General features: G+C 70.1%; 52 protein-coding genes (1 of these 52 only partly in view). 29 read left to right on the top strand and 23 right to left on the bottom strand.

All coding sequences use genetic code 11. The features are described from left to right. A protein-coding gene (locus tag AB0N89_RS26495) for a BTAD domain-containing putative transcriptional regulator (protein ID WP_364209257.1) crosses the window boundary here: on the top strand, positions 1–267 show its 3' end. 2,631 nt of this gene lie to the left of the window's left edge; 267 of the gene's 2,898 nt are visible here — the last part of the coding sequence; its start codon lies off the left edge, out of view; the stop codon is at positions 265–267. On the opposite strand, the gene fahA is transcribed toward AB0N89_RS26495, so the two are convergent. The 3 genes from fahA to AB0N89_RS26480 all read right to left on the bottom strand — a co-directional run bounded on the left by fahA (position 264) and on the right by AB0N89_RS26480 (position 2,889). Continuing rightward, on the bottom strand, positions 264–1,436 hold the full coding sequence (gene fahA, locus AB0N89_RS26490; RefSeq protein ID WP_364209254.1) for a fumarylacetoacetase: 1,173 nt from the start codon (positions 1,434–1,436) through the stop codon (positions 264–266). The two genes, AB0N89_RS26495 and fahA, sit on opposite strands and share 4 nt — an antisense overlap. Continuing rightward, a complete protein-coding gene (locus AB0N89_RS26485; RefSeq protein WP_364209251.1) occupies positions 1,433–2,275 on the bottom strand; it encodes a hypothetical protein in 843 nt (280 codons plus the stop codon). The genes fahA and AB0N89_RS26485 overlap by 4 nt, the downstream gene beginning before the upstream one ends. 80 nt (positions 2,276–2,355) lie before the next feature. Next, entirely contained in the window at positions 2,356–2,889 is a 534-nt protein-coding gene (locus AB0N89_RS26480; RefSeq protein ID WP_364209248.1) for a MarR family transcriptional regulator, read from the bottom strand. Positions 2,890–3,307: 418 nt separating this feature from the next. Here AB0N89_RS26480 and AB0N89_RS26475 point away from each other — a divergent pair, with 418 nt between their 5' ends. From AB0N89_RS26475 to AB0N89_RS26465, 3 genes are read left to right on the top strand one after another with little or no spacing between them, the layout of a single operon-like run. Further along, complete coding sequence (locus tag AB0N89_RS26475) at positions 3,308–3,922, top strand: urea carboxylase-associated family protein (RefSeq protein ID WP_364209245.1); 615 nt, start codon at positions 3,308–3,310, stop codon at positions 3,920–3,922. Beyond that, positions 3,919–5,046, top strand: coding sequence for an NADH:flavin oxidoreductase (locus AB0N89_RS26470; protein ID WP_364209242.1), 1,128 nt, complete (start codon positions 3,919–3,921; stop codon positions 5,044–5,046). The genes AB0N89_RS26475 and AB0N89_RS26470 overlap by 4 nt, the downstream gene beginning before the upstream one ends. Then, positions 5,043–5,912 (top strand): polysaccharide deacetylase, encoded by an 870-nt coding sequence (locus AB0N89_RS26465; RefSeq protein ID WP_364209239.1) that lies wholly within the window; start codon positions 5,043–5,045, stop codon positions 5,910–5,912. Before AB0N89_RS26470 ends, AB0N89_RS26465 begins: the two co-directional genes overlap by 4 nt. Here the strand turns inward: AB0N89_RS26465 and AB0N89_RS26460 are convergent. Continuing rightward, positions 5,900–7,462 carry a helix-turn-helix domain-containing protein gene (locus AB0N89_RS26460; protein WP_364209236.1) on the bottom strand — a complete coding sequence of 521 codons (1,563 nt, stop codon included), beginning with the start codon at positions 7,460–7,462 and terminating at the stop codon, positions 5,900–5,902. The genes AB0N89_RS26465 and AB0N89_RS26460 overlap by 13 nt on opposite strands. Positions 7,463–7,580: 118 nt before the next feature. Here AB0N89_RS26460 and AB0N89_RS26455 point away from each other — a divergent pair, with 118 nt between their 5' ends. The 3 genes from AB0N89_RS26455 to AB0N89_RS26445 are packed head-to-tail and all read left to right on the top strand — an operon-like array spanning position 7,581 to position 10,080. Then, positions 7,581–8,810: a serine/threonine-protein kinase gene (locus AB0N89_RS26455; protein WP_364209233.1), complete on the top strand. Its 1,230-nt coding sequence runs from the start codon at positions 7,581–7,583 to the stop codon at positions 8,808–8,810. Positions 8,811–8,866: 56 nt separating this feature from the next. Beyond that, positions 8,867–9,493 carry an ATP-dependent Clp protease proteolytic subunit gene (locus AB0N89_RS26450; RefSeq protein ID WP_364209230.1) on the top strand — a complete coding sequence of 209 codons (627 nt, stop codon included), beginning with the start codon at positions 8,867–8,869 and terminating at the stop codon, positions 9,491–9,493. Next, positions 9,490–10,080, top strand: a complete 591-nt coding sequence (locus tag AB0N89_RS26445) for an ATP-dependent Clp protease proteolytic subunit (protein WP_364209227.1) — start codon at positions 9,490–9,492, stop codon at positions 10,078–10,080. The genes AB0N89_RS26450 and AB0N89_RS26445 overlap by 4 nt, the downstream gene beginning before the upstream one ends. On the opposite strand, the gene AB0N89_RS26440 is transcribed toward AB0N89_RS26445, so the two are convergent. Beyond that, positions 10,077–10,424 (bottom strand): helix-turn-helix transcriptional regulator, encoded by a 348-nt coding sequence (locus AB0N89_RS26440; protein ID WP_364209224.1) that lies wholly within the window; start codon positions 10,422–10,424, stop codon positions 10,077–10,079. The genes AB0N89_RS26445 and AB0N89_RS26440 overlap by 4 nt on opposite strands. A gap of 45 nt (positions 10,425–10,469) precedes the next feature. Further along, positions 10,470–11,414 (bottom strand): helix-turn-helix domain-containing protein, encoded by a 945-nt coding sequence (locus AB0N89_RS26435; protein WP_364209221.1) that lies wholly within the window; start codon positions 11,412–11,414, stop codon positions 10,470–10,472. A gap of 71 nt (positions 11,415–11,485) precedes the next feature. Between AB0N89_RS26435 and AB0N89_RS26430 the strand changes: the two genes are divergently transcribed. Then, positions 11,486–11,821: a cupin domain-containing protein gene (locus AB0N89_RS26430; RefSeq protein WP_364209218.1), complete on the top strand. Its 336-nt coding sequence runs from the start codon at positions 11,486–11,488 to the stop codon at positions 11,819–11,821. Here AB0N89_RS26430 and AB0N89_RS26425 read toward each other — a convergent pair. Continuing rightward, positions 11,806–12,381 carry a dienelactone hydrolase family protein gene (locus tag AB0N89_RS26425; protein WP_364209215.1) on the bottom strand — a complete coding sequence of 192 codons (576 nt, stop codon included), beginning with the start codon at positions 12,379–12,381 and terminating at the stop codon, positions 11,806–11,808. The genes AB0N89_RS26430 and AB0N89_RS26425 overlap by 16 nt on opposite strands. Further along, positions 12,378–13,037 (bottom strand): pentapeptide repeat-containing protein, encoded by a 660-nt coding sequence (locus AB0N89_RS26420; RefSeq protein WP_364209212.1) that lies wholly within the window; start codon positions 13,035–13,037, stop codon positions 12,378–12,380. Before AB0N89_RS26420 ends, AB0N89_RS26425 begins: the two co-directional genes overlap by 4 nt. 146 nt (positions 13,038–13,183) lie before the next feature. On the opposite strand from AB0N89_RS26420, the gene AB0N89_RS26415 reads away from it, so the two are divergent. Genes AB0N89_RS26415 through AB0N89_RS26400 form a run of 4 tightly spaced genes read left to right on the top strand, consistent with a single transcriptional unit; the run spans position 13,184 to position 16,584 of the window. Beyond that, the gene (locus AB0N89_RS26415) at positions 13,184–13,573 is read left to right on the top strand and encodes an STAS domain-containing protein (protein WP_364209209.1); all 390 of its coding nucleotides are present in this window, start codon (positions 13,184–13,186) and stop codon (positions 13,571–13,573) included. Beyond that, the gene (locus AB0N89_RS26410; protein ID WP_364209206.1) at positions 13,570–13,980 is read left to right on the top strand and encodes an ATP-binding protein; all 411 of its coding nucleotides are present in this window, start codon (positions 13,570–13,572) and stop codon (positions 13,978–13,980) included. The genes AB0N89_RS26415 and AB0N89_RS26410 overlap by 4 nt, the downstream gene beginning before the upstream one ends. Then, positions 13,973–15,556, top strand: a complete 1,584-nt coding sequence (locus tag AB0N89_RS26405; RefSeq protein ID WP_364209203.1) for a PP2C family protein-serine/threonine phosphatase — start codon at positions 13,973–13,975, stop codon at positions 15,554–15,556. Before AB0N89_RS26410 ends, AB0N89_RS26405 begins: the two co-directional genes overlap by 8 nt. Then, positions 15,553–16,584 (top strand): cobalamin B12-binding domain-containing protein, encoded by a 1,032-nt coding sequence (locus AB0N89_RS26400; protein WP_364209200.1) that lies wholly within the window; start codon positions 15,553–15,555, stop codon positions 16,582–16,584. Before AB0N89_RS26405 ends, AB0N89_RS26400 begins: the two co-directional genes overlap by 4 nt. 45 nt (positions 16,585–16,629) lie before the next feature. Here AB0N89_RS26400 and AB0N89_RS26395 read toward each other — a convergent pair whose 3' ends face one another. The 3 genes from AB0N89_RS26395 to AB0N89_RS26385 form a co-directional block, all read right to left on the bottom strand. After that, positions 16,630–16,806, bottom strand: a complete 177-nt coding sequence (locus AB0N89_RS26395) for a CsbD family protein (RefSeq protein ID WP_093938376.1) — start codon at positions 16,804–16,806, stop codon at positions 16,630–16,632. A 33-nt stretch (positions 16,807–16,839) separates the two neighbouring features. Next, the gene (locus tag AB0N89_RS26390; protein ID WP_364209197.1) at positions 16,840–17,295 is read right to left on the bottom strand and encodes an ATP-binding protein; all 456 of its coding nucleotides are present in this window, start codon (positions 17,293–17,295) and stop codon (positions 16,840–16,842) included. Positions 17,296–17,379: 84 nt separating this feature from the next. Continuing rightward, on the bottom strand, positions 17,380–17,586 hold the full coding sequence (locus AB0N89_RS26385; protein WP_364209194.1) for a hypothetical protein: 207 nt from the start codon (positions 17,584–17,586) through the stop codon (positions 17,380–17,382). A 374-nt stretch (positions 17,587–17,960) separates the two neighbouring features. Between AB0N89_RS26385 and AB0N89_RS26380 the strand changes: the two genes are divergently transcribed. From AB0N89_RS26380 to AB0N89_RS26355, 6 genes are read left to right on the top strand one after another with little or no spacing between them, the layout of a single operon-like run. Then, positions 17,961–21,650: a nitrate reductase subunit alpha gene (locus AB0N89_RS26380; protein ID WP_364209191.1), complete on the top strand. Its 3,690-nt coding sequence runs from the start codon at positions 17,961–17,963 to the stop codon at positions 21,648–21,650. Then, complete coding sequence (gene narH, locus AB0N89_RS26375) at positions 21,650–23,215, top strand: nitrate reductase subunit beta (RefSeq protein WP_364209188.1); 1,566 nt, start codon at positions 21,650–21,652, stop codon at positions 23,213–23,215. The genes AB0N89_RS26380 and narH overlap by 1 nt, the downstream gene beginning before the upstream one ends. After that, a complete protein-coding gene (gene narJ / locus AB0N89_RS26370; RefSeq protein WP_364209185.1) occupies positions 23,212–23,838 on the top strand; it encodes a nitrate reductase molybdenum cofactor assembly chaperone in 627 nt (208 codons plus the stop codon). The genes narH and narJ overlap by 4 nt, the downstream gene beginning before the upstream one ends. Further along, entirely contained in the window at positions 23,835–24,560 is a 726-nt protein-coding gene (gene narI / locus AB0N89_RS26365; protein WP_364209182.1) for a respiratory nitrate reductase subunit gamma, read from the top strand. Before narJ ends, narI begins: the two co-directional genes overlap by 4 nt. Beyond that, positions 24,557–25,111, top strand: coding sequence for an HPP family protein (locus tag AB0N89_RS26360; protein WP_364209179.1), 555 nt, complete (start codon positions 24,557–24,559; stop codon positions 25,109–25,111). Before narI ends, AB0N89_RS26360 begins: the two co-directional genes overlap by 4 nt. A 35-nt stretch (positions 25,112–25,146) precedes the next feature. Further along, positions 25,147–25,371, top strand: a complete 225-nt coding sequence (locus AB0N89_RS26355) for a hypothetical protein (protein WP_364209176.1) — start codon at positions 25,147–25,149, stop codon at positions 25,369–25,371. A gap of 77 nt (positions 25,372–25,448) precedes the next feature. Here AB0N89_RS26355 and AB0N89_RS26350 read toward each other — a convergent pair whose 3' ends face one another. Next, the gene (locus AB0N89_RS26350; RefSeq protein ID WP_364209173.1) at positions 25,449–25,931 is read right to left on the bottom strand and encodes a GNAT family N-acetyltransferase; all 483 of its coding nucleotides are present in this window, start codon (positions 25,929–25,931) and stop codon (positions 25,449–25,451) included. A 130-nt stretch (positions 25,932–26,061) separates the two neighbouring features. Between AB0N89_RS26350 and AB0N89_RS26345 the strand changes: the two genes are divergently transcribed. From AB0N89_RS26345 to AB0N89_RS26335, 3 genes are all read left to right on the top strand, one after another. Beyond that, positions 26,062–26,589: an EF-hand domain-containing protein gene (locus AB0N89_RS26345; protein WP_364209170.1), complete on the top strand. Its 528-nt coding sequence runs from the start codon at positions 26,062–26,064 to the stop codon at positions 26,587–26,589. A gap of 85 nt (positions 26,590–26,674) precedes the next feature. Beyond that, positions 26,675–29,203 carry a hypothetical protein gene (locus AB0N89_RS26340; protein ID WP_364209167.1) on the top strand — a complete coding sequence of 843 codons (2,529 nt, stop codon included), beginning with the start codon at positions 26,675–26,677 and terminating at the stop codon, positions 29,201–29,203. Beyond that, positions 29,200–29,799, top strand: coding sequence for a LuxR C-terminal-related transcriptional regulator (locus tag AB0N89_RS26335; protein WP_364209164.1), 600 nt, complete (start codon positions 29,200–29,202; stop codon positions 29,797–29,799). Before AB0N89_RS26340 ends, AB0N89_RS26335 begins: the two co-directional genes overlap by 4 nt. A 335-nt stretch (positions 29,800–30,134) precedes the next feature. Here the strand turns inward: AB0N89_RS26335 and AB0N89_RS26330 are convergent, their stop codons facing one another. Both AB0N89_RS26330 and AB0N89_RS26325 read right to left on the bottom strand, forming a co-directional pair. Continuing rightward, positions 30,135–30,770, bottom strand: coding sequence for a response regulator transcription factor (locus AB0N89_RS26330; RefSeq protein WP_364209161.1), 636 nt, complete (start codon positions 30,768–30,770; stop codon positions 30,135–30,137). A gap of 84 nt (positions 30,771–30,854) precedes the next feature. Continuing rightward, positions 30,855–31,106: a hypothetical protein gene (locus AB0N89_RS26325; RefSeq protein WP_364209158.1), complete on the bottom strand. Its 252-nt coding sequence runs from the start codon at positions 31,104–31,106 to the stop codon at positions 30,855–30,857. Between the two features lie 318 nt (positions 31,107–31,424). Between AB0N89_RS26325 and AB0N89_RS26320 the strand changes: the two genes are divergently transcribed. The 4 genes from AB0N89_RS26320 to AB0N89_RS26305 all read left to right on the top strand — a co-directional run bounded on the left by AB0N89_RS26320 (position 31,425) and on the right by AB0N89_RS26305 (position 39,930). Then, positions 31,425–33,509 (top strand): BTAD domain-containing putative transcriptional regulator, encoded by a 2,085-nt coding sequence (locus tag AB0N89_RS26320; RefSeq protein WP_364209155.1) that lies wholly within the window; start codon positions 31,425–31,427, stop codon positions 33,507–33,509. Positions 33,510–33,609: 100 nt separating this feature from the next. After that, entirely contained in the window at positions 33,610–37,263 is a 3,654-nt protein-coding gene (locus tag AB0N89_RS26315; protein ID WP_364209152.1) for a BTAD domain-containing putative transcriptional regulator, read from the top strand. 31 nt (positions 37,264–37,294) lie between these two features. Beyond that, on the top strand, positions 37,295–38,551 hold the full coding sequence (locus tag AB0N89_RS26310; protein ID WP_364209149.1) for an extracellular solute-binding protein: 1,257 nt from the start codon (positions 37,295–37,297) through the stop codon (positions 38,549–38,551). Between the two features lie 11 nt (positions 38,552–38,562). Then, positions 38,563–39,930: a GH1 family beta-glucosidase gene (locus AB0N89_RS26305; protein ID WP_364209146.1), complete on the top strand. Its 1,368-nt coding sequence runs from the start codon at positions 38,563–38,565 to the stop codon at positions 39,928–39,930. On the opposite strand, the gene AB0N89_RS26300 is transcribed toward AB0N89_RS26305, so the two are convergent. The 3 genes from AB0N89_RS26300 to AB0N89_RS26290 are packed head-to-tail and all read right to left on the bottom strand — an operon-like array spanning position 39,919 to position 42,401. Beyond that, positions 39,919–40,746, bottom strand: coding sequence for a carbohydrate ABC transporter permease (locus AB0N89_RS26300; protein WP_364209142.1), 828 nt, complete (start codon positions 40,744–40,746; stop codon positions 39,919–39,921). The genes AB0N89_RS26305 and AB0N89_RS26300 overlap by 12 nt on opposite strands. A gap of 3 nt (positions 40,747–40,749) precedes the next feature. Next, positions 40,750–41,643, bottom strand: coding sequence for a sugar ABC transporter permease (locus tag AB0N89_RS26295; protein WP_364209139.1), 894 nt, complete (start codon positions 41,641–41,643; stop codon positions 40,750–40,752). Further along, positions 41,640–42,401: a DeoR/GlpR family DNA-binding transcription regulator gene (locus AB0N89_RS26290; RefSeq protein WP_364209136.1), complete on the bottom strand. Its 762-nt coding sequence runs from the start codon at positions 42,399–42,401 to the stop codon at positions 41,640–41,642. Before AB0N89_RS26290 ends, AB0N89_RS26295 begins: the two co-directional genes overlap by 4 nt. 274 nt (positions 42,402–42,675) lie before the next feature. Between AB0N89_RS26290 and AB0N89_RS26285 the strand changes: the two genes are divergently transcribed. Continuing rightward, entirely contained in the window at positions 42,676–45,081 is a 2,406-nt protein-coding gene (locus tag AB0N89_RS26285; protein ID WP_364209133.1) for a beta-L-arabinofuranosidase domain-containing protein, read from the top strand. A 117-nt stretch (positions 45,082–45,198) separates the two neighbouring features. Here the strand turns inward: AB0N89_RS26285 and AB0N89_RS26280 are convergent, their stop codons facing one another. The 3 genes from AB0N89_RS26280 to AB0N89_RS26270 form a co-directional block, all read right to left on the bottom strand. Next, the gene (locus AB0N89_RS26280; RefSeq protein ID WP_364209130.1) at positions 45,199–46,332 is read right to left on the bottom strand and encodes a serine hydrolase domain-containing protein; all 1,134 of its coding nucleotides are present in this window, start codon (positions 46,330–46,332) and stop codon (positions 45,199–45,201) included. Between the two features lie 67 nt (positions 46,333–46,399). Continuing rightward, positions 46,400–48,220 (bottom strand): glutamine--fructose-6-phosphate transaminase (isomerizing), encoded by a 1,821-nt coding sequence (gene glmS, locus AB0N89_RS26275; protein WP_364209127.1) that lies wholly within the window; start codon positions 48,218–48,220, stop codon positions 46,400–46,402. A 55-nt stretch (positions 48,221–48,275) separates the two neighbouring features. After that, positions 48,276–48,554 carry a hypothetical protein gene (locus tag AB0N89_RS26270; protein WP_364209124.1) on the bottom strand — a complete coding sequence of 93 codons (279 nt, stop codon included), beginning with the start codon at positions 48,552–48,554 and terminating at the stop codon, positions 48,276–48,278. A gap of 193 nt (positions 48,555–48,747) precedes the next feature. On the opposite strand from AB0N89_RS26270, the gene AB0N89_RS26265 reads away from it, so the two are divergent. Then, a complete protein-coding gene (locus AB0N89_RS26265) occupies positions 48,748–50,826 on the top strand; it encodes a tetratricopeptide repeat protein (protein ID WP_364209121.1) in 2,079 nt (692 codons plus the stop codon). Between the two features lie 8 nt (positions 50,827–50,834). On the opposite strand, the gene AB0N89_RS26260 is transcribed toward AB0N89_RS26265, so the two are convergent. From AB0N89_RS26260 to AB0N89_RS26250, 3 genes are read right to left on the bottom strand one after another with little or no spacing between them, the layout of a single operon-like run. Next, positions 50,835–51,917: a M20 family metallopeptidase gene (locus tag AB0N89_RS26260; RefSeq protein ID WP_364209118.1), complete on the bottom strand. Its 1,083-nt coding sequence runs from the start codon at positions 51,915–51,917 to the stop codon at positions 50,835–50,837. Between the two features lie 12 nt (positions 51,918–51,929). After that, entirely contained in the window at positions 51,930–53,231 is a 1,302-nt protein-coding gene (locus tag AB0N89_RS26255) for a glycosyltransferase family 2 protein (protein ID WP_364209115.1), read from the bottom strand. Positions 53,232–53,242: 11 nt separating this feature from the next. Next, entirely contained in the window at positions 53,243–53,398 is a 156-nt protein-coding gene (locus AB0N89_RS26250) for a hypothetical protein (protein ID WP_005156722.1), read from the bottom strand. Positions 53,399–53,649: 251 nt separating this feature from the next. Here AB0N89_RS26250 and wecB point away from each other — a divergent pair, with 251 nt between their 5' ends. Further along, positions 53,650–54,864: a UDP-N-acetylglucosamine 2-epimerase (non-hydrolyzing) gene (gene wecB / locus AB0N89_RS26245; protein ID WP_364209112.1), complete on the top strand. Its 1,215-nt coding sequence runs from the start codon at positions 53,650–53,652 to the stop codon at positions 54,862–54,864. 4 nt (positions 54,865–54,868) lie between these two features. Next, positions 54,869–56,575: a DUF2334 domain-containing protein gene (locus AB0N89_RS26240; RefSeq protein ID WP_364209109.1), complete on the top strand. Its 1,707-nt coding sequence runs from the start codon at positions 54,869–54,871 to the stop codon at positions 56,573–56,575. Positions 56,576–56,688: the final 113 nt, after the last annotated feature.

The raw sequence follows: 56,688 nt of genomic DNA, 5'->3' as shown, positions 1-56,688 counted from the left end.
CTCAACAGGCTGGCCTCCGCGGCGTCCACTCCTCGACAAGGCCTCGAACAGTTCCAGCGGGCGCTGCTCCTCGCCCGTGGCATCGCCTACGCCCTCGAAGAGGCTCGGGCTCACCATGGCTTGGCGCGGCTGCACCACGCCCTCGGAGACCTCACCGCCGGCCGAGCCCACGCCACCGAGGCACTCCGTCTCTACACAGCGGTGAAAAGCCCCGATAAGGACGCCGTGGAGGAACTCCTGCGCGCGACCGGCGGAACCGACGGCTAGGCGGGCAGCACGCGGCCCCGCACTTCACCGAACCCGATCCGCGCGCCGTTCGCGCCGGGCGCGGTCCCGGTGATCGCGACCTCGTCGCCGTCCAGCAGGAAGGTGCGCTCCTCCCCCTTGACCGTGAGCGGTTCCCTTCCGCCCCAGGACAATTCGAGGAACGCGCCGCGCTGGTTCTTCTCCGGGCCGGAGATCGTGCCGGAGCCGTACAGGTCGCCGGTGCGCGAGGAGGCGCCGTTGACCGTCAGGTGCGCGAGCATCTGGGCGGGCGACCAGTACATCTCACGGAAAGGCGGGCGGCTGACCTCTTCGCCGTTCCATTCGATGACCAGATCGATGTCGAGACCCCACGGCGAGCTTTCGCGCAGGTACGGCAGCGGTTGAGGATCGATCTGACCCGGCAGCGGGATCCGCGCGGCCTCCAGCGCCAGGATCGGGACCACCCAAGGGGAGATCGAGGTCGCGAAGCTCTTGCCGAGGTGCGGGCCCAGCGGGACGTACTCCCACGCCTGGATGTCGCGGGCCGACCAGTCGTTGAGCAGGACCGCGCCGAAAACGTGACGAGGGAAGGCATCCGGGGTGATCGGGGTGTTCAGCGGGGTTCCGGCGCCGACGACGAAGCCCATCTCCGCTTCGATGTCCAGCCGCACACTCGGGCCGAACACCGGCGCCGCGCCTGTCGGGGCCTTGCGCTGCCCGCTCGGGCGCACGATGTCGGTCCCGGAGACCACGACCGTCCCGGACCGCCCGTGGTAGCCGACCGGGAGGTGCTTCCAGTTGGGCAGCAACGGTTCCGCGTCCGGCCGGAACAGCCTGCCGACGTTCGAGGCGTGATGCTCGGAAGCGTAGAAGTCGACGTAGTCCGCGACCTCGATCGGCAGGTGCAGAGTCACCCGTCCGACGGGGTGGACCGCGCCGTCGGGGACCTCGCCGGTGACCAGGTCGCGGATCCGCGCCCGGATCTCCACCCAGCGGTCGTATCCCTGCGCCATGAACGGGTTCAGCGACGGTGCGGCGAAGACGTCGTCGCCGAGTGCCGCGGCCAGGTCGAGGACGGAGTCCCCGACCCGCACGCCGACGCGCGGGGAATCGCCGTCGACGGAGAACACACCGTACGGCAGGTTTTCGATCCCGAACAACGAGTCTGCGGGGATGTCGATCGTGGTCATGCCTCTCCTCGGGGCGCCTCGAGCAGGCCGAGTCCGGCCAGTTCGGTCAGGGGGTCGGTGATGCTGCAGGTGCCGAACGACGTGAAGGCCGCGCGGACCGCCACGGCGCGCTCCGGTCCCAGGTCACGCAGCCGTCCGGCGAGGACTGCGCCGTCCCGTTCGGCGAGAACGGCTTCCGCGTCCCCGCCGGTGAGGACGGCGTCGGTGGCGAGCATCAGGTTCAGGAAGCCGTGCTGTTCGAAGCCGGTCCCCGGGTCGGTGTTGCGGAGCGCGTGGTGCAGGCCGGCGGTGGCCTTGAACGGAACGCCCGCCTCGACGGCCGCCCGGACGGCGGCCGCGAGCTCGGCCTCGTCCGGGTACAGGTCGGCCCGGACGCCACCGGTGCGGAACTTCGCGCGGTGGCCGGTGCCGGACAGGGCGGTCAGCAGCGGGACGCGCCGGTCGTCACGCGGGATCTCGACGAAGACCGGTGCGGTGGCGGCGGAAAGGGCGGCGAGTACCTCGTCCGGCCCCATCCCGTCCGGGACGGCGATCTCGAGCGCGTCGAGTTTCACCGGCAGTGTCGCGACGGCGTTGAGGACGCCGTCGCGCTGCGCGGGTCCGCCGGGCAGGGTGATCGCGACCGGCAGCGGGACTTCCCGGTCGCCCAGCACCCCGGCGAGCTCGCCGAGCGCGGTGGCGGCGACCACCAGCGGTCCGACGAGACCGGCGTACCAGGCGGAGACGTGTTCGTCGTGCGCCGCCACCGCGTCCGGCAGCGGTGCCAGGCCCGGTGGGAACACCGCGGCGTCGTCGCACAGCCCGGCGAAGAGCGCGGGAATCCGTCCGCCGTCCACCATGGTCTCCTCCTCGCCGATTTAGTTCACACTTTGACTACCCATCGGGCAGCGTAGTCCGGTCTTCGGGGCGACGGGAAGGGCTACTTGCGGCTCCGCGTGCCGAACTCCGCGCGGCTCGTGATCAGCTTGCCCAGCAGCATCACGAGGATGCGCTGTTCGGTCTCGGTCAACGCGTTCGTCCAGCCGAATTCGCGTTCGTTGTGCTCGCGGAAGACCGAGACCATCTCCTTGTGCCCCGCCTCGGTCAGCGACAGCTGCACCGAACGGCCGTCCCGTTCGTCCGGCACCCGGTGGAGCATCCCGTCCGCGACCAGCGTCTTGACCAGGTTCGACACCGCCGCCCGACTCATCCCGGTCAGCCTGGCCGCGCTCGTCGGTTCGAGCGGCCCGGCGAGCCAGACAACGAACAGCAGCCGGAACGCCGACCACGATCGCCCGCGCGGCCGGTGCACCGCGGCTTCGAGGTCGTAGGTCACCAGGTCGGAGGCGCGGTTGAGGGTCAGCAGCACCTCGGTCGCCAGCTGGTGCCGGAAGCCGTACTCCTGCGCGAGCCGCCGGTTCGCCAGCGCCACGAACGACCAGAAGTCCAGCCCCGCCGCGTCCACGTCTTCCATCGCCGAACACTAACCCGAGTTCTCAAAAATGGTCAAAACCTGAACTATCTCGGGAAGGGCGACCAGACCAGCTCGGCCCAGGTGGCGCGGGAGCGGGCGCGCGGGTCGGGACCGACCGTGGGCTTCGGTGCCCACTGGCGGGCGGTTTCGCGTGGCTGGAGGGACGACGCGCGTGATCCGATGGACGACACACGTGTCCAGGCGGACGACTCGCGGCGGGACCTCGGCCACGCGCGTGTCGTCCAACCGGCCACGCGGCGATGGTTTCCCGGAGGGGTAACGAGTGTCTGGAGACGTCCCGAAAGTGGCTCACGAGACTATCCAGACCAGCGCCACCTAGAGCTTCCTCTACTCAAGACCGTCATTCATGGAGGTTTCTCCATGGCGGCCGGACGGCCGGCACCTGTTTGCTGAAGGCATGAGCAGAACGGAAGTGCCACCGGGCACCGCGAAGGCCGTCCGGGTGGCGGCAGGCGACCTCGTCCGGGTGATCGACGTCGAGGGCGGTCAGGTAGGCGACGTGTTCGCGTTCGCCGACAGCGGGCCCGCGCTGGCCGAGCACCACAGCGCCGCACACACTCGCGCAGCGAACGACAGGCTGTTCCCCGCCCTCGGCGAGTCCTTCGTGACCGACCGGCGCCGCCCGATCCTGACCCTCGTCGAGGACACCTCCCCCGGCGAACACGACATGCTCATCCCCGCTTGCGACCCGGCCCGGTACGCCGCGCTGGGGGCACCCGGTCACCGCTCCTGCGCTACGAACCTGCGTGAGGCGCTGAGCGAGACCGGCCTGAGCTTCACGGGACCGACCCCGCAGCCGATCAACGTCTTCATGCGCATCCCGGTCGACGCGAACGGCCGCCTGAGCTGGCTGACCGCGACCTCGCGTCCCGGCGACGCGGTCACCCTGCGCGCCGAACTGGACTGCGTCGTCGTGGTCTCCGCCTGCCCGCAGGATCTCGTCGGGATCAGCGACGCCGGACTCTCCCCCCTCGCCATCGAAACCGTCCACAATGGAGGAACACGATCATGACCACCACCGTCGGCCACGCCCACCCCGCGCTGGCCCCGACCACCCTCGGCGGTCTCGCGCTGCGCAACCGCTACGCCGTCGCCCCCATGACCCGGGTCTCGGCCGCGCCCGACGGCACGCCGACCGGCGAAATGGCCGACTACTACGCCGAATTCGCCCGCGGCGGGTTCGGGCTCGTGTTCAGCGAGGGCATCTACCCCGACACGGCGGCCAGCCAGGGGTACCTCAACCAGCCCGGTCTCGCGCGGGACGAGCACGTCGCGGGCTGGCGCGTCGTCACCGCCGGAGTACGCGCGGCGGGCGGGCGGATGATCGCGCAGCTCATGCACGCCGGCGCGATCTCCCAGGGAAATCCGCACCAGAGCCACAACGTCGGCCCTTCGGCCGTCCAGCCGCGCGGGGAGATGATGCCCGCGTACGGCGGTTCCGGTCCGTGGGTCGCGCCCCGCGAGCTGACCACCGCCGAGATCGACGGCATCGTCGACGGTTTCGCGGTGGCGGCCCGGCGCGCTCGTGAAGCCGGGTTCGACGGCGTCGAGGTGCACGCGGCCAACGGGTATCTGCTCGACCAGTTCCTCACCGACTACACCAACCGGCGCACCGACTCCTACGGCGGCTCGGTCGCCGGCCGGATCCGGCTGACCGCCCGCGTCGTGACCGCCGTCGCCGAGGCCGTCCCGGAGCTGGTGACCGGCGTGCGGCTGTCGCAGACGAAGGTCAACGACTTCACCTACCGCTGGCCCGGCGGCCGCGAAGACGCCGAGGTGATCTTCGCCGCGGTCGCCGAGGCGGGCGCGGACTACCTCCACATCGCCAGCGAGGGCCGGAACTGGCTCGAAACGGCGAAACTGGCCGACGGCGACACCATCACCGCCCTCGCCCGGAAGGTCACCGGCCTTCCGGTGGTCGCCAACGGCGGCATGCACGACCTCGCCCAGGCGAAGGAGGTGCTCGCCGGCGGGCACGCCGACGTGCTTTCGATCGGGCACGGCGCCCTGGCCAACCCGGATCTGCCCGCCCGCGTCGCCGCGTCCGAACCCCTGGCGGAGTTCGACCGGGCGATGGTCTCCCCGACGGTCACGGTGGCGAACGCGCGCCGCTGGCGGGAGAGTCGGCAAGCGTGACCGAACCAAGCTGGCACGGCGGCGCGGCCGCGGTGGCGACCCTGACCTTCGACGTGGACGCGGAATCCCCGATCCTCGCGCACGGAAGGGGTTACGCCGACCACCTGTCGACCATGTCCCATCAGGCCTACGGGCCACGGGTCGGGGTGCCGCGCGTCCTCGACCTGCTCGACGAACTGGCCGTGCCCGCGACGTTCTTCGTGCCGGGCTGGGTCGCCGAACAGCGGCCCGGCCTGGCCGCCACGATCGTGGAGCGCGGGCACGAGGTGGCCCACCACTCCTACAGCCACCGGCCGCCGACCACGATGACCGCCGCCGAGCAGCGGGCCGATTTCGAACGGGGCATGGCGGTCTTCGCGAGCCAGGGCATCGAAATCAGCGGGCATCGCGCGGCCGGCTGGGAGTCCACTTGGGACACTCCGGCACTGGTGGCCGAACACGGATTGAGCTACGACTCGTCGCTGATGGCCGACGATCGGCCGTATCTGATCGAGACCGGGGCGGGCCGGATCGCCGAGCTGCCGGTGCACTGGTCGCTCGACGACTGGGAGCAGTACGCGTTCCTTCCCTCGCCGCGGATCGGCTCGGTGATCACGTCACCGGTCCAGGTGCTGGAGATGTGGCGGGCGGAGCTCGACGCGATGCGCCGGTATCGCTGCCTGTTCAACCTGTGCCTGCACCCGTTCCTGTCGGGCAGGCCGGGACGGCTGGAGGCGGTGCGCGCGCTCATCGAGTTCGGGCTGAGCCTCGGCGACGTCCGGTTCGCCCGGTGCCGGGACGTGGCGGCCGCGGCGCTGGCCGACCCCGCCTTGCCCGCGGAACCCTTGCGGCGCCTCGAAGTCGACCCGGCGGTCTATCCGGACTGAGCCGCCTCCAAGGCCAGGAAGAGGTCGACCCGGTCCGCGGTGCGCCCGACGTCGCGGCCGGTCAGCTCGGTGACCTTGGCCAGCCGGTTGCGCAAGGTGTTGACGTGCACGAACAGGGCCGCGGCGGTGGCCGCCCACTGGCCGTCGTGGTCGAGGAACGCCCGCAAGGTGGTCTCCAGGTCGCCGTCGCGGACACGGTCGTGCTCGCGCAGCGGCCCGAGCAGGACGTCGGCGAACGTGTGCCGCCACTGCTCGTCGTGCGACTCCAGCAGCAGCCGGTAGCTGCCCAGCTCGGCGAAACTCGCCGACACCGGCCCGCCACGCCTGCCGCGGAGCACGCGGCAGGCTTCGCGGCTGCGCGACAACGGTTCGCGCAGTCCGGCGGCGCCGGACACGGGATCGGCCAGCCCGACGACCACGCGACCGCCGGAGAACCGGTGCGACACGGCCGCCGCCAGCCGGGGCGCGAACGCGGCGGGCGACTGCCTTCCCGACCGGAAGGGAAGCACCGCCACGACGTCCCGGCTTCCCGCCGCCACGACCGCGGGCAAGCCGTCCGCCAGCAGGAAATCCGTCACGGCCTCGGCCATCCCCGGCAGGGTCGCGGTGGCGTCGTCGCCCGCGAACGCCAGCGCGATCACGGCCAGCGGACCGTCCGGGTCGACCCCGAAAGCACGCAGCCTGCCGGGCACCTCGGCGACGCGTTGCGCGCCGGAGAGCACCATGTCCAGCAGTTCGACGGCGAACCGCATCTCGATGGCCTGTACCGCCTGGTGCCGGGCCACTTCCAGGCTGAGGTAGCGGGCGGTCTGCTCCAGCGCGTCGCGCTCGTCCCGTGTCAGGCCTGCCACGGGCCGCAGGCACAGCAGCGCGGCGTCCGCGTCGCCGATCGCGCCGACCGGGAAGAGCGCCGCCCGCGTCCCCGCGCCGAGACCCGCCTCCAACGGCGGCGGATGCCGGGTAAGGGCATCCGCCGCGGCGCGCGTCTGTCCGGCGTCCAGCACTGCGCCGGACGACGCCAGCTCACGGCCCATCCGGTCCACGACCGCGAGCGGCAGTTCGTGCTCGCGGCGCAGGACCTCCAGCACGCCGGAAGCGCCCGCGCCCCTCGACAGCGCCGAGGTCAGCTCGTCCCCCCGGCGCACCAACGACATCAGCGCGTTCTGCCGGTCCGCGGCCTGGATCGCCGCCGCCGCACGGGTGACCGCCGTGAACGGCACCGCCACCGAGATCTCCAGCAGCGGCAACCCGGCTTCGCGGCACGCCTCGACGAGGGCCGGAGGTGTGTCGCGTTGTTCCACGCGCAGCCCGAAGATGATCCCGGCGGCTCCGGCACCGACCACTCGCGCGACGAAGTCCGCCGGATCGACTCGGTCGAGCCACAGGCCGTTGGTCAGCACGACCTCGTGCTCGCGCACGTACGGCCCGGGGTCGGGAAGCTCGGTGTTGTGCACCCACAGCACCGCTTCGGCCAGTGCGCCGTCGCGGCCGGGGACGACCACCCGCAGTTCGAGATCCGGGTCCGCGACCAGCGCCGCCAAGGTCACCATGACTGTGAATATATCCAGCCCGAGACGGTCATTCTGGACGATCAGCCATTTCATCGGTTTTTCATGCTGGCTGGTTAGCGTCCTCTGAAGACACTTCGGGACTTCGAGGAGACCAACCGTGACGGCAGTTTCGCGCACGATCGCCGAGCGCTACGCCCTGCTCGAAAAGCTGGGCGGCGACGGGACGGCCGTGCTGTGGCGTGGCGAGGACGGGCGGGAAGGGCGCCCGGTCGCGATCAAGGAACTGCCGCTGCCCGCGCTCGACGAGCCCACCCGCGCCGCCGCCGTCGAACGGCTCAAGCGTGACACCGCCGCTGTGGTGGATCACCCGTCGGTGGTACCCGTCCACGACGTCGTGGTGGCGGACGGGACGCCGTTCATCGTGATGGACCTCGTGGACGCGCGGACGCTGGAAGACCTGGCGTCCTCCGGCCCGCTCCCACCGCGGCTGACGGCCGAGATCGGCAAGCAGGTCCTCGGCGCGCTCGCCGCCGCTCATGCGGCGGGCGTCGTGCACGGCGACGTCCGGCCCGCGAACATCCTCGTGTCCGCCGACGGCACGGCGAGGCTGACCGGTTTCGGGATCGCCCAGGCCCTCGACCCGACGGGTTCGCCGGCTTTCCTTGCCCCGGAACGGATCGCGGGACACGAAGGCACTCCTCACTCCGACCTCTGGTCGCTCGGCGTGACCCTGCTCAGCGCGACCGAAGGCGCGAATCCCTTCCGGCGCGAGAACGTCGCGGCCACGCTGTACGCCGTCGTCAACGATCAGCCGGTGTTCAGCCGGACCTACGGGACACTGGCGGACGTCCTCCGCGGCCTGCTGGCGAAAGCGCCGCACGCGCGGATGCTGCCGGATCACGCGATCCCGATGCTGGCACTGGCCGCGAACGGTGCCGAAACCCCGGTGCCGGTCCTGCCGTCACCGCAGCGGCCCGCTACCGGAATCGGCACGCCGTCGACGGCCGCGACCCTGGCCGGGGCGGCGGGCATCCTGTTCGGCTTCTACCTGCTGGGCGACGCGATGATGATCCACGGGGCCTACGCCCTGTTCGACGTGCACTGGCCACCGATCCTGCTCGGCAGGCTCGGCATCATCCTGGCCGGGATCGGTGCCGTGATCGGCGGCGGTGTCCTGTTCGTCAGGGTCCGGCCGGGACAGGTCCTGGCCACCGTTTCGGCCTCGCTGGCGATGATCTGCGTGGTGCTGCTGAACGTGGCCGAATGGGGCGGCTTCGGCGAGGCCCCGCAACCGGGACTGACTCTCGACATCCTCGTCCTCGCACTGGCACTCGTCCTGACGATCGCCGTGTGGTTCGTCCCGGCCCGGCGCACTGCTGTGGGCTGATCCGCTCACAGCAGAGAAACCGGCGGACGGCCGGGCCCCGGCGGCATCGTCGGGGCATGACCGACAACGAGAAACAGCCACTCTTCGACCAACGGCTCCGGGAACGGTTCTTCAGCCAGCGTGTGCTGGTCCTCGACGGCGCGCTCGACGACGACAACGGGACGGTGCTCACCACCCAGCTGATGTCGCTGGCGAGCGAGGATCCCCGCAAGGACATCGCGGTGTGGATCCACTCGCCGGGAGGTTCGGTCCCTTCGATGCTGGCCATCCGCGACGTGATGCGGCTCGTGCCGTGCGACGTCGCCACCCTCGCGCTGGGATTGGCCTGCAGCGCCGGGCAGTTCCTGCTTTCCGCGGGCACGCCGGGCAAGCGGTTCGCCCTGCCACACGCGCGGATCCTGATGCACCAGGGCTCCGCGGGCATCGGCGGCTCGGCCGTCGAGGTGGAGGTGCAGGCCGACGACCTGCGCTACACGCGGGACACGGTCCTCGGGCTCATCGCCGACGACACCGGGCAGCCCATCGACCGGATCTTCGCCGATTCCCTCCACGACCGCTGGTTCACCACCGAACAGGCGCGGGACTACGGCTTCATCGACCACATCGTCGAAAGCCTCGACCAGGTCGTCCCCGTCCGCACCCACAAACTCGGCCTCGGCTCGGAAAGGGGTGCCGGCGCATGAGCACCTACACCATCCCCAACGTCATCTCCCGCAGTCCCGCCGGCGAGCGGATCATGGACGTCTACTCGCATCTGCTGTCGGAGCGGATCATCTACCTCGGGACCGCGATCGACTCCGGCGTGGCGAACGCGCTGATCACGCAGCTGCTGTACCTGGAGGCGGACAACCCCGAGCAGGAGATCAACCTCTACATCAACACCGAAGGCGGCGACCCGTCGGCGATGCTCGCGCTGTACGACACCATGCGGTTCATCAAGGCGCCGGTGGCGACGACCTGCGTCGGCCAGGCCGTCGCGGCGGGCGCGATCCTGCTGGCCGCGGGCGAGGCCGGGCACCGGTTCGTGCTGCCCCACACCCGTGTCGTGCTGCACCAGCCCGCGGCGCAGGGCCGCGGCACGATCCCGGACCTCATCCTGCAGGCCGACGAGGTCGTGCGGGTGCGGACGCAGCTGGAGGAGATCCTTTCTTCGCACACCGGCCGCACGGTGGCGGATCTGCGGCACGACACCGACCGGGATCGCGTGTTCGACGCGGCGGGCGCCGTCGCCTACGGGCTCGCGGACCGGGTGCTCGACATCCGGAACTAGGCGGCCATCAGCACGGGTCCCGCCGGGCGGCGGCCGACCGCGAGGCCCGTGCTGCCGCCCCGCCGGACCGTGCCCGCGATGCCGAACAGGAGATCCGCCAGGTCGATCCCGAGCGCGCCAGTGACCGCGGCGATCATCTCGCTGGACGGCTCCTTGCGGCCGCGCTCGATCTCCGAGAGGTACTGCGGGGAGATCCCGGCGCGTTCCGCGACGTCGACGAGACGGCCGCCCTGTTCCTCCCGGGCCGCGCGCAGACTCTGGCCCAGCACGTCACGCCACAGCGGTTCGGGTTCGCGATCCGCGGTGGTGGCGCGCTTCTGGTGAAAAGGGAGGATGTCCGCCATACGCTCATCGTGACATCGGGCCGGGTCCCGCGTGCTCCGTTCCGCTCATGGCGAAACCGAACCCCGGAACGCGCGCCGGTACGCGCCCGGCGTCGTCCCGAGCCGGTCGCGGAAACGGCGGCGCAGGTTGACGGCCGACGTGAGGCCGACGCGGGTCGCGATCACCTCGATCGGCAGGTCCGTCTCCTCCAGGAGGGTGCGTGCCTCGGTCACCCGGCGGGTCAGCAGCCAGGCCCCCGGCGTGGTGCCGAGCCGCTCGGCGAAACGCCGGGCCAGCGTGCGGGAGGAGAGGTTGAGGTGCGCGGCCAGATCGCCCACCGACAACGGCGTCCCGAGGCGGGAACCCGCCCAGGCGAGGAGTCCGTCCAGTTCGTCCGCTGGTGGCGGGGCGGGCACGAACTGTGCCTGACCGCCGTCGCGATGCGGCGGCATCACCATGTGCCGGGCGACGAGGGCGGCGTGCGCGGCCCCGTGATCGCGCCGGACCAGGTGCAGGCAGAGGTCGATCCCCGCGCCCGCCCCGGCGCTCGTGGCGACGTCGCCGTGGTCGACGTAGAGCACGTCCGGTTCCACCCGTACCCGGGGGAATTCCTCCCGCAGCTGCGCGGCGCGGGCCCAGTGCGTGGTCGCCGACCTGCCGTCGAGCAGTCCGGTGCGGGCCAGCGCGAAGACGCCGGAGCAGATCGTGACGAGCCGCGCTCCCCTGGCGTGCGCGCGGAGGAGCGCCCGGCGCACGGCCGACGACAGCGGAGCTTCCACCGGCGACCAGCCCGGGATGAGCACGGTGTCCGCGTCCGCCAGCGCGGAAAGGCCTCGCGTCACGGCCATCGAGTATCCGGCGCTGGTCGGGACCGGACCGGGTTTCTCCGTGCAGACGTCGAATTCGTAGTGCCGCGGCACGCCTGCCCGCTCCGTGCCGAAGACCTCGGCGGCGATCCCGAGCTCGAAGGTCGACTGCACCGGACGCACGAGGGCCATCACGCGATGCATGGCAAGAAAGTACCCCATGATGTCTTCCCGGACACTGTGCGGCGGCCCGATGATCACGGCACGATGAGTTCATGTACCCCGAGATCCTCGCCCAAGAGGGCTACACTTCCTTCTCCGTCAAGGAATCCCCCGTCCGCGAGCTCTTCCCCGGAATCCGGGTGCGTCCACTGTGGACAGGCCAGGACGGGGCGCACGCCAATGTGCTGGAGATGGACCCCGGCACCTCGTGGCCGCGTCGCGACGTCCACGAACCGGGCTCCGAGGAGGTGTACGTCGTCTCCGGCACGTTCAACGACGGCGCGCGCGACTATCCGGCGGGGACCTTCCTGCACGCCCCGGCCGGTTCGTGGCACGTGCCCGCGTCGGCGACCGGGTGCACGCTCTTCGTCTTCTATCCCGAAGGCTGATCCGGCAGGAATTCCAGGATTCGTTGCCAGGTAAGGGCCGCCGCGTCCTCGTCGTGGTCGGGCAGACCGCTGTCGGTGTAGAAGTGGCCCGCTCCCGGATAGGTGAACACCTTCGCGTCGGCGCCCGATCTCGTCGCCGCGTCGAGCCAGCCGGGCAGCGCGGCCGGCGGCGCGAAGTCGTCCGGGTCGCCCGCGTGGAGCTGGACCGGCAGGCCCGGACGGACTTTCGCGGGCAGACCGATGATGGCGTGGAGCAGGAGCACACCGGCGGTGTCCGGCCGGTGCGGGAGCAAGGTACCGGCGATCACCGCGCCCATCGACATACCGGCGAGCACGGTGTCGCCGGGCAGGTCCCGGACGGCGTCGGCGGCCCGCCCGGCGAGGGCGCCCCACCCGATCCGGTCCTTCACCGCGAAGCCGTCTTCGAGGGTGGACGCGGTCTCGCCGCGGTAGAGGTCCGGCGTGGTGACGTCGTACCCGGCGGCGCGCAGGCGTTCCGCCCAGGTCATTTCCACGGGCCGCAATCCCAGCACCGAGTGGAACAGCGCGACGTGGGTCATCCGACGACCTTCAACCCGCTCTCGGCCGCGAGGATCCCCGCGATCGCAACGGCTTGACCGGCGGTGATCTTCGCGCCGCGCAAGGTGAGCAGGCCCCGGGCACCGGACAGCCGCGAACCACGCAGATCGCAGTCCGCCGCGCCGGTCGCCGCGAATTCCGTTTCGGTGAAGTCGCAGTCCACAAAGGTCAGCCGGGACAGATCGCCGGAGAACACCGTCTCCCGGAACGAACATCCGGAGAACACGGCCGGACCCTTCACCCGTTCGACCGCCAGCGACGCGTAGTCGAACCGCGCGTTCTCGACGTACAGGTCGGAGGCGGACGCGATCGACACACCCAGCCCGATCGCGCGGCAGCGAAGGATTTCGACGCGTCGTGCGGAGAGTTCGCGGATGGCCGCGTTGGACAGGTCGACGCCTTCGAAAACGACGTCGGACAGCGTCAGCCTGTCGAGTCGGGCGTTCGCCAGGCTCACTTCGGAGACGAGGGAACGCACGATCTCGCCGCCGCCGCGGGCGCCGTCCTGATCACCGCCGTCGAGATGGACCGAGTCGAAATCGAAGTCTCCCTCGAACACGGCCGGTTCGCCGGTGAGGTCCTTTCGCCCGACCGCGGGGCGGCGCACCTTGATGCCGCCGAAATCCCGGAACTCCATGATCCGGACGCTACCGCAGGGACGAATCGGTCCAGGTGGTCGTGAACCCTTTCGGTCAGCGGGTCCGCCTGGGACGTCGCTGGTAGATTCGGGGCAGGGGTTGAGCCGCCAGCCCTCGTTGGCAGCACCCCTGAGCAGGAGCATTGATGACGACCGATGTCGCGCGGCCCCTCCACCGCTCTTCCGGAGACGGTTGGACGCTGGAGACCTACGACTCCGACGGGGTCACCGTGTACGCGATGACCGGCGAGTTCGATTTCGCGGTTTCCGCCAAACTCCGTCAGGTGATCGAGGAGAATCCGCCGTCGTCCGGTCTGGCCGTCGCGGACATGACCGGGGTCCGGTTCTGCGATTCGAGTTGCCTGCAGGTCCTCCTCCGCCTCGCCCAGCGCCTGGGCAGGAGTGACGGCCGGTTCGCCATCGCCACCTCGGTCCACGCCGTCGTCCGGCCGGTCACCCTGCTGCGCCTCGAAGACCTCATGCCGCTCCACCCGACCGTCGAAGCCGCGCGCACCGCACTGGCCGCCCGCTCATGACCTCCTCCGACGCCACGGTCCGCCACGACACCCAGGTCAGCGAGTTCGCCATGGCCGAAGATCTCCAGGGGCTCGCCGAAGTACGCGCGTGGACTCGGACCACGTTGAGCGGGCTTCCCGCCGACACGATCTCGGACGTCGTGATGGTCGTGGACGAACTCAGCTCGAACGCGCTCAGGCACGGAAAAGCCCCGTACCTGGTCCGGCTGCGGCGCTCCGCGGACGGCGTTCGCGTCGAGGTCGAGGACGGCGCGTCCGGCACTCCGGCCCGGCCGGGACCGCCGACCGGCACCGGCGGCCACGGGCTCACGCTCGTGAGCCTGTCCACGACGGCGTGGGGCCAGACGGCCCGCCCGGACGGCAAGACGGTGTGGGCGGAGTTCGGGGCCGGGGATGCCGATGACTGAGCCGGTGATCACCGCTCCGGCCGCGACCGGACGAAGCTGGGAGACCGCGCCCTCACCCGCCCTGGTCGTCGACGAAGACGGAGTCGTGCGGGACCTCAACGACGCCGCCCGCGCCCTGTTCCCCGGCGCGCGGCCCGGCCTCCCGCTGCGGCACGGGACGCCCTCCTGGCTGGCGGACGCCCGCGCGGACGAGACCGCCCGCGGCGTCGTCGGCGGACGCGCCTGGGCCGCGTCCCCGGTGCCGCACGACGACGCCGTCACCTGGTGGCTGGTGGACGAGACCGACGCCGAAGCCTCGCACGAGCTGCTGCGGCAGGAACGGCGGCGCGTCGCGTTCCTCACCGACGCCTCGGCGGCGCTGCTGAGCTCGCTCAACGTCGAACGCTGCATCGAGGTGGCCGCCCGGCTGGCGGCCGAACACCTGGCCGGGGCGGCGGTGGTGCTGGCGCCGCCGGTCCAGGGCCGTCATCCGGCGGCGTCCTGCGTCCGCGGCGAGGCCGTGGCGCTGTCCAGGCTGACCATCGACCCCGCCGACCTGCCGGGGCTGGACGAGGCGCTGCGCGGTTTCCCGCCGGTGCCCTCGCGCTGGCTCGATCCCGGGGCCGCGCCGTCGTGGATCTTGCCCGAAGAATTCGGCCCGGCGACGTCGATCGTCGTGACGCCCCTGCCCGGGCACGGGGTGCCCGCCGGCGCGCTGATCCTGTTGCGCACCGGCGATCAGGCGGCGTTCACCGAGCAGGAGGAGATCTTCGCGCGGCTGTTCGCGGCCCGCGCGGGCGCCGCGATCTCGGCGGCGCGGATGTTCGCCCACCAGGCGTCGACGACCGAGACGCTCATGCGCGAGCTGCTCCCGCCGCGGCTGGAACAGCTCGGCGGCGTCGAGTTCGCCGGGCGCTACCGGCCCGCGCAGGACGAGGACCGGATCGGCGGCGACTTCTACGACGTCCATTCCGCCGTCGACACCGCCGGGAGCGAGTCGCTGGCGGTGCTCGGCGACGTCTGCGGGAAGGGGCTCGACGCCGCCGTCCTGACCGGGCAGATTCGCACGACGCTGCGCGCGCTGCTGCCGATCGCCGAGGACCACCATCGGCTGCTCAGCCTGCTGAACACGTCGCTGGCGAGCCGCGAGGACGGCCGGTTCGTCACGCTCGCGCTGGCCTCCGCCCGCCGGGAGGGCGACGCGGTACGGCTGCGCGTCACCTGCGCCGGACATCCGCCGCCGCTGGTCGTCCGTTCCGACGGCGTAGTCGAAGAGGTGGACACCGGCGGCAACCTCATCGGCGTGCTCCCCGAGATCCGCACGACGACGGCGGAGGTCCACCTCGCGCCCGGCGAGAGCTGCCTGCTGTACACGGACGGCATCGTGGAGGCCAAGGGCGGCCCGCTCGGCGACGAGATGTTCGGCGAGGAACGGCTGCACGCGGCGCTGGCCGAATGCGCGGACATGGCGGCCGACGCGGTCGCCGAACACGTCCAGATGCTGGCCGCGCAGTGGGTCGGCAGGCAGCCGCACGACGACATGGCGGTGCTGGTGATCACCGCGCCGCGGACCCCTCGGAGGCCCGGGACCCCGTGACGTCCGAATACTTCGAACGGCTATGGCAGGCGGTGACCGCCGGGGACGAGTACGCGGCCGGGGACGTCGTGGTCCAAGCGGTCGGCGCGGGCGTCGACGTGGAGACCGTACTGCTGGACGTGATCGGCGGCGTACAGCGCAAGGTCGGCCACGAGTGGGCGTCGAACCGGCTCACCGTGGCTCAGGAACACGCCGCGACCGCGATCAACGACCGGGTGCTCGCCGGTCTCGGCTACGCGCTCCCCCGGCCGCGCGCGCACCGAGGCCGCGTCGCGGTGGCGTGCGTCGACGGCGAATGGCACGCCATGCCCGCCCGGCTGCTGGCCGAGGTGCTGAAGTTCCGCGGTTTCCGCGTCGACTACCTCGGCGCCCAGGTCCCCGCGCCGCATCTGGTCGCGCATCTGCACCGCACCGGGCCCGACGCGGTGGCGCTGTCGGCTTCGCTGGCCACCCGGCTGCCCGCGGCGCACGCGACGATCACGGCCTGCCAGGCGGCCGCGACCCCGGTCATCGCGGGCGGAGCGGCGTTCGGACCGGACGGCCGGTACGCGCGGCTGCTCGGGGCGGACGCCTGGGCCCCGGAGGCGCGGGCGGCCGCGGATATCCTGGCCTCTCCCCTGCCCCGGCCCCGCACCGGGCACCAGCCCCTCGACGACCTCCCGCATCTGGCCGACCAGGAGTACACCCTCGTTTCCCGGACTTCGAGCCGGCTGGTGAAGAACGTCATTGCGGGGCTGGAAGACCGCGTCCCGGCGATGCGCGACTACACCCTCCGCCAGCGTCAGCACGCCGCGGAGGACATCGCCCACATCGTCGAATATCTCGCGGTCTCGCTGTATGTGGGAGACGAAGAACTGTTCACCGGCTTCCTGGGCTGGACCGCGGAGATTCTCACGGCCCGCCAGGTCCCGGCCGGTTCGCTGCTGCCGGCGCTGGGACTCCTGCGCGGGCAGCTGCACGACTTCCCGCGTTGCCAGACGATGCTCGAGGCCGCGCACACCCGATTGAGCGACACTCTCACCCCATAGAAAAGGGGCCCGCCCCGAAAGGCGAGCCCCTTTTCCACCGCGAAATCAGTCCCGGACGCCCTTCACGGCGTCCTTGATCTTCTCGCCGGCCTGCTTCACGTTGGCCTTGCCCTGCTCGGCCTTGCCTTCGGCCTGCCACTGCTCGTTGTCTGTGGCGTTCCCGACGGCTTCCTTGGCCTTGCCCTTGAGCTCGTCGAGCTTGTTTTCGGCCTTGTCGTTCATCAGAGCCTCCATTCGTTGTCCGCTGCCCTCCGGTTACCCGGCACGGCGGCTCGGAAACGGCGGATCCGCTGTGTCACCCGACACGTTTGATTCGGCGAGATCGAGTTCCGCCCAGACGGTCTTGCCGTCGTCGCGGTGTTCCTGGCCCCAGGCCGTGGTGCAGGCGTCGATGAGGGCGAGGCCCCGGCCACCGGTCCCCGAGGGCGGGCGCGGGGCGGCGGGTGCCGTGGCGGCGTCGTCGACCTCGATGCGCAGGCGGCCCGGCCGCCGCAGCAGGCGCACCTGCCGGGGCCGCTCCCCGTGCCGCAGGGCGTTGGACACCAGTTCGTCCAGCACCAGGATCGTGTCCGTGAGGCCCGCCTCGGAGACGTCGCCCAGTTCCGCCCGGGCCCAGGCGCGGACCCGGGCCAGTTCGCCCAGGTCGCCGCCCACGTCCAGGGTCAGCACTTCGACCTTTCGGCAGGCGGGCGCGGCCTGATCGGTGGACACGGGGACCTCCATGTTCTCGACGGCCCGTCAGGGGCTCGCGTGGATCTAGTACCCCGAATGCCACGAACCTTAACGATCAACCCGTCACCGTTCGCCACCCGTGTGCCCACAGGGGTAGACCGTTTCCGCGACCGCGGCCTCGCATGCCGGGCAGTTGTTCACCGGCCGCTCACGACGGCCCCAGAAGGAATGGGTGGCCCCGCAGAGCGCGGTGATCCGGTCCCCGAGGCCGGGGTCCGGGTTGCAGACGGGGCAGCAGGCGTGGGCCGCCCGCTCGATTTCGGCTGTCATCCTTGTCCTCCGCGTGTAGGCCATTATACATACCTTCGACCCTGTTCAGCGTACGGCGTTACTTGTTCCACGTTTTCCGGTTTGCCCGGCCCCGAATCCGCACATCCTTGAGCCCGGCGGTCGGGAAAATTCGCATCGACGCATATTTCGATCGTTTGACAGAATGGATTAATCGAGTTTCTTGCGACAATTACCTCAACATTACCAATACATTTACTTACTACTCTTTTCGAGTGATCGACAATCATGATCACCTTTGAGGAAAGACAGGTGGCACGCGGTGCCGCTAGCATTGCGAACGTTCCCGGACAGACTCGGCACGTCCTGTTCGCGCTGTCTGCCTCATGCACGACTTTAGTCGGGAGGTCGCGAGCGTGCGCTCGCCACGAAAAGCCAACGGAAACGGCACCGAAAACCACCACATCGAAGGCGCGGCGACCACCGCACTGCTGCGCCTCGGCCGTTATTTGACCCGCGCGGAGAGTTCGGCGGATCTGCACTCGGTACATCTGACCGGGGGCCGGGAAGGTGACGCTTTCTACCGGGATCGCTGGAGTCACGACAAGGTCGTCCCGTCGACGCACGGCGTGAACTGCACGGGTTCCTGCCGCTGGAACGTGTACGTCTCCGACGGGATCATCACCTGGGAGAGCCAGGACCCGGATTACCCCTCCGTCGGCCCCGACAAGCCGGAGTACGAGCCGCGCGGATGCCCCCGCGGCGCCTCTTTTTCGTGGTATTCCTATTCCCCGACCCGGGTACGATTTCCGTACGCGCGGGGCGTACTGGTCGAAATGTACCGGGAGGCATTGAAACAGCACGGCGATCCGGTCGTCGCCTGGGCTTCGGTGATGGACGACCCAATGAAGAGACTGGCCTATCAGCGCGCCCGCGGAAAGGGCGGATTGGTCCGCGTCAGCTGGGACGAGGCTTCGGAAATCGCCGCCGCCGCACATGTGCACGCCATTTCGCGATACGGCCCGGACCGGGTCGCCGGCTTTTCGCCGATCCCGGCGATGTCGATGGTGTCGCACGCGATCGGGTCCCGGTTCATGGCGCTGATCGGCGCCCCGATGCTTTCCTTCTACGACTGGTACGCCGATCTTCCGGTGGCCTCGCCCCAGGTGTTCGGCGACCAGACCGACGTCCCGGAATCCGCGGACTGGTGGGATGCCGCGTATCTGATGATGTGGGGCTCGAACGTCCCGGTGACCAGGACGCCGGACGCGCATTGGATGGCCGAGGCGCGGTATCGGGGCCAGAAGGTCGTCGTGGTCTCCCCCGACTACGCCGACAACACCAAGTTCGCCGACGAATGGCTGGCCCCGCATCCCGGCACCGACGCCGCGCTGGCGATGGCCATGGGGCACGTCATCCTCACCGAGTTCTTCGCCGAACGGCAGGTGCCGTACTTCACCGACTACGTCCGCCGCTTCACCGACCTCCCCTTCCTGGTCACGCTGACCGAACGGGACGGCGCGTACGTCCCGTCGAAGTTCCTCACCGCCGCCGACCTCGGTGACGAGGGAGCCGAGACGCAGTGGAAGACCGTCCTGGTCGACGACCGCACCGGGGAACCGGTCGTGCCCAACGGGTCGGTCGGCTTCCGCTGGAACGAGCACGACCAGGGCCGCTGGAATCTCGATCTCGGCGACGTCGTGCCGCGGCTGAGCCTGCTCGCCGACGCCGGACACGAAGGCGTCGAGGTGCTCTTGCCGCGCTTCGACGCGGACGGCGTCCTGCGGCGCGGAGTACCCGCCGTCCGACAGGGCGGGCAGCTGGTCACCACCGTGTTCGACCTGCTGATGGCGCAGTACGGCGTGCGACGCGACGACCTGCCCGGCCGCTGGCCGTCCGGCTACGACGATCCGGCGGAACCGTGCACCCCGGCGTGGCAGGAGGAGATCACCTCGGTCCCGGCCGACCGGGTCACCCGGATCGCCAGGGAGTTCGCCGAGACCGCGGAGGCCTCCCGCGGCCGCTGCATGATCCTGATGGGCGCGGGCACCAACCACTGGTTCCACTCCGACACCATCTACCGGTCCTTCCTCGCGCTGCTGACGATGACCGGCTGCCAGGGCCGCAACGGCGGTGGCTGGGCGCATTACGTCGGCCAGGAGAAGGTGCGGCCGCTGACCGGGCACCAGACGCTGGCGGGCGCGATGGATTGGATGCGGCCCGCCCGGCAGATGATCGGGACGGCCTACTGGTACCTGCACACCGGCCAATGGCGATACGACGCGCTGCGCAACGACGAGCTGGCCTCTCCGCTGGCGCCCGGCAAGCTCGCCGGGACCAGCGCCGCGGACACGCTCGCGCAGTCGGCCCGGCTGGGCTGGATGCCCTCGTTCCCCACCTTCGACCGCAATCCGCTCGATCTGGTCGACGAGGCCGACGAAGCCGGGCTCGACCCCGTCCGCCACGCCACCGCACTGGTCCGCGAAGGCAAGCTGGGGTTCGCGGCCGAGGATCCGGACGCGCCCGAGAACTGGCCGCGGGTGCTCACGGTGTGGCGCTCCAACCTGCTCGGCTCGTCGGCCAAGGGCCACGAGTACTTCCTGCGCCACCTTCTCGGCACCGACGCGAACCTGCGCGGTGAAGAGGCACCGCCGGACGCGCGGCCGAAAACCGTGAAATGGCACGACACCGCCCCCGCCGGCAAATTGGATCTTATGCTGGCAATCGATTACCGCATGACCAGCACCACCTTGTTCGCGGATCTCGTGCTGCCCGCCGCGACCTGGTACGAGAAGCACGATCTGTCCTCGACGGACATGCATCCCTTCGTGCATTCCTTCAACGCCGCCGTCGATCCGCCGTGGCAGACCCGGACCGATTTCGAGGCCTTCCACACGATCGCGAAGCGGTTCAGCCAGCTCGCCGAACGACATCTCGGGGTGCGCAAGGATCTCGTCGCCACACCGATGACGCACGACACTCCCGGCGAAACGGCGCAGCCGGGCGGGGTCGTCCGCGACTGGCGCGACGGCGACGTCGAGCCGATCCCCGGTGTCACCATGCCGCGGCTGACCGTCGTCGAACGCGATTACCCGGCGGTGGCGGCGAAACTGGCCACGCTCGGCCCGCTGCTGGAGAAACTGGGCGCCACCAGCAAGGGCCTGACCTACGACGTCGGCGAGGAGGTGAACTGGCTGCGCGCGAAGAACGGCGTCGCGATGACAGGGGCGGCGCAGGGCCAGGCGCTGATCGACACCGACATCAAGGCCGCGGACGCCGTGCTCGCGCTGTCCGGCACCACCAACGGACGGCTGGCCACCCAGGGCTTCCGCGAACTCGAAAAGCGGGTCGGCACGGAGCTGGCGCATCTGTCCGCCGAACACGAAGGCAAGAAGATCACCTTCGCCGACACCCGGTCCCGTCCGGCGCCGGTGATCACCAGCCCGGAGTGGTCCGGCAGCGAGAGCGGCGGCCGTCGCTACTCGGCGTTCGTGATCAACGTCGAACACGCCAAACCGTGGCACACCCTCACCGGCCGTCAGCACTTCTTCCTCGACCACGACTGGATGCACGAACTCGGCGAGGCGCTGCCGGTCTACCGGCCGCCGCTGGGCTCGCAGCACCTCTCCGGCGGTTCGGGAGACTCCGCGGAGGTCACCGTGCGCTATCTGACCCCGCACAGCAAATGGTCGATCCACTCCACCTACCAGGACAACCTGCACATGCTCACCCTGTCCCGCGGCGGACAGGGGATCTGGATGAGCCCGGCCGACGCCGAGGCCATCGGCGCGAAGGACAACGACTGGATCGAGGCGGTCAACCGCAACGGTGTCGTGGTGGCCCGCGCGATCGTCTCCCACCGGATGCCGGCGGGCACCGTTTTCCTTTACCACGCCCAGGATCGGGCGGTGAACGTGCCGCGCAGCGAGGCCACCGGCAAACGCGGCGGCACGCACAACTCGCTGACCAGGCTGCTCCTCAAACCCACCCATCTCATCGGCGGCTACGCCCAGCTCTCCTTCGGTTTCAACTACCTGGGCCCCACCGGCAACCAGCGCGACGAGGTCACCGTGATCCGCCGCCGTTCCCAGGAGGTGCGTTACTGATGCGGGTCATGGCACAGCTGGCCATGGTGATGAACCTCGACAAGTGCATCGGCTGCCACACCTGTTCGGTGACCTGCAAGCAGGCCTGGACCAACCGGACAGGGACCGAGTACGCGTGGTTCAACAACGTGGAAACCCGTCCGGGGCAAGGATATCCGCGCCGCTACGAGGATCAGGAACGCTGGAAGGGCGGCTGGGAGAGGACGGCGAAGGGCAAGCTGCGGCTGCGCGCGGGCGGGCGGCTGACCAAGCTCACGAAGCTGTTCGCGAACCCGGAACTGCCGGAGATCGCCGACTACTACGAGCCGTGGACCTACGACTACGCCACCCTCATCGAGGCCCCGCTCGGCGACGACGTGCCGACCGCCGCGCCGCGGTCGGCCCTCACCGGCGAAGCCACCCAGCCCACCTGGGGCCCGAACTGGGACGACGACCTCGGCGGCTCCACCGAACACGGCATCAAGGACCCGATCGCCGAGAAGCTGCGTGACGAACTCGGGGTCAAGATCAAATTCGAGTTCGAGCAGAGCTTCATGTTCTACCTGCCGCGGATCTGCGAGCACTGCCTCAATCCGTCCTGTGTGGCCAGCTGCCCGTCCGGCGCGATGTACAAACGCGAGGAGGACGGGATCGTGCTGGTCGATCAGGACCAGTGCCGCGGCTGGCGGATGTGCGTCACCGGCTGTCCGTACAAGAAGGTCTACTTCAACCACAAGACCGGCAAGGCCGAGAAGTGCACCTTCTGCTATCCGCGCGTCGAAGCCGGGCAGCCGACGGTGTGCGCGGAAACCTGCGTCGGGCGACTGCGCTACATCGGCGTCCTGCTCTACGACGCCGACAAGGTCACCGAGGCCGCGTCCGTCGCCGACGAGCACGACCTCTACCCCGCGCAGCTCGACCTGCTGCTCGATCCGCACGACCCCGCCGTGATCCGGGCGGCCGAGGCCGCGGGCATCCCGCACGACTGGCTCACCGCGGCGCGGCGTTCGCCGGTGTACCAGCTGATCCACGACTTCCGGCTGGCGCTGCCGCTGCATCCGGAATACCGCACGATGCCGATGGTCTGGTACATCCCGCCGCTGTCGCCGGTGGTCGACGCGGTCAGCGGAAGCGGCCACGACGGCGAACACCGCGACAACCTGTTCGGCGCCATCGACGCCCTGCGGATCCCGGTCGAGTACCTGGCGGAACTGTTCACCGCCGGGGACACCGAGCCGGTGCGGCGATCCCTGCGGCGGCTGGCCGCGATGCGGTCCTACATGCGGGCGGTGAACCTCGGGCAGGAGACCGACGAGGACATCCCCGCCTCCGTGGGACTCACCGGCGAGCAGATCTTCGCCATGCACCGGCTGCTCGCGCTGGCCAAGTACGACGAACGCTATGTCATCCCCACCGCGGGCGTCGGACAGGCGCACGATCTGGAGGGCATCGCCACCCAGTGCAGTCTCGACGTCGACGGCGGTCCCGGCATGGGCGGTGGCGAGTCCACAGTGGACCTGGTCAGCTGGGACGACGGCGCCCGCCCGGACGCGCTGTTCCCGACCTTGCGGGGGCAGAGCCGGTGAGACTCCTCCGCTCCCGGCCCGCCGCCGCCAAGGACCACCAGGATCACGCGGCGCTGCGCCAGATCGCCGGATGGTGCCTGCAGTATCCCGACGAAGCCGTCCTCGGCAAGGTCGGGCTGCTGCGCGCCTGTCTCGACGAGACGTCCGGCCCGGGCCACGACGAGCTCTCCCGCGTCGTGGCCCACCTCGAACAGGGCGATCCCGGTGCCCTGGCGTCGCACTACATCGAGGTCTTCGACCGGAAACCCCGCCGGACGCTGCACTTGAGCTGGTTCCTCGACGGGGACACCCGCCGTCGCGGCGAGACGCTGGCCGCGGTGCGCCGGTTCTACCGTACCCACGGTTTCGCCCCCGCCGAGAACGAACTGCCCGACTTCCTGCCGGTGATCCTGGAGTTCGCCGCCGCGGCCGGACCGGAAGCGGCCGACCAGGTGCTCGCCCGTTTTCATCCGGCGCTGGATCTCCTGCGGCGCAACCTGTCCACTATGGACACGCCCTATCGGGACGCCGTCACGGCGGTGCTGGCGACCTTGCCCGCCACCCCGGCGCCGCTGCCCGCCGAACCCCCGGCCGAACTGGTCGGCCTCGACCCGTTCCCCACCGGCACCGGAGGTGGCCGATGAGTTCCGGACTGGACCTGCTGCTGTGGGGCGCCGCGCCCTACGCGTCGATCGCGCTGCTGGTCTTCGGCACGATCTGGCGGTACCGCCACGACAAGTTCGGCTGGACGACCCGGTCGAGCCAGCTCCACGAATCCCGGCTCCTGCGGGTGGCCAGCCCCGTGTTCCACATCGGACTGCTGATGGTGATCGGCGGCCACGTGCTGGGCCTGTTCGTGCCGAAGGGCGTCACCGAGTTCGCCGGGCTCGACGAACACGGCTATCACCTGATCTCGCTCGGGATGGGCAGTGTCGCCGGGCTGGTCGCGATCGGCGGGCTCGGTCTCCTGCTGTGGCGGCGGATCCGGGTGCCGGCGGTGCGGGGCGCCACGTCGGCCAGCGACAAGATCATGTACGTGGTGCTCGTGCTGGTGATGCTCGCCGGACTGGCGAACACGCTGGTGGACAACGGAATCCGTGGCGGATACGACTATCGCGAGACGGTCTCGCCCTGGATTCGCGGCATCCTGCTCCTCGATCCCCAGCCGGAGCTGATGGCGTCGGCGCCGCTGGACTACCGGCTGCACACCGCGCTGGCCATGGTGTTGTTCGCGCTGTGGCCGTTTTCCCGCCTGGTGCACGCCTTCAGCGCGCCGGTGCGCTACCTGCTCCGCCCGTACGTGGTCTACCGGCGCCGTGCCCCCGGCAGCGTCGGCACCCGAGACCCGCGCCGCGGCTGGGAATGACCCGCACCCGCCGCGCCGCCTACGTCGCGCTGAGCTCGTTCGGCTGCATCGTGTTCATCGGCCTCTGCGCGATCCTGTCCGGCGCTCCCCTGCTGTTCCCGTCACTCGGGCCCACCGCGTTCCTGGTCTTCGCGACCCCGCAGGCGCCCGGCGCGAGCCCGCGGAACACGGTTTTCGGCCACCTGGCCGGTGTTCTCGCGGGCCTCACCGGTCTCACCGCGACCGGACTGCTCACCGCCGCCCCGGACCTGACGCATCCGTCCTGGCCCAGGATCGGGGCGGCGGCGATCGCGCTCGCCCTCACCTGTGCCGCGATGGCCGCGCTCGACATTCCCCATCCGCCCGCGGGCGCCACCACCTTGATCATCGCGCTCGGTCTGCTGCACACCGTTCCCCAGGTGATCGCGGTCCTGGTGGGCGTGGTGCTCATCGCCTTGCTGGCGGTACTGATCAACAAGCTGTTCGGCGTCCCCTATCCCTGGTGGCGCTCGCCCGCTCCGATCCCCGCATCGACGAACTCTCCACCCATGAGCAGATCCACTCCCCGATAGTGAGTATGTGTCCCCGACCTGGCGCGTCACCTTGGGTGAAACACAGGAAGCACGCTGTTCGAACCACCAGCTGGATCGCCGGGACGGCGGTGCTCACCAGCATGGCGTGCGACAGCCAGCAGCAGTTCGCCGAACTTCTCAGACGGCCGAGCAGTGAAGACGCTCAGAGGACCTACAGCCAGGCGCTTACCGGCGTCCAGGCAAAGCCGGCGGACGTCGGACTCAAGGACTGGAAGGTCGGGCAAGACGCCCCGGCCTAGCGGAACCTAGCGGTAACAACGAATCCGTCGCTCCGACACACCCCTCGGCGGACTGATCGACAAGTGTTCGGCGCCCCCTACCCCTGATGGCGATTTCCGGCGGAGGCGAGATCCCCCGTGACTTCGCGCCGATAGGTATAGACGACAAGTCCCTCATTCATCTTGGCCACCTTGTCGTACAACGCCCGAGCCGGGGAATCCTCCAGGGTGTTCCAGTAGAGCCGGGGAAAACCGTTCCGCTCGGCGTCTCGTGCCACCCACTCGATCATCGCGGTCGCGACCCCTCGCCGCCGGACTTCCGCGTCCACGAACAGGTCCGCCAGATAACACCTCGCGTTTCCCCAGACTCCCGCGTGGAAAACGTAGTGCGCGATCCCGACCATGGTCCCGTCCAGCCGGGCGCCGATCCCGATCGCCTGTTCTCCGCCGTCGAGCAGACGCCGCCAGGTCCGGTCGTAGGCGTCGTCGTCGCGCCCGACCCCGCCGTGGGAGTTGTGGCCACGGGCCAGGACTTCCCAGTGGGCGCGGTCGGATCCGGTCAGGAAGCTGATCTCCACCATGGCGACATCCTGCCCGAGGCGCCCAGAACCTTCACGTATCCAGAGTGACCGGCCGTCCCCCTTTCGTGGAGCGCCACCGCCCTGAATGGCCGCTATCCCGCCCCCGCGCCCCGTTCTATCGTTCGGACACATGGCAAGCGACTTGCAGCGGCGCAAGATCTCGGGGGTTTTCGCCGCGATGGACGTCGATGGTGACGGCTTCCTTCAGGAGTACGACTTCCAGGCGTTGGCCGAGCGCTGGGCCCGGCGGCGCGGACCGGAGGGCGCTCAGTCCCTGACCGGAATCATGCTCAGCTGGTGGACGACATTGCTGGCGGCGTCGGACATCGATCGCGACGACAAGGTCACCCTCGACGAGGTCCTGCTGGTGGTGGACAAGCTGCCGGGCATGCCCGAAGCCGTGACCGCGACCGCCGACGCGATGTTCGAAGCCATCGACGAGAACCGCGACGGCATGATCTCCGCGGCGGAATACCGCCAGCTGATCGAGGTCTGGAACGGCCGCCCCACCGACACCGACGCCACCTTCCCGCTGCTGGACTCCGACGGCGACGGAATGCTCTCGCGGGACGAATTCGCCGCGCTGTGGCTGGAGTTCTGGGCGGGCGACGACGCCGAAGCGCCGGGTACCCTCGTCTTCGGCCCGCTCACTGCCTGACGCGCGCGGCTTTCGGGCCGAACCGACGTCCATACGGGCCATACCGCGCCGGTTATGACCGCCGCGGACACCCTGTCGCTTCAGGATGGCAGGCGTGGACGAGGTGACCGAGCGGATCCTGGAGCGTGTCACCGGCGCGGGCGCGCCCTGCGTCTGGGTGACCGGGCCGGCGGGCGTCGGCCGGACCACGCTGCTCGCCCGGCTGTCCGAGCGGCTCTCCGCTTCGGGGCGAACGGTTTCGACCGTGCGCTTCACGCACGACGGGGATCTCGCGCCCGGCGGCGATCCGTGGCCTTCCCTCACGACAGACGACCGGCACGTCCTGCTGATCGACGACACCCAGTGGATGGGCTCCGATTCCCTCGCCGTCCTGGAGGCGGTGGTCCGCCGCCTGGACGGGACGTCGACACGGGTGATCTGCGCGACCCGCACCCCGGTCCGGGACGCGACCGAGAGAGTCGCCACCGTACGGCGGTTGCGCGCCGAAGGTCTGCTGGATCCGATGCGCCTGCTGCCGTTGAAGGCGGACGAGATCACGGCCGGGGTCGTCGAGGCGCTCGGCGCCGTTCCGAGCACGCTGCTGCGAGACCGGTTGCACGAACTGAGCCGCGGGGTGCCCGCCGCGCTGCGCCAGGCGCTGGACCTGCTGCGCGCGCAGGGCGCGATCCGGATCGTCGACCGGCGCGCGTATCTCGTCCCCGGCACCCCGGTGCCGCTGCGGTCCGTGCTCCTGGACGCCGATCGGCTCGCGGTCGCGAAGGCAGCCGCCGTCCTGCATCCGCTCGGCGAGGCGATGCCCTCGCTGATCAGCGAACTGCTGGCGCAGGATCTCGCGGAAACCCTGGCGACACTGGAGAATCTGCGCGCCGACGGGGTGCTGCACCGCGGTCGCGGCTGGCGCTTCACCGTGCCGGTGGTGGCCTACGCGCTGATCGCCGAACTCGGGCCTTTCGAGCGACGGCGGTTCTCCGCGGCCGCGGTCACCGCGTTGTGGAACGGGACCGCGCACACGTCCGCGCCGTACTACCTCCCCGACCGGATCGCCGAGGCGGGCAAGCTGGTCGACCCGCGGCGCGCCCTCGCCGAACTGCTCGACAACGCGGCGTTCCTGCCCGACGATCAGACCACCCGTGGCGCGCGATGGCTGCGCGCCGCCGTCGAGCTGACCGAAGACCGGCCGCAACGGGCGCGGGTGACCCTGCTCCACACCATGTGGTGCCATCTGAACGGCGACCACGAACAGAGTCTCGCGGGGACGCGGCGGCTGCTGGAGGAGTTCCCCGACCGCCTTTCCGCCGAAGCCGCGCAGGAAGCGCAGTCGATCGCCGTCTGCGCGCTGCACAACTCCGGCAACACGGCCGAACTGGCGAGGATCGCCATGAACCCGCCGGAATGGTCGGTGGCGTCGAGCGCGATCGCGCTGAGCCTGCTGGACCGGTGGGCGGAAGCGGCCGAACTGCTGGCGGAGAACGATTCCTGGCGCACCGAGTCGGCGGTTTCCGCGATGCTGGGCGAACTTTTCGGCGGTCTCGCCGAACTCTGGGCGGGCCGCTCCGCGCGGTTCGGCGCGAACCTGACCGAGCGCGAGCGGTGGCCGTTGAGGACGGCGAGGCGGCACCGGAACGACCAGATCACCTCCTACGTCACCGCGTTGCTGGTGCTGGGCGAACGGGCGCGCGCGGAAAAGCTGCTCGCCGACGAATCCTTCCCCGAGACCGGCCTGCGCGACAGCGAACGTTCGATGCTCGCGGCCATGCGCGGCGAACCCTCGCGCGCCGTCGACTTCGCCCACCGCAGCGTCGCCGACCGGTCCCGGCGCGGCTACGACACCGGCTCGGCCGCGATGCACCTGTCGACCGTGTCGGTCCTGCTGTCGCAGGGACGGTTCAGCGCGGCACGGGAACTGCTGACCGCCGCCCGCGCCACGGCGCCGATGCTGGCTCACCTGCTCGACATCGCCGAGGCCCGCGTCGACATGGCGCTGGGCGAGACCGATCGCGCCGCCCGGCGCCTGCACGCGGCCACCTGCGGACTCGCCGTCGGCACGGACATCGCCTGGGCGGATCTCGCCGAACTGGCGTTGCGGAGGAACGACCGCGCCGGGGCGAAGAAGGCCCTCGACGCGCTGGAGGACCTCGCCGCCGCGATGCCGACCGGGCGGGTGCTGCTGCACCGTCATCTGGTCCGGGCCTGTCTCGGCCAGGAACCCGCCGGCGAATGTCTCTGGCTGGCCCGCGAACGCGACCAGCCGCACGAACTGGCTGTCGCGGCCGAACGCCTGGTCCGCCACGGCGCGACGGATCCCAAGGTGCTCACCGAGGTCTACGAGGTGCTCGGCTCGCTCGACGCGCTGCTGCACCGGGCCCGGCTGCGGAGCCTGATGCGGAAGAACGGGATCGAGATCCCCGGCGGTCAGGAGGAGACGGTCGCCGAGAACGAGCACCTGCTCGCCCTGCTGGCGGGCGAAGGGCTGACGGACGAACAGCTGGCGACGGCGTTGCAGACGAGCCGGCAGAGCGTGGAGGGGCGGCTGAGCCTGCTGTTCACCCGGACCGGCTACCGCTCCCGGATCGAACTGGCCACGGCGCTGCTGAACGGCCGATACGCCTCGTGACCGCACCCGACGTCCGGGTGGCCGTCTACACGGCCGACCCGCTGACCCGAGCAGGCCTGGTCGACATGCTGGCAGGGGCCGCGGCACTCGGTGTCGTCCCGTCCGGCGGCCGGGGCGCGGACGTGCTGGTGGCCGCCGAAGACCCGGGCGACCACGAGCTCCCGGTACTCAGGCTGGCGGTGGCCGAACAGGGCATACTGCCCGGCGTCCTGATCGCCGGCCCGCTCCCGCCGTCCGGCCACCGCTCGGCCGCGACCGCCGGGGTGCGCAGCCTGCTGCCGCACCGGGCGGTCCGGGCCGAACGGCTGATCGCGGAGGTCCTGGCCGCGCGGTCGTCGGTCGAGACCTCGGCCGGGCGGCTGGCCGCCGGGTACGACGAACTGGCGGACGGCCCGGCGCGGGCGTCGCGGTTCCACGACCGCGAGATCCGCGTGCTGCGCCTGATCGCGGAGGGCAAGGACACCGCGGAGATCGGCGCGGCGATGGGCTACTCCCAGCGCACCATCAAGAACATCCTGCACCACGCGCAGCGACGGCTGGAGCTGCGGAACCGGGCGCAGGCCGTCGCCGAAGCCATCCGCTCGGGCCTCATCTGAGCGCGCGGCCGCCAAGTCCGTGAAGGGGACTTTCGCCGCATCGGACGCGGTGAGAGCTCCCGTCGCGTCGTGTCTGCCGGGCGCCGGGACGTGCCTCACGTGATCAGAAACGGATCTCGCGTGCTTGGAGGCGGATCTCGCGTGACTGGAGGCGGAACTCGGGTGTGCGGCGTCTGATCACGCGAGATCCGCCCTTAAGCACACGAGATCCGCCCTCGAGCACGCGAGATCCGTTTCTGATCACGTCACCCCGACGCGCGTGAAGGCCCCCTTCACGCGGCTGGTCATTCAAACCGGAGCAGAGGGAAGGGGGCCTTCACACGCGCCCAGGAGAGCTAGATGACCCCGGCCCGCACCGCGTAGGCGACGGCGTGCGGCCGGTTCTTCAGCTTCAGCCGTCCGGTGATGCCCTGGATGATGTGCTTCACGCTGCGTTCCGAGTAGCTGAGCTCGCCGGCGATCTCGACGGTGTCCTTGCCCTCGGCCATCAGCCTCAGCACGTCGATCTCCCGCGTGGTGAGCCCGGCGGTGTTGACGCCCATCGGGTCGAGCACCTCGCGCTGGAGCCGTTCGACGTGCTTGAGCAGCTCGCCGAGCAGGCTCGGCGGGAGCACGCCACCGCCGGTGGCCGCGGCGCGGACCGCGTGCGCCAGGCGTTCACCGGTCGTCGCCGAGCGCGGCAGGACCGCCACCACCCGGCATTCGATCGCGGGCACGAGTTCCGCCTCGCTGATCTGGCTCACCACGAGCACCACCGGCTTGCCGTCCTCGGCGGCCAGCCGACGCAGCCAGAGGACGGTCTCAGGCGTCAGCCATTCGGCGGCGAACACCAGGACGTCGGTCTCGGCGCGCTGCTCCCAGTCCCGGATGTCGATCCCCTGCTGCGTGCCCAGCTGACTGGCCAGGCCGGCCGTGGTGATCGGGTCGGGCGCGTGTACCGCCACGGTGATCTGTCGGGTTTCCGTGTCCACCTCTGTCCCCTCCGCTTGATCCGCGGCCCCAGTCGGATGGGACACAGTCTGCGAAGGAGCTCTTCACGAACTCTCCACGAGTTCTCAACGAGGCGTGAAGGACTTCGTGGCCTGCTGAAACGCCTCCACGTACTTGGGGAGCTCGTCGAGGATGTCGCGGAGCCTGTCCTCGGGTCCGGTGTACTCCGGGTCGGCGAGCATGGCGTAGCCGTAGGCCAGGGTCCGCCGAAGCTCGGCGATGCGCGCTTCGGCCTCGTCGGCGTCCAGCACCAGCCTGCCGTCGTGGGCGAGACCGAGCATGACGTCCCCGGCGAACTGTTCATGATCCTGGCTCACTGTCACAGCATGCAGAGCCGCGCATGCCACGACCAGTGTCAGCCGACACTTTGCCCCTGCGAACGGGTGGCTTTGCCCGGTCGTCCCTCACCTGTCCGCGCCCTGAAAACCACATGAACGGGCACCAAACCTCGACCCCGTTCACGGACGTGAATCCCCGTGAACGGAACTACCCTGGCAAAACCCGAGAATGTCTCATAACAGACGGACAAAACCCACACGGCGGCTGCCCGATTGATTGCGAAACCCACATCGACGCCACTAGGCTGCTCGCCGAGCAGGAGGCTCTTCGGAAGTCGGAAGCACGGGCGGCAGGTCATGGACGAGGTTCCCTCGCTGACGGTGCGGCTCCTGGGCGGTTCCCCCGCCCGCCACGGCGACGGCGAGATCGCCCTGGGTCCCGCTCAGCGGCAAGCGGTCTTCGCCACGCTCGCCCTGCACGCCGGCCGGTTCGTCTCCCGCAAGGAGATCATCGACGCCGTCTGGGGCGAACAGCCGCCGGACAGCGCCACCGGCATCGTCTACACCTACGTCTCCGCGTTGCGCCGCGCGCTGGAGCCGGTGGGCGAACCGCTCGTCGCCAGCCGCGCCGGTTACAGCCTCGACCTGCCGAGGCAGCAGGTCGACGTCCACGTCTTCGAAGCCGAGCTGGAACGCGCCCGCGCGCACCGGCTCGCCGGAGAGCACCGGCGAGAACTCGATTCACTGCGCTCCGCGCTCGGGCAGTGGCGGGGTTCCGCGCTGAACGGGATCCCGGGTCCGTTCGCCGAGACCCAGCGCGCCCGGTTGAACGAACTGCGCATGAGCGCGCTCGAACGCCAGGCCGAGGTCGCGCTGCACCTGGGCGGCTATCGCGAACTCGTGGGCGAGCTGGCCGTGCTGGTCGAGCGCCATCCGTTGCGCGAAGGCCTGCACCGCATGCTGATCACCGCGTTGTTCCGGTCCGGCAGGCAGGCCGAGGCGCTGGCCGCGTTCGACCGCGCCCGCGAGACGATCATCGAGCAGTCAGGCCTCGAACCCGGCCGGGAACTGCTGGCCCTGCGGCAGCGGGTCCTGGACGACGATCCGACGCTCCACCACCAGGACCAGCCGGAACGCCACCGGCCGACCCAGGCCCAACCCGAACGGCCGTCCGTGTTCGTCGGACGCGAGTTCGAACTGGGCCGGTTGCGCCACCATCTGTCCGCCCTGCTGGACGAAGGCCGTGGCGGCACGGTGTGGCTGGACGGCGACGCGGGCAGCGGCAAGACCGCGCTCCTGGCGGAGGCCCTCTCGACAGCGCGAAGCCACACCCGCTGGGTCGAGGCCGACGAGCTGACCAGCGCGGTCCCGCTGAGCCTCATCGCCGACTGCCTCGGCGGCGAGGCGCTGGAGGATCTCGGCAAGACGGTCACCGAGCTGTGCGAAGAAGGGCCCAAGGTGCTCGTCTTCGAGGACCTGCACTGGGCCGACGAGGAGAGCCTGCTCGCCTGGCAGCGGCTGCACCGGTTCACCGCGCACCTGCCGCTGCTGCTGATCGGTTCGGCGCGCCCGCTCCCCCGCCGCCGCACGCTCGACGTCGTCCGCTCACGGCTCGACGGCGAGGTCGTCCCGCTGCCGCCGTTCGACGGCCCGGCCGTCGCCGCGCTCGCCGAGGAGACCCTGGCCAGGGATCCCGGCGAGGAGTTCCTCGGGTTCGCCGCCGGGCACACCGCCGGGAACGCCGCGTACCTGTCCGAACTGTTCGCCGAGTTCGCCGACGGCCGCGAGCTCGGCACCGCGCCGCACAGCCGGGCCGCCACCCTGGTGGAAGATCATCTCGCTACGCTTTCCGTGGCGTGCAAGCGAACGCTGACGTCCGCCGCGTTGCTCGGCTCGTCGTTCACGGTCGCCGACCTGACGGGCGTCACCGGCCGCGAACTGCGGGCGCTCATCGAAACGGTCGAGGAAGCCCTCGCCGCGCGCGTCCTGGAGACCGAGGGCGAACGCCTGCGGTTCCGCGTCCCCCTGGTGCGGGCGGTGTTCGCCGCGAACACCCCGCCCGCCATCCGCGCCGTACTGCACCAGGAGATCGCCGCGACGATGGCGGGCTCCGGCGCGCCCGCGGACCGTGTCGCCGAGCAACTGCTCCAGGTCGGCGACGAGCTGACGGCGCGCTGGATCCCGCAATGGCTGCTCGACAACGTCCGCGCGCTGTCCACCGGGCCCGCCGTCGAACTGCTCCATCTGCTTTCGCACCAACAGAACCTCACCGAGGAACAGCACCAGAGCCTGACCGCCGAACTCGCCTCGCTCCTGCTGCCCGAGGCGGGGACGTCGCCCGCCTGGCCCGCCGCCCGGCCGCTGGGAGCCGCGCAGCCGTGGTGCGCGCCGCTGCACGCGTTCGCGCGGCCCGCCGTGCCGCCTCAGCGCGACGCGATCTGAGCTACACCCGGGTACGCAACCCAACTGATCCGGGCACGTCCTAAACTGCGGGGCAGGTAGTGATCCGGCCACTTTCGGTGAGGACAGGAATGGAGCCGGTGTGACCAACGGGCTGCGCGTCGAGCTGCTCGGGCCTCCTCGTGCCTGGCTCGACGACGTCGAGCTGAAGCTCGGGCCCGCCCGTCAGCGCGCGGTCTTCGCCACGCTCGCGGCACGCTGCGGCCAGTCCGTCTCACTCGGCGAACTGATCTCCGACGTCTGGGGCGAATCGGCGCCCGCCAGCGCCACCGGCAGTGTCCACACCTACGTCTCCGGCCTGCGCGGCGCGATCCGCAAGGCGGGCGGCGACGCGCACGAGGTGCTGCATTCGTCCGGATCGAGCTACGTACTGCGGCTGGACCGCGAAGCGCTCGACGTCCGCCGGTTCGAACAGGACGCCACCACGGCCCGGCGGCTCCTCGCGCACGCGGATCAGCGTGGCGCGGCCGCCCGGCTCACCGCCGCCCTCGGTCTTTGGCGCGGCGAGGCGTACTCCGGCGTCCCCGGCCCGTTCGCGGAAGCCGAGCGCGTCCGCCTCGCCGAACTCCAGCTGACCGCCACCGAACTGCGGGCCACCGCGCTCCTCGGCCTCGGCGACCATCGGGAACTGGTGGCCGAGCTGACCGCGCTGGTCCAGCAGCACCCGCTGCGGGAGTCGCTGCACGAGACGCTCATGCGCGCCCTGCACGCCAGCGGGCGCCAGACCGAGGCCTTGACCGCGTACCGCGAAGCCCGGCGAGTGCTCCGGGACGAACTCGGCGTCGAACCCGGCGCCCCGCTGCGCGACCTGCACCAGCGGATCCTGGACGGCAGCGAAAAACCTGTCACGGGATCGAAACCGGCGCCGCTGCGGATCGTGCCGCCGCCGGTGGCCAAGGCGATCGAACGCGGCGGCCAGGGCATCCTGCCCGGCCGGACCCGGCAGGTCGAACGGCTGAACGGGTTCGTCACCGACGTGCTCGCCGGCCGAGGCCGTCCGGTCTGGCTCGAAGGCGAACCCGGTATCGGCAAATCGGAACTGCTGATCGCCGGGTTGTCGAGCGCCGCCGCGCGCGGCTGTCAGCTCGCCTGGACCGCGGCCGACGAACTCCAGCAACGCTTCCCGCTGCAGGTCATCATGGAATGCCTCGGGGTGCACCACGGCGCGGCGGATCCGGCGAAGGCCAAGCTGGCCGGTGAACTGCACGCCGAGCCCGCGCACGGCGACTGGGGTCCCGCCGACCCGATCCTGTCCACTGTGGACAAACTGCTGGCGCTGGTCGACGAAACCTGCGCGGCGGGTCCGCTGGTCCTGGTGATCGACGACCTCCACTGGGCCGACGAGGCCAGTGTGCTGCTGTGGCAGCGGCTCGCCGCCGCCACCCGCCAGCTGCCGCTGCTGCTGGTCGCCGCCACCCGCACCGGGCACGGGCGTCGCGACCTGGCCCAGCTGCGCCGCGGGGTCGAGGCGAGGGACGGCGAGATCATGCCGGTCGAGGTGCTGACCGACGACGAGATCGCCTCCGTGTTCGAGGTGATCCTCGCGGCGAAACTCGGGCCGAGCCTGCGCCCGCTGGTCCGGCGCGCGGCCGGGAACCCGCTCTACGCCAGGGAAATCGCGCACGACCTGGTCCGCACCGGCTCGCTGCGGATCGCGGCGGGCGTCGCCGAGGTGACGCTGGACGGCACCGAGAACGCGCCGCGGTCGCTGCTCGCGGCGGTGGGCCGCACGCTGGAGACCCTCGACCCGGCCACGACCGAGATCCTGCGGACCGCGTCGCTGCTGGGCGCGGAGTTCGCCGTCGAGGACCTGGCCGCTTTGGCGGGCAAGGGCCCGCTGGAGGTCCTGCGGGACCTGGAACCGGCGACCACCGCGGGCGTGATCGAGTACGCGGGCGACAAACTCGCCTTCCACCATCCGTTCCAGCGGCAGGCGCTCTACGGCGGTATCGCCGAACCGGTCCGCGCCGCGCTGCACCGGCGCGCCGCCGAGTCGCTCGCGCGGACGGGCGCGCCGATCAAACGGGTCGCCGAGCAGCTGGCGGCCGGGCCGGTGCCGTACGACCCGTGGCTGGTCGAATGGCTCACCGTCAACCACATCGCGGTGTCCAACCGCGCCCCGCACATCGCGGCCGACCTCCTGCGCGGCGCGCTCGACAGCACGGTGCCCACCCCCGGGCAGCGGGAGACGCTGATCGCCGCGCTGGTGCGCGTGCTGTTCCGGCTCGAAAAGGATCCCGAGGCCGAGGCCGAGCAAGCGGTGAGGACGGTCGGCGGCAAGGCTGACCTGGCGCAGATGCGGCATGTCCTCGCCGCGCTGCGCTACCGCCGGGGCGACACTCCCGGCGCGATCGAAGCGCTCGCCGACACCGCGGACGACCCGTCGATGCCGGAACTGTGGCGCACCAGCACCCGGACACTGCTCGCCAACTTCCGGCGCGGCACCCTCGACGATCTGGGCGAGACCGAACGGATCGCGCGCGGCCTGCACGCCGAGGCCGTCGAGAAGGGCGAGCGGTATCCCGCCGCGCACGCGCAGCAGACGTTGTGGCTCGTGCACTCGATCCGACGGCAGCACGACCAGGCGCTGACGGCGGTCGACGCCGCGCTGGAGACGGCCGGCGACGAGGCCGAACTGGCGACCCTGCGCTTCGACCTGCTCGACAACCGGCTCTTCACCCTGCAGAACCTCGACCGGCTCGACGAGGCCGACGCCACGCTGCACGCCGGGTACGAGACGGCCGCGCGGCACGGCCTGCCGACCGGCCCGCAGGTCTCGGCGGCCGTGCACTACTACTGGACCGGCCGCTGGGACGAGGCGCTGGCCGAACTGGACTCGGTCACCGAGGACGGCCCGGCGATCACCTTCTACGGGGTCCGCGAGCCGGGTGCCGCCGCGCTGCTGCTGCACGGCGTCGCCGCGCTCATCGCGGGCCACCGGGACGAACGCGTCTCCGTCCGCACACATCTGGAGGCGGCCGAGGCGCACTCGCCGTCGAACTCGTCCGAACGCGAGAGCTGCGACTTCTACCTCGCGGCCATGGCGATGGCCGCGGAACAGCGCGGCAGGCTCGACGACGCGCTGCGGCTGGTCGCGCCGGTGCTGCGGCCCGACTACGCGCGGATGATGCTGCGCCACCAGTGGCTTCCCGACGTCGTCCGCGTCGCGCTCGCGGCCGGGAACGACGCCGTGGCAAGGGAGGCGCTGGCCGTCTGCGACGAAGAGGCCGGCCTGGAGTCCGTGCCCGCCAGGGCCACCGCGGCCGCCGCGCGATGCCGGGCGCTGATCGACGGCGACCCCGAAGGCGTGCTGGCCGCGGCCGACCACTACCGCGAGGTCCGCCGCCCGATCGAACTCGCGGCCGCCTTGGAGGACGCGGCCGAACTGCTCGGCCGCGCCGGTTACCTCGAAGCCGCCACGCGATCGCTCACCGAGGCGTGCGAGGTGCTCGGGCCGGTCGGCGCCACCTGGAGCATCCGCCGGGCGGAGAACAGGCTGCGCCGCTACGGTGTGCTGAGCCGTGCCGAACGGGGTCCCCGGCACGCCGGGGCGCTGTCGCCCCTGGAACTGCGGGTCGCGCGGCTGGTGGCGGCGAAACTGTCCAATCCGGAGATCGCCGCGGAGCTGAGCCTGCCGAGGAGGACGGTGCAGTCGCTGGTGTCCCGGGTACTGACCAAACTGCACGCCGATTCGCGGCTGACCGTCGGCGATCAGCTGCCGAGGCGGCTCGCGTGACCGTGCTCTTCCCGTCCGACCGAGGAGAACCATGACCCGCATGCCTGCCGCGTTGGCGGCCCTCGTGCTGCTGCTCGCCGGCTGTTCGGGCGCGACCGAACCCGGCGGGCCGATCAAGCTCACCGTCGCCACCTTCGGCGAGTTCGGCTACGAGAAACTGTTCGACGACTACGAGAAGACGCACCCCGGCATCACCGTCGAGGGCCGGGTCGCCGACTTCGAGACGCACCACCGGCAGCTGGCCACCGGCCTCGGCGCCGGACGCGGCGGCGCGGACGTGGTGGCGATCGAGGAGCAGTACCTCCCCAAGTTCCGGCAATCCACGGACAAGTTCAGCGATCTGTCCGAGTTCGGCGCGCAAGGCCTGAAGGAGAACTGGCCGGGCTGGAAGTGGGACCAGGGCACCGCGGACGACGGGAAGTTCGTGATGGGCCTCGGGACCGACATGGGCAGCCTCGCCCTCTGCTACCGCCGCGACCTGTTCGCGAACGCCGGCCTGCCGACCGACCGCGACCAGGTGGCCGCGCTCTGGCCGGACTGGGACAAGTTCGCCGAGACCGGCGAGAAGTTCACGTCGCGCTCGCCGGAGGTCAAGTTCGCCGATTCGGCGGGCACCGTCTACACGGCGATGCTCAACCAGGCGCAGGAGAACTACTTCGCCAAGGACGACACGTTCATCGCCGACAAGAACCCGAACGTGCGCAAGGCCTTCGACCTCGCGGGCGGGATGGCGCTGAAGAAGGAGACGGCGGCGGTCACCACGTTCACGCAGCCGTGGACGGTGGCGATCAAGCAGAGCCGGTTCGCCGCGATCACGTGTCCCGCCTGGATGCTGACCCAGATCCAGGAAGCGGGCGGTCCCAAACTGGCGGGCAAGTGGGACGTCACCTCGGTACCGGGTGGCGCGGGCAACTGGGGCGGGTCGTTCCTGACCGTCCCGAAGCAGGGCGCGCACCGCAAGGAGGCCTACGACCTCGCCGTCTGGCTGACCGCGCCCGAACAGCAGAAGCGGATCTTCCTGGAAAGCGGGCTGCTGCCGAGCGCGCTGGGCGCCTACCAGGACCCCGCCGTGCTGTCCCACACCAGCGACTACTTCAGCGGCGCGCCGGTCGGCAAGATCTTCGCGGCGTCCGCCGAAGCCCTGCGGCCGAACTACCGCGGGCTGCGCGACGGCGAGGTGCGCCCCGTGTACGGGCACGCGCTCGGCCGCGTCGAAGAGGGGAAGCAGTCGCTCGACCAGGCCTGGGGCCAGGCTTCGACCGAGGGCCGCGCCGCGGCCGCCAAGTGAGCGGGGACGGCGTGACACGCGGTTTTCCGGCAGGGTTCCGCTGGGGCACGGCCACGGCGGCGTACCAGATCGAAGGCTCGACGACGGCGGACGGGCGCGGACCGTCCATTTGGGACACTTTCACCGCGCGCCCCGGCACGGTGCTCGACGGCGCCACCGGCGACCCGGCCTGCGACCACTACCGCCGTTATCGCGAGGACGTCGGCCTGCTGAGCGAACTCGGCGTGCCGTACTACCGCTTCTCGGTGGCGTGGTCGCGGGTCATGCCGGACGGCCGCACGATCGAACCGCGCGGGCTCGCCTTCTACGATCGCCTTGTCGACACGTTGCTGGAGCACGGGATCACCCCGATGGTCACGCTCTACCACTGGGATCTCCCAGAGGCGCTGCAGCAGGAAGGCGGCTGGCCGAATCGCGATCTCGCGGGCCTGTTCGCCGACTACGCGGCGACCGTCCACCAAGCACTCGGCGATCGCGTCCGGCAGTGGACCACGATCAACGAGCCGTTCTGCGCCGCCTTCATCGGCTACGGCAACGGCGACCACGCGCCGGGGCTCCAGGACGAAGGCGCGGCGGTGGTCGCCGGGCACCACCTCCTGCTCGCGCACGGTCAGGCCGCGCAGGCGTTGCGCGCGGGCGGCGGTGAGCAGGAAGTGTCCATCGTGCTCAACTTCGCCCCGGTGCTGACCGATGTGGACGACGCCGCGCACCGCGAAGCCGCACGGAAGTTCGACTTCCTGCACAACCGGTTCTTCCTCGACCCGCTGCTCGGCCGCGGCTACCCGTCCGAACTGCTGGCGGATCTGGCGCATCTCGGCGCCCTCGAACCGGCGATCGCCGACGGCGACCTGGACCTCATCGCGCAGCCGCTGGACGTGCTGGGCGTCAACTACTACGCGCCTGCCCGCGCCGTCCCGCTCGACGATCCCGAGGCCGACAGCAACTGCCCGCTGCCCGGCCTGCGCGGGATGGACGTCACGCCGCCGCGCGGCGATCTGACCTCGCTCGGCTGGGAGCAGCGGCCGGAGTCGTTCACCGACCTGCTGGTGTGGCTGCACGGGCACTGCCCCGGCCTGCCGCTCGTGATCGCCGAGAACGGCGCCGCGTTCGTGGACGAGGTCGTCGACGGCCGGGTGCGCGACGCGGACCGCGTGCGCTACTTCGCCGAGCACCTCGCCGCCGTGCACGACGCGATCGAACGGGGCGCCGACATCCGCGGGTACATGGCCTGGTCGCTGCTGGACAACTTCGAGTGGGCCATGGGGTACACGCAGCGGTTCGGTCTCGTGCACGTCGACTTCGAGACCCAGGAGCGGGTGCTCAAGGACAGCGCCCGGTTCTACGCGGACGTGGTGGCGCGCAACGGGCTAACCCCTTAGCGCGCCCCGCATGACGCCGTCGACGACCTTCCTGGCCAGGAGGATGAACAGGACGACGACGGGCAGCACGCCGATCGTGGCCGCGGTCAGCATCAGCGAGTAGTCGGTGAAGTAGCCGCTGGCCAGCCGCGACAACGCCACCTGGACGGTCGGGTGCGCGTTGGGGTCGAGCACGATCAGCGGCCAGAAGAAGTCGTTCCACGCGGTCATGAACGTCAGCATCCCGAGCACGGCTGCCTGCGGACGGATGGCGGGCAGGGCGACGTTCCAGAACAGGCGCGGCGCCGAACAGCCGTCGACGCGGCCGGCGTCGAGCAGTTCGCCGGGGATCGCCTCCTCGCACGCCTGCCGCATCCAGAACACGCTGAACGCGCCGACCAGTCCCGGCACGATCACCGCCTCCAGCCGCCCGTACCAGCCGAGTTCGCCGACCACCAGGTACAGCGGGATGACCCCGAGCTGCGCGGGCACCATGGCGGTGCCGATGACGACCAGGAAGAGCGTGTCCCGACCAGGGAACCGCAGCCGCGCGAAGGCGAATCCGGCCATGCTGGAGAGCAGCACGTTCGACACGGTCACCGTGCCGGCGACGATCAGCGAGTTCTGCATCGCCAGCCAGAAGTCGACGGTGTCGAAGACCCTGCCCACGTTCTCGACCAGATTGCCGCCGGGCAGCAGTGGCGGGGTGGTCTCGCCGAGGGCGGAATTGTCCTTGGAGGACACCACGAACGACCAGTACAGCGGGAAGATCGACGCGACGCCGACGGCGAGCAGCAGCCCGTAGACGACGAATCCGGCTCGTTGCCTGGCCGCCACGCCTCACTCACCTCCCCGGATCCGCCGCACGAGCGAGAAGTTGACCAGCGCGAATCCGGCGGAGATCAGGAAGAGCAGCCACGCGATGGCCGCCGCGTATCCGGCGTCGAACTCGCCGAACCCCTTCTCGTACAAGTACATGGCCAGCGTCTGGAACTGCCGGTCGGCGCCACCGGTCCCGGCGGTGCCGGAGTCGTCGAACAGCTGCGGTTCGGCGAACAGCTGCAGCCCGCCGATCGTCGAGACGACGACGGTGAAGGCGATCGTCGGCCGGATCGCGGGCACGGTGATCGACCGGAAGGTCCGCCAGCGCGAGGCGCCGTCGAGCATGGCGGCGTCGTAGCGCTCCTGGGGCACGGACTGCATCGCCGCCAGGTAGAGCAGCGCGTTGTAGCCGGTCCAGCGCCACATCACCATCACGCTCACGGCGACGTGCGAGGCAAACCGGTCCGATCGCCAGTCCACCGGGTCGAGGCCGACCAGGCCCAGCGCCCAGTTGACGATGCCGTAGTCCTCGGCGAAGAGCTGGCTGAACACCAGCGCCACCGCGACCACCGAGACGACGTTGGGCAGCAGCACGCTGGCCCGCCACAGCGTCCGCGCGCGCAACGGCCGGTCGAGCAGGGCGGCGAGCCCGAGCGCGGCCAGCAGCTGCGGGACGGTCGACAGGACGAAGATGCTGACCGTGTTGAAGAGCGCGTTGTAGAAATGCGGGTCCTGGAGCAGGACGGCGAAGTTGCCGAGCCCGGCGAACCCGGTGTCACCGTTGACCAGATGCCAATGGTGCAGCGCCACCCACGCGGTGTAGAGCAGCGGGAAGAGACCGAAAACGCCGAACAGCACGTAGAACGGCGCGGTCATCAGGTATCCGGCGAGCCGCTCGCCCGTACGCCTCAAACGGCGATCACCTTGACGCCGGTCCGGGTGATCTCGTCGGCCGTCCTGGCATCGATGCCGGTGTCGGTGATCAGGGTGTCGACGTCGTCGAGTTCACCGAAACGGGCGAAGTGGTCGTTACCGATCTTGGTGTGATCGGCCAGCAGCACCGAGCGCCGCGCGGACGCGATGGCGGCGCGCTTCACCATCGCCTCGGCGGTGTCCGGGGTGGTGAGCCCGCGCTCGACGGAAAGGCCGTTGGCGCCGATGAAGGCGACGTCGACGTAGGTGTCCTTGAGGGCGTTGAGCGCCCAGCTGTCGACCGAGGCCATGGTGTGCCCGCGAAGCCGTCCGCCGACCAGCATCACCGTGATGCCGGGCCGGTTGGCGAGCGCGAACGCGTTGGGCAGCGAAGGGGTGACCACGGTCAGTTCCCGATCGGCGGGGATGAGGTGCGCGAGCCGCCCCACGGTGGTGCCCGCGTCCAACAGGATCGCGCCCTCGGCGGGGACCTGCTCCAGCGCGGCCAGGGCGATGCGGTCCTTTTCGGCGGTCATCACCACGTCGCGGGCGTCGAGCCCGGGCTCGACGCCCAGCCGTTCCACCGGGATCGCGCCACCGTGCACCCGGCGCACCACACCGCTGCGCTCCAGGGCCGTCAGGTCCCGGCGGACGGTCTCACTGGTGATCTCGAAAGCCGCCGCGAGCGTCGCCACGTCGACACGGCCGTTCTGCCGGGCCTGCTTGAGAATGGCACGCTGCCGCTCCTCGGCGTACAACGGTCACCTCCTGCCCTGGCGGATGAGCGGTCATGGCGACAATAGTTGCTTACTCTCCGGTCCGACAACGGAACTCGCGGGAATCCGGAGCCGCTTCCGCCGCTCTGTCCACTGAGGACACAACACGGCGGCGGACTTTCCCCCGAACCTGCCCGAACCGCCGCCGGTCCTGCCCGTTCGGCCACTCCGGACCGCCATCCGGCGAACGGCGGATTTACAACGTTGTATCAACGATGTAAATCTGGACGGACCGGGTCAGGAAAGGGGAAACCCCATGTCAGTCCCCCGCCGCAACTTCCTCAAAGCCACCGTCGCGACCGGTCTGGCCGCCGGTATCGGAGCCCAGGCGACACAGGCTGCCGAAGCCGCGACCGCCGCCTCGCCGTACGTCGCCAACCGCGCACCGCTGCTGCCCGCTCCCCTGCTGCGGCTCCCGCCCGGCTCGGCGAAGGCCGACGGCTGGCTGGCCACCCAGCTCCGCAAGCAGCTCGACGGGCTCAACGGCCGCTACCAGGAGGTGTCGCACTACCTCGCGTTCGACAACACCGGCTGGACACGCCCCGCGCTGCAAGGCTGGGAGGAGGTGCCGTACTGGCTGCGCGGGTACGGCGACCTCGGTTACGTCACCGGCGACGCCCGCGTCCTCGCCGACACGCGCCGCTGGATCGACGCCGTCCTCGCCACCCAGGCCCCGGACGGTTTCTTCGGACCGTCCGAACTGCGCACCCGGCAATCCGGCCACGCGGACCTGTGGCCGCACATGCCGATGCTGCACGCGCTGCGGTCGCACGAGGAGTACACAAAGGACACTCGTGTCGTCCCGTTCCTCAGCCGGTACTTCCGGTTCATGGCGGCACAACCGACGTCCGTGTACGTCGACGGCTGGGGGCACACCCGCTGGGCCGACACGATCGACGTCGTCTACTGGCTCTACAACCGCACCGGCGAAGCGTTCCTGCTGGACCTGGTCCGCACCATCCACCGGCACTCGGCGAACTGGGTGGACAACCTGCCGACCGGGCACAACGTCAACATCACCCAGGGCTTCCGCGAGCCGGGCCAGTTCTGGGTCCTCTCCGGCGATCCCGCGCACCGCGCGAGCGCCTACGCGAACTACGACCGGATCCAGGGCCGCTACGGACAGTTCCCCGGCGGCGGCTTCGCCGGCGACGAGAACGTCCGGCCCGGCTACGACGATCCGAGGCAGGGCTTCGAAACCTGCGGGATCGTCGAGTACATGATGAGCCACGAGATCCTCGCCAGGGCCACCGGCGATCCCGTCTGGGCCGACCGCGTCGAGGAACTCGCCTTCAATCTGCTTCCGGCCGCGCTGGACCCGGCCGGGCGGAGCATCCACTACGTGACGTCGGCGAACGCGATCCAGCTCGACAGGCAGGCGAAATCGTTGAGCCAGTTCGACAACGACTTCGCCATGCAGGCGTACAAGCCGGGGATCGACAACTACCGCTGCTGCCCGCACAACTACGGGATGGGCTGGCCGTACTACGTCGAAGAGATGTGGCAGGCCACGGCGGACGGCGGGCTCTGCGCGATGCTGTACGGCGCGTCCACGGTGACCGCGAAGGTCGCGGACGGCACTTCGGTGACCGTCACCCAGGCGACCGCGTACCCGTTCTCGGACACCATCACGTTCACCTTCTCGCTGCCGAAGCCGGCGGAATTCCCTTTCCAGGTACGGATTCCCGGCTGGTGCCCGGCTCCGGCGCTGTCGGTCAACGGCGGAGCGATCGCGGTGAGCGGCGGTCCCCGCTACGAAACCGTCCGCCGGGTCTGGCGCACCGGCGACCGCGTCACCCTGCGCCTGCCGATGACCACGCGCACGCGGACCTGGGCACGCAACCACAACTCCGTCTCGGTCGACCGCGGACCGCTGACGTACTCCCTGGCGATCCAGGAGAACTGGAGCCGGGTCGCGGGCGACGAGCAATGGCCGGTCCACGAGGTCAGGCCGGGCTCGGCGTGGAACTACGGTCTGGTGCCGCAGGCCGCGTTCACCGTCGTCACGACCGGTGGGAACCCGCTGGACCCGTTCACCCTGGCGAACAGCCCGGTCCGGCTGACCACCGACGCCCAGCGCGTCGACGGCTGGCAGGCGAGCGAGCAGGACGTGATCGACGAACTGGCCGACGGCCCGGTCGCCGTGACCACCCCGGTCCAGCGCGTCACCCTGATCCCGATGGGCGCCGCGCGGCTGCGGGTGACGTCGTTCCCGCGGACCGGCGGCTCCCGGCCCTGGCGGTCCGGCTGGACCAGGATCGAGAACCGCAACTCCGGCAAACTCCTGGGCGTCGACCGGATGTCCACCGCGGACTCCGCGCAGGTCGTCCAGTTCCACGACAACGGGACCGCGGACCACCTGTGGCGGCTGCTGGACAACGGTGACGGCTGGTTCCGCGTCAAGAACCGCAACTCGGGCAAGGTCCTCGGCGTCGACCTGATGTCCACCGCGAACTCGGCGCGCGTCGTGCAGTTCGACGACAACGGCACGGCGGATCACCTGTGGCGGTTCCTGGACAACGGGGACGGGTGGTTCCGGTTGCAGAATCTCAACTCCGGCAAGGTTCTCGGCGTCGATCTGATGTCCACCGCGGATTCGGCGATCGTCGTCCAGTTCGACGACAACGGGACCACCGACCACCTGTGGCGCCTCCTGGACTGAGAGCCCAAGGGTGGCGGTACCGAGTGAATGGCAAGTCCATGAAGGCCTCCTTGAGGGACTCTGGGTCCCTCAAGGAGGCCTTCACGGACATCGGGCCGGACACAGCAGCAGCCCCCGTTAGATCTTCGGCAGGCTCCTGCTCGCGGCGTCCGCGATCTTCTTCACGATGAGCGGCTGGCCGTCCGGCGACTTCACCGTCGGGTTGACCGAGTACGCCACGACCCTGGACAGGTCCCGGGTGGCGAAGATCCCGCTCGCGTAGCCGTACCGGCTGCCGGTCTTCCCCCAGACGGTGATCCCGTTCAGCTTCAGCTTCATCAGGCCCTGGCTGTAGTTCGCCGGACCACTGCCGTCGAACATGGGCACCTGGGGCACGGCGAACAGCCGCGGCATCACGGCCGGGCCGAGCAGCCGTCCCCGGAAAAGGCCGGTGATGAACTTGTCGAGGTCCCCGGCCGTGGAGACGATCGCGCCGGCGGCGCCGGGAATGGACTGGTTCATCTCGGTGACGTCGACCAGTTTCCCGTCCACGTCGAGGTAACCGCGTGCGGCCGGGTTCGGCAGGCGCGGGTCGTCCTCCGGGTAGTAGGTGCGCCAGAGGCCGAGCGGGACGGTGATGCGATCACGCAGGTTGCGCCCGTAGGACTGTCCGGTCACCTTCTCGACGAGCATCCCCGCCGTGACGTACGCGGTGTTCGTGTACTTCTGCGCCGTGCCGGGCCGGAAGTCGATCGGGTGGCGCAGCGCGGTGTCCACGACCTGGCGCGGGCTCCAGTGCTCGTAGCGGTGCGCGAGGATCCACTCGGGATCGTAGAGACCCGGGATGTCCACCGACGGCAGCCCGGAGGTGTGGTCGAGCAGGGTGCGCACCGGCACCGGCGGATAGTCCGCCGGGAGCACCCCGGGCAGATACCGCTGGACCGGCTGTTCGAGGTCGATCCGGTGTTCCTGCGCCAGCTGCAGCACCATGACCGCGGTGTAGACCTTGGTGGTACTGCCGATCCGGAAGAACCCGTCCGGCCGCACGGGGGCGTGCGTGCCGACGTCGGACACCCCGGAGGTGCCCGACCACGAACCCGAGTCGCCGGTGACCCGGACCAGCGCGCCCGTCGTCTCCTTGTCGGGCAGGCCCGCGATCGCCGCCGCCAACGCGGCGGGATCGGGCTTTCCGAGGCCGGACGCCGCGGCGGCCGTCACCGGGGTGAGGGCCGCCGCGACGGCGACAACTGCTGTGACAATAGTTCGTTTCATGTCACACATGATGTCCGCGCCGGACGTCGGGAACATCAGGGAAATACCTGATCTCCGAAGATCAGGGTCACTCCACGGTGACGGACTTCGCGAGGTTCCGGGGCTTGTCGATGTCGTGCCCGAGGATCAGCGCGGCGTGGTAGGCCAGGAGCTGCAACGGGATCGTGAGCAGGATCGGGTCGAGCTCCGGCTCCGAACGCGGGACCACGAACCGCGGCACGTCGAGATCGCCGAAGTCCACGTCGTCGTGGGTGATCGCCAGTACCTGACCCTTGCGTGCCTTGATCTGCTGCATCGCGGCGAGGTTGCGGTCGGCGAGGTCGTCGGACGGCACGATCGCGACCGTCGGCAGTTCCTCGTCGATCAGCGCGAGCGGGCCGTGCTTGAGCTCCGAGGTCTGGTACGCCTCCGCGTGGCGGTACGAGATCTCCTTGAACTTCTGCGCGCCTTCCCTCGCCACCGGGAAGCCCCGGACCCGGCCGATGAAGAACAGGCTTCGCGCGTCCGCGCAGATCTTGGCGTGCTCGGCGATCTGGGACTCCGCCTCGACGATGGAGGCGACCTGCGCGGGCAGGGCCCGCAGCGCCGCGACGATCCGCTGTCCGTCCGCATTGGACAGATCGCGGACGCGGCCCAGCGCCAGCGCGATCATCGCGAAGCCGACGGCCATGTTGGTGAGCGCCTTGGTCGACGCGACGGCGATCTCCGGACCGGCGTGCAGGTACAGGCCACCGTCGCAGGCCCGCGCGATCGTCGAACCGACGACGTTGACGAGGCCGACCACCCGGCCGCCCTTGCGCTTGACCTCTTCGACGGCGAACGCGGTGTCCGCGGTCTCGCCGGACTGGCTGACCGCGATGTAGAGCGTGTCCGCCTCGATGATGGGGTTGCGGTAGCGGAACTCGGACGCGGCCTCCGCGTCGGCCGGGACCCGCGCCAGGTCCTCGATCATGGTCGCGCCGATCTGCCCCGCGTAGTACGCCGAGCCACAGCCGAGGATCTTCACCCTCGCGAAACCGCGCAGGTCACGGGGAGTCAGGTTCAGACCGTCCAAACGGGACACTCCGAACCGGTCGTCGAGACGGCCCCGGATCATGCGCTCCAGGCATTCCGGCTGCTCCTGGATCTCCTTGTACATGTAGTGCTGGTGACCGCCGAGGTCGAGGTCGTCGGCCTTGATGTCGATCGCGGTCGCGGCCTTGCCGGTGTCGCTCTCGTCGACGGTGAAGGTGCGGTAGCCCGTGGCGGAGACGCTGGCGAACTCGCCGTCGTCGAGGTGCACCACCTGCGAGGTGTGCCGGACCAGCGCGGACAGGTCGCTGGCGACGAACATCTCCCGGTCGCCGACGCCGATGATCAGCGGCGAACCGTTGCGCGCGACGACGACGCGGTCGGGGCGCTCGGTGTCGGTGACCGCGATGGCGTAGGTCCCGGTGACCCGGGAAACGGCTTCGACGACGGCGTCTTCGAGGGTCTTCGCGCCCGACCGTGCGATGAGGTGGGCGAGCACCTCGGTGTCGGTCTCGGAAGTCAGCGTCACCCCGGCCTGGGCGAGCTGCTCGCGCAGGGCGTCGGCGTTGTCGATGATCCCGTTGTGCACCACGGAGATCCGGCCGTCCTCGGAGACGTGCGGATGGGCGTTCGCCTCGGTCGCCGGACCGTGCGTCGCCCACCTCGTGTGCCCGATGCCGACCTTGCCCGCGAGCCGCTTGGGCAGGGCCGCGGTCAGGTTCCGCACCCGCCCGACGATCCGGTGCACCTGGGCGCCTTTACCGCCAAGGACGGAGATCCCGGCCGAGTCGTAGCCGCGGTACTCCAGCCGCGTCAGCCCTTCGATCAGGATCGGGGCGGCGTTCTGGCCGCCGATGTAACCGACGATTCCGCACATGACGAGTCAACCTCACAAAGAAAACGGACGGGGTACGCGAAGACCGGGCGTTCCGTCAGCCGTAGACGATGCGGCGCAGTTGCCGCTCGGACAGGTCGGGAGGCGCGACGAGACGGCGGCTCAGTTCCGCGGCGACGAGCGGGAAGATCTCGGGGTTCTTCCTGCCCTCTGCCTGCAACCGGGCGTGCCGGGACCGGACGTACTGCTCGACCGGCTGCCGGTAGAACGCCAGGACGTCTTCGACGACACGGGCGGCGATGGCCGTCGACAGACCCGTCGACAAGGCCACCTGCTCGACGATGTCCGCGTCCTCCACTGGACCCATCTTGCACATCGGACCCCCGAAGCGCCAGTTCTTGCCCGAAATCGGGCAAGAACTGGCGCTTTCACGATCGACCTCCGGCTCCGCACGCAAACCCGACCCCGCCGGCAGAAAGTGTGCGGCAGTGAACAAACGAGGTGCTCCATCGGAGTGGCGGTACCGGCTCGTGCTATTGCCACCTCCATCCCACGACCAGACTGGACGCATGGCAGGTCAGCCCCACTCGCACGGAGCAGCCCCCCGAGGTTCTGACCTCTCCGATCCCGCTCAGGCCGTGGTGCCACGACAGCTGCCGCTGGCCGTTCGGGACTTCACCGGCCGAGCTGACCAACTGACCGCCCTCGACGCGTTGCTCTCCGGCAACGGACCCGCGAGCGGCTTGGACGCCGTGGTGATCTCGGCCCTGGACGGGGCAGCCGGGATCGGGAAGACCACCTTGGCGGTCCATTGGGCGCATCGGGTCCAGCACCGTTTCCCCGACGGGACCCTGTATGTCAACCTGCGAGGCTACGGCCCTGGCGAACCCTCGACCCCGAGCGAGGTCCTGGACGGCTTTCTCCGTGCGTTGGGCACGCCTCCCAGCCGCATGCCGCAAGACGTCGAGGCTCGGGCCGGCTTGTACCGTTCCTTGCTGGCGGGCCGCCGGATCTTGATTTTGCTCGACAACGCCAACCGCGCGGACCAGGTACGACCTCTCCTGCCTGCCACGGCCGGCTGCATGGCTATCGTGACCAGCCGGGACAGCCTCACCGGCTTGGTCGTCACCGAGTCGGCCACCCGCATCACCCTGGATCTCCTCAGCTCAGGCGAGGCGAGGGAACTGGTGACCGGGATCATCGGACCGGATCGGGCCGCGAAAGAACCCCTCGCCGTCGCCGAATTGATCAGGCTCTGTGCCCGGCTGCCCTTGGCCCTGCGGATCGCCGCAAGCCGCTTGACCATCGACGAACGCGTCAAGGTCGCGGACGTCATCGGCGAACTGACCGAAGACGGCGAGCTACTCGACGCCTTGAGCAGCTCAGGGGACGAGCGCGCCGCCATCCGCGCGGTATTCGATTCCTCCTATCAGCGGCTCACCACGGAACAGGCGAAGATATTCCGAAGACTGGGGCTTCATCCGGGTCCCGACCTGAGTCAGCACGCCGCCGCGGCTCTCGGCGGCCTTGAACTGAAGGACGCTCGCAGACTCCTCAAAGCTCTCGCGGCGACACACTTGATCGAACAGGTGGCCGCCCATCGCTATCGCTTCCATGACCTGCTTCGCGCCTATGCGGCCGAACAGGCCGATCTCCACGACAGCTTCGAAACACGCGACCTCGCCCTGGAGGCACTTCTCGACTGGTACGTGCGCACGGCCCATGCCTGCGACGCACTTGTCTTCCCGGCTCACACGAGGCTTCCGCTGCACGCCACGGCACCGTCACCGCCGCCACCGTTCGACGATCAACAAGGAGCGATGGCCTGGCTCATGGCGGAGGGTTTCAATTGCCTTGCCGTTCTGCGGTTCGCCGCGAACTCCGGGAGATACCCGCACAGCGTCTCCCTGGCGCACAACTGTCGCTTTCTCATTCTCCTCGGCAACCTCAGCGACTGGCTCGACGTCGGTGGCACAGGGTTGCGAGCCGCGCGAAGGTCACAGGACAAGCTCGCCGAAACATACTTCCTCGTCGGACGCGCGGAGGCCTTCACGATGCTGAGACGCTGGGATGAGGCCTTGGCCGAGCTTGACAACGCCTTGCCGCTGACACGAACACTGGAAGACAAGAGCAGACTGTCGGCCGTCTTCAATGGCTTCGGCTGGCTTTGCAGCGAACGAGGACAATACGAACAAGCCCTCGATCACCTTTTCGAAGCGTTGCGCTGGGTTCGAAAAGGCGAACGGATGGAAGCCGTCATCGAAGGCAACATCGGACGCGCGTACGGTGCCCTGCGACACTTTCGACAGGCCTTCGAGCACTGCGAACGCGGGCTCACCCTGCGTCGTCAAGTCGGCGACCACCTCGGTGAGGTCGGTTCGATGAACGCCATCGCCCAGCTTCACCAGGGGCTCGGCGACCACGACAGGACCATCGAACTTTGCCGCGCCGCCATCGCACAAGCCAGGGCGATTCGCGCTCCTCTCTCCATCGCGAACCCGTTGGACACGATGGCCGCCTCTCTTCGCGAAATGGGCAAACCCGCGGAGGCCATCGCGTGCTGGCGGGAAGCAGCGACGCTCTTCGACAGCTACGGCAACAAACATCGCGCCGACCAAGCTCGAACGCAGATCAGCGCCGCGGACTGATCAGCCGGCTAACCGCGGGAGTCCCGGATCGCCGTCACCAGCCCGGTGACCAGATCCGCCCGCTCCACCATCGACTCCACCAGCAGGTACTCGTGATCCGCGTGCGCGCCTCCCCCGACAGCGCCCAGCCCGTCGAGGGTCGGGACGCCGATCGCGGCCGTGAGGTTGCCGTCGCTCCCGCCGCCGACGGCCACACCGGCGACTCCGGGCAGCAGCCGTTCCGCGACGGCGAAGAGGTCCGCGGCGGCCGACTCGGGCATCGGCGGCCGGTGGATCCCGCCTCGAACCTCGACTTCCGCCCCGGCGAGACGCGGGGTGAGCGCGGCGAATCCGGCGTCGACGCGCTCCTTCTCCTCGGCGGACTCGACCCGGACGTCGACCACGACGGTCGCGGAGGCGGGCACGACGTTGCTCGCCGTTCCCGCCGAAGCGACGGCCGGGGTGACGGTCGTCCCGATTTCGGGCCTACCGAGCGCGACGATGTCCAGCACCTGATGCGCGGCTTCGGTCAGCGCGTTCACGCCGGCCTCCGGTTCGAGACCGGCGTGCGACGCCCTGCCGGTGATGACGACCTCGAAGGTGCCGCATCCCTTGCGGCCGATCTTGAGGCCGCCGCCGTCGGCCGCGCCTTCGAACACGAGCACCGTGCCGCACGCGCGGGCGCGATCCTCGATGAGCGCGCGGGATTCGTGCGAGCCCGTCTCCTCATCGGCCGTCACCAGGATCTCGACCCCGGTCAGGTCGCCGAGCGCCGCCAGGCCGTGGATCGCCTGCACCAGCCCGCCGAGCATGTCGAACACCCCGGGGCCGGTCACGCGGCCGCCGGTCACCGCGAACGGACGGCGGGCCAGCGTGCCGATCGGGAACACGGTGTCGTGGTGCCCCAGGATCAGCACGCGCGGCTCACCACCGCCGGACCATCGGACGTGCGGCCCCGCCGCGCTCTCCACCAGGGTCGCCGTTCCGCCGAGGCGGTTTTCGAGGATGGCGGCCAGCGCCCGGGCCGACGTCGTCAGAGCTTCGATGTCACCCGACGGCGACTCGATCTCGACGAGCGTCCTGAGGTCTTCGATCATCGCGTCGACAGTCATACCGACACTTTCTCAGGCGCCCCCGACAGGGACGGCCTCGTCCTCACTCAGCCGTTCGGTCTTGGTCCAGCTGTTGCGGCGGGCGAGCACGCGGAACAGGGCCCGCCAGGTCGCGATCACGCCGAGCACCAGGAATGCCGGATAGAGAAGGCCCGCGAGCAGACAGCGGCGAAGCGGTTCCTCACCGAGCCGCAGCCGGTGCACGACGGCCCACACCAGACCGGGTACCAGCAGGACGACGACGCCGATCAGGGCCGCGCCCGGCAACGCCGACGGCGGCGCGATCAGCCCGCCGAGCGTGACGCCCGACCAGGAAGCGACGAGTGTGCCCACGAACAACAGCGAGACCACCAAGGACAACGGCACCGTCAGCCAAGGCGTCACGAGATAGGCGAGGAAGTCCAAAAGGCCGATACTGCCCACGTGCCGTGACGCCAGCAGTTTTCGCAAATGCCTTGCGCATTGCAAATTTCCCTGTGCCCATCGAGTGCGTTGCCGCAACAACCGGCGCAGATCGACGAGACCCTGCTGCGTCACCCAGGCCGATTTCACATAACGCATCCGGATACCTGCGACGTGTAATCTCAGCCCGAGTTCGAGATCCTCGACGAGACAGTCCGACCAGGGGGCCGGATCGAACCGGCGCAGCACGCCGAGTCTCGAGAATTGCCCGTTTCCGCCCATTCCGACACTGCCCGCCAGATCGCGCAGGCTTTGCGACGCGTCGGCGACCGCGCCGAACTCCAAATCCTGCAACAAAGCGAGCACGCTGCGTCGATTGTGAATACGCACCCGGCATTGCACGGCGCCGACGCCGCGGTCGCCGAACACGTCGGCCACTTCGCGCAGCATGCCCGGGCTGCCCCGGCCGTCCCCGTCGATGATGCCGACGATCGTCTTCGACACGCTGCCCTCGGCTTCGCACAGCCGGAGGATGTAGCGATAGCCGGCGTTCAACGCCTCGCCCTTGCCCTGCCGGGCCTGCGGGAGATCACGGCGCAGGACGTGCAGGCGCGGGTCCGTCACCTCGCGCAGGACGTCGGGCGTGCCGTCGTCCGAGCCGTCGTCGATGACCAGGACGCGTACCGGATTCCGTTCCGTGCCAAGCGAAAGCGCGTTGCGGACGGTGTTGCCGACCACACGTTCCTCGTTGAGCGCCGGGATGACGATCCAGAACTCCAGCCCCTCGCCGCGCGCGGCCGCCGACCGGCGCGGGCGACCGGTGCGCCACGCGAAAGCCGCGAGCAGGATGTTGTGCGCCGGCCACCACAGAAGCAACAGCATCATGGTGGCGGCGAAAGCGGGAGTGGCCATGAGCGGGTGGTTCAGTCCTTCAGGCGAAGGTGCAGCGAACGCGCCATGAGCAGCAAGGCGACCGTCCCGATCACCATCGCGAGCACGGTGCTCACCGTCGCGCCCGCCATCGTCGCGCCGATTCCGAGCGCGGAAACCTTGACCGGGCCCACCGGCACCATCGACATGTCTTTCCTTCGGGCAGGGGGCGCCACAAACATCTACTCACAGTTTTCATACCGTGAGTACGAGGTCACCCATGGAAGCGATATTCAGCCTTTCGGGTGGGTACAGTACCCCGTCTGTGTTAACGTTCGCGGGCGACGATCCCCCGTAAAGGTGACCATCAATCAGTGATCCTCGCCTCACCTACCACTCTTTCGTGACTTCAACGACGAATTCACGCCGTACCTCAGCGCGAACCCGGAAGAAGGACCAGGTGCGTAACGCACAGAACGAGACCGACGTCATGCCCGAAATCTGGCTGGTGGCGGGAACCCGCCCGGAAGCCGTGAAACTGGCTCCGGTGGCCAGGGCATTGGCTTCCGAAGGCCGCCTGCGGCCCGTGCTCATCGCCACGGGACAGCATCCGGAAATGGTCGGCCAGGCCTTGGCGACCTTCGGCTTGACGGCGGATGAAAACCTGACGCTGGACAGGCGAACGGGTTCCCAACCGGAACTCCTTTCCGGCCTTCTCACGGGCCTCGAAGAAGTGGCCGACCGGCGGCCGCCCGCCGCCGTGGTCGTCCAGGGCGACACGACGACCACCTTGGCCGGGGCGCTCGCCGCGTTCTGGCGCCGCGTCCCCGTCGTGCATCTCGAAGCGGGCCTCCGCTCGTTCGACCTGGGCGCGCCGTTCCCCGAGGAACTCAACCGGAAACTGGTGAGCCAGGCGGCCGCGCTCCACCTGGCCCCGACGCCCGACGCCGCCGCGAACCTGCGCGCCGAGGGGGTTCCCGGCAAGAACGTGCTCGTCGCGGGGAACACCGTCGTCGACGCGATTCTCACGGTGACGGACAAATCCACCACGGTGCACGATCCGGAATTGGCGACCCTGCTCGAAAACGCGACCCGCGGCGCGGTCAAGCTGATGCTGGTCACCCTCCACCGCCGCGAATCCTGGGGCGAGCCGATGCGCCGGGTCCTGCGCGCGGTGACCGAGCTGATGGCCGCCGATCCGGAACTGCGGGTGGTGCTCCCCGCGCATCCGAACCCGAAGGTGCGGAGCCTGGTCCGTGAAGAACTGGCCGGCACACCGGGGGCGCTGATCACCGGTCCGCTGCCCTATCCCGAACTCGCCGCGACGCTGGCCGCCAGCACGCTCGTGCTCTCCGATTCCGGCGGCATCCAGGAAGAGGCCCCGACTTTCGGCGTCCCGGTCCTGGTGCTCCGTGACGTCACCGAGCGCATGGAGGCCGTGAACGCCGGATGCGCCCTGCTCGTCGGCACCGACCGCGACAAGATCGTCTCGACCGCGAAGGAACTGCTGAACGATCCGGCGGCGCGCAGGCGGATGATGAGCAGCGGCAACCCGTTCGGCGACGGCGCCGCCGCCGAACGGACCGAGCAGGCGCTCGCGCATCTGCTGGGCCTGGCCCCCGAGCTGCCCGCCCCGTTCCGGCCCGCTTCAGCGAACGAACCGGCCGAGGTCTGACCCGATGACGAAGGACAAGGGCGGGCAGCGCTTCCGCTTGCCCGCTTGGTTCCGGCTCGCCGTCGTCGCGGTCGTCGCCGTCACCGTCGCCGTGGTCGTGCTCGTCCAGGTCACCAAGACGGAGCCGGTCACGGCGTCACCGCCCGCCACGCCGGTGCCGCTCGCCGGCCGCCTTCCCGAAGCGGCGAAGGCGGGCATGCCGGGTCCCGGCGGCGACCCGGACCGGAAGACCCTTGTGCTCTACGACGACGGGCGCAAGAAGGACGGGACGGTCTCCGCGCCCGAAGAGATCCGGACGGCCGAGGCGTACGCGATGTACACCGCGAACCTCGTTTCCCGAGGCACCGCATGGACGATGCGGCCGGCCGCCGACTACCGGCCCCGGCAGGCGAACGACTTCCAGGCCGTCGTGTACCTCGGCTCGGTCTCCGACGCGGCGTTGCCGAAGGCGTTTCTCGACGACGTCACGACTGCCCGGATCCCTGTGGTCTGGATCGGAGCCAACATCTGGCAGTTGCGCGCCCTCCCCGGCTGGCGCGCGGAGGGCTACCGCGGCGACAACCCCACCACCGTCACCTACAAGGGCACTCCCCTGCGCCGTGATCCCCGTTCGGGCACCGGGGTCGTCGCGATCGACGTCCGCGACTCGACGAAGGTCCAGATCCTGGCCGAAGCGAGCGCTCCGGGCGGCACGCCGTCACCCTGGGCGGTCCATTCAGGACAGTTGACGTACGTGGCCGAAGTCCCTTACGCGTACGCCGAAGCGCAGGACCGCTACCTCGCGGCGGCCGACATCCTGCTGGGTGTCCTGTCGCCGCAGGCGCCGAACCGGCACCGCGCGCTGATCCGGCTCGAAGACGTCGGCCCGCGGACGAAGCCGGACGAACTCCGCCGGGTCACGGATTTCCTCATCCGCGAGAAGATCCCGTTCTCCCTCGCGGTCTACCCGTACTACTCGGATCCGCGGGGCCGGGCGAACGACGGCAACCCGACGTCCGCGCGGCTGGTGGACTCGCCGGAACTGGTCGACGTGCTCAAGGACGCCGTCCAGGCGGGCGCGACCCTGGTCATGCACGGCTACAGCCACCAGAGCGACAACGGCCCGAACCCCTACGACGGGGTGAGCGCGAGCGACTTCGAGTTCTACAAGGCCAGTGTCGACGGCGCGGGCGCGGTGCGCATGGAAGGGCCGATGCCCGAGGACTCGGCGCGATGGTTCGACGAACGCGTCGCGACCGGGCTCGGGGAATTCCGGCGGGTGGGCCTCCCGGAGCCGACGATGTTCGAGTTTCCGCACTACGGCGGTTCCGCCCTGGACTACCAGCGGACCACCGAACTCTTCCAGGCCCGCTACGACCGCGGGAGTTACTACGCGGGCTTCTGTCCCGGCGGCCGCTGCGGATCGACGGCCACCGCGACGGCGGAACAGGTGTACGGCCAGTTCTTCCCGTACCCGGTGCGCGACGTCTACGGCGCGAACGTCGTCCCCGAGAACATCGGCAACGTGGCGCCCGTCGCGTTCAACCAGCACGCGTCCCGCACCGCCGTCGACATGCTCGCCGACGCCCAGAGCTCGCTCGTCGTCCGGGACAACGTCGCCAGCTTCTTCTACCACCCGTTCCTCGGCGAGGGCGGTCTGCGGGATCTGGTGAACTCGTTGCGGGCGCTGGGGTACCGCTTCGCCACACCGGCGGAAATCCTCGACGGCTGAGATGGGTGAAGCGGCAGTGAGGCGTCGGCGTCGGCGTAGAGGTCGTCGGCGGCCCACCAGGCGGCGTTGAGCTTCGCGGAGATCAGCAGCTTGTCGGGGTCTTCGCAGTCCGG

This window comes from Amycolatopsis sp. NPDC089917 (assembly GCF_040684635.1).
In the GTDB taxonomy this organism is placed as follows: domain Bacteria; phylum Actinomycetota; class Actinomycetes; order Mycobacteriales; family Pseudonocardiaceae; genus Amycolatopsis.
This window is presented reverse-complemented; position numbering and strand designations above follow the sequence as displayed.

Bases quoted from the DNA above. Each gene is read 5' to 3' on its own strand.
- AB0N89_RS26470 (WP_364209242.1), top strand. From the start codon at position 3,919: ATGACCACCACCGTCGGCCACGCCCACCCCGCGCTGGCCCCGACCACC.
- AB0N89_RS26240 (WP_364209109.1), top strand. From the start codon at position 54,869: ATGACGAAGGACAAGGGCGGGCAGCGCTTCCGCTTGCCCGCTTGGTTC.
- AB0N89_RS26255 (WP_364209115.1), bottom strand. From the start codon at position 53,231: ATGGCCACTCCCGCTTTCGCCGCCACCATGATGCTGTTGCTTCTGTGG.
- AB0N89_RS26460 (WP_364209236.1), bottom strand. From the start codon at position 7,462: ATGGTGACCTTGGCGGCGCTGGTCGCGGACCCGGATCTCGAACTGCGG.
- AB0N89_RS26260 (WP_364209118.1), bottom strand. From the start codon at position 51,917: ATGACTGTCGACGCGATGATCGAAGACCTCAGGACGCTCGTCGAGATC.
- AB0N89_RS26360 (WP_364209179.1), top strand. From the start codon at position 24,557: ATGACCCGCACCCGCCGCGCCGCCTACGTCGCGCTGAGCTCGTTCGGC.
- AB0N89_RS26340 (WP_364209167.1), top strand. From the start codon at position 26,675: ATGGCAGGCGTGGACGAGGTGACCGAGCGGATCCTGGAGCGTGTCACC.
- AB0N89_RS26450 (WP_364209230.1), top strand. From the start codon at position 8,867: ATGACCGACAACGAGAAACAGCCACTCTTCGACCAACGGCTCCGGGAA.
- AB0N89_RS26280 (WP_364209130.1), bottom strand. From the start codon at position 46,332: ATGAAACGAACTATTGTCACAGCAGTTGTCGCCGTCGCGGCGGCCCTC.
- AB0N89_RS26430 (WP_364209218.1), top strand. From the start codon at position 11,486: ATGTACCCCGAGATCCTCGCCCAAGAGGGCTACACTTCCTTCTCCGTC.
- glmS (WP_364209127.1), bottom strand. From the start codon at position 48,220: ATGTGCGGAATCGTCGGTTACATCGGCGGCCAGAACGCCGCCCCGATC.
- AB0N89_RS26480 (WP_364209248.1), bottom strand. From the start codon at position 2,889: ATGGAAGACGTGGACGCGGCGGGGCTGGACTTCTGGTCGTTCGTGGCG.
- AB0N89_RS26475 (WP_364209245.1), top strand. From the start codon at position 3,308: ATGAGCAGAACGGAAGTGCCACCGGGCACCGCGAAGGCCGTCCGGGTG.
- AB0N89_RS26415 (WP_364209209.1), top strand. From the start codon at position 13,184: ATGACGACCGATGTCGCGCGGCCCCTCCACCGCTCTTCCGGAGACGGT.
- AB0N89_RS26485 (WP_364209251.1), bottom strand. From the start codon at position 2,275: ATGGTGGACGGCGGACGGATTCCCGCGCTCTTCGCCGGGCTGTGCGAC.
- AB0N89_RS26310 (WP_364209149.1), top strand. From the start codon at position 37,295: ATGACCCGCATGCCTGCCGCGTTGGCGGCCCTCGTGCTGCTGCTCGCC.
- AB0N89_RS26395 (WP_093938376.1), bottom strand. From the start codon at position 16,806: ATGAACGACAAGGCCGAAAACAAGCTCGACGAGCTCAAGGGCAAGGCC.
- AB0N89_RS26445 (WP_364209227.1), top strand. From the start codon at position 9,490: ATGAGCACCTACACCATCCCCAACGTCATCTCCCGCAGTCCCGCCGGC.
- narH (WP_364209188.1), top strand. From the start codon at position 21,650: ATGCGGGTCATGGCACAGCTGGCCATGGTGATGAACCTCGACAAGTGC.
- AB0N89_RS26405 (WP_364209203.1), top strand. From the start codon at position 13,973: ATGACTGAGCCGGTGATCACCGCTCCGGCCGCGACCGGACGAAGCTGG.
- narI (WP_364209182.1), top strand. From the start codon at position 23,835: ATGAGTTCCGGACTGGACCTGCTGCTGTGGGGCGCCGCGCCCTACGCG.
- AB0N89_RS26440 (WP_364209224.1), bottom strand. From the start codon at position 10,424: ATGGCGGACATCCTCCCTTTTCACCAGAAGCGCGCCACCACCGCGGAT.
- AB0N89_RS26270 (WP_364209124.1), bottom strand. From the start codon at position 48,554: ATGTGCAAGATGGGTCCAGTGGAGGACGCGGACATCGTCGAGCAGGTG.
- AB0N89_RS26250 (WP_005156722.1), bottom strand. From the start codon at position 53,398: ATGTCGATGGTGCCGGTGGGCCCGGTCAAGGTTTCCGCGCTCGGAATC.
- AB0N89_RS26385 (WP_364209194.1), bottom strand. From the start codon at position 17,586: ATGACAGCCGAAATCGAGCGGGCGGCCCACGCCTGCTGCCCCGTCTGC.
- AB0N89_RS26265 (WP_364209121.1), top strand. From the start codon at position 48,748: ATGGCAGGTCAGCCCCACTCGCACGGAGCAGCCCCCCGAGGTTCTGAC.
- AB0N89_RS26285 (WP_364209133.1), top strand. From the start codon at position 42,676: ATGTCAGTCCCCCGCCGCAACTTCCTCAAAGCCACCGTCGCGACCGGT.
- fahA (WP_364209254.1), bottom strand. From the start codon at position 1,436: ATGACCACGATCGACATCCCCGCAGACTCGTTGTTCGGGATCGAAAAC.
- AB0N89_RS26435 (WP_364209221.1), bottom strand. From the start codon at position 11,414: ATGCATCGCGTGATGGCCCTCGTGCGTCCGGTGCAGTCGACCTTCGAG.
- AB0N89_RS26425 (WP_364209215.1), bottom strand. From the start codon at position 12,381: ATGACCCACGTCGCGCTGTTCCACTCGGTGCTGGGATTGCGGCCCGTG.
- AB0N89_RS26410 (WP_364209206.1), top strand. From the start codon at position 13,570: ATGACCTCCTCCGACGCCACGGTCCGCCACGACACCCAGGTCAGCGAG.
- AB0N89_RS26320 (WP_364209155.1), top strand. From the start codon at position 31,425: ATGGACGAGGTTCCCTCGCTGACGGTGCGGCTCCTGGGCGGTTCCCCC.
- AB0N89_RS26350 (WP_364209173.1), bottom strand. From the start codon at position 25,931: ATGGTGGAGATCAGCTTCCTGACCGGATCCGACCGCGCCCACTGGGAA.
- AB0N89_RS26420 (WP_364209212.1), bottom strand. From the start codon at position 13,037: ATGGAGTTCCGGGATTTCGGCGGCATCAAGGTGCGCCGCCCCGCGGTC.
- AB0N89_RS26345 (WP_364209170.1), top strand. From the start codon at position 26,062: ATGGCAAGCGACTTGCAGCGGCGCAAGATCTCGGGGGTTTTCGCCGCG.